This is a genomic window from Collinsella aerofaciens (genome assembly GCF_964283865.1).
GTDB lineage: Bacteria > Actinomycetota > Coriobacteriia > Coriobacteriales > Coriobacteriaceae > Collinsella.
Genome location: NZ_CAXYLS010000001.1, coordinates 114,269 through 171,939, shown reverse-complemented (window position 1 = coordinate 171,939; position 57,671 = coordinate 114,269). Strand labels below are relative to the sequence as shown.

Annotated in this window: 51 protein-coding genes and 2 pseudogenes (2 of these 53 running past the window's edge); 46 read left to right on the top strand and 7 right to left on the bottom strand. The window is 61.7% G+C overall.

Annotated elements, in window-relative coordinates; genetic code table 11:
- From fabK to rplX, 23 genes and pseudogenes are all read left to right on the top strand, one after another.
- Positions 1-262, top strand: partial view of an enoyl-[acyl-carrier-protein] reductase FabK gene (gene fabK, locus ACRX4W_RS00770; RefSeq protein WP_432298909.1) — the 3' end only. 683 nt of this gene lie to the left of the window's left edge; 262 of the gene's 945 nt are visible here — the last part of the coding sequence; its start codon lies beyond the left edge, outside the window; its stop codon occupies positions 260-262.
- Complete coding sequence (locus tag ACRX4W_RS00765) at positions 250-1,176, top strand: ACP S-malonyltransferase (protein ID WP_432298908.1); 927 nt, start codon at positions 250-252, stop codon at positions 1,174-1,176. The genes fabK and ACRX4W_RS00765 overlap by 13 nt, the downstream gene beginning before the upstream one ends.
- 30 nt (positions 1,177-1,206) lie before the next feature.
- On the top strand, positions 1,207-1,980 hold the full coding sequence (gene fabG / locus ACRX4W_RS00760) for a 3-oxoacyl-[acyl-carrier-protein] reductase (protein ID WP_432298907.1): 774 nt from the start codon (positions 1,207-1,209) through the stop codon (positions 1,978-1,980).
- Positions 1,981-2,019: 39 nt separating this feature from the next.
- Entirely contained in the window at positions 2,020-3,267 is a 1,248-nt protein-coding gene (fabF, locus tag ACRX4W_RS00755; RefSeq protein WP_432298906.1) for a beta-ketoacyl-ACP synthase II, read from the top strand.
- A 3-nt stretch (positions 3,268-3,270) separates the two neighbouring features.
- On the top strand, positions 3,271-3,747 hold the full coding sequence (gene accB / locus ACRX4W_RS00750; protein ID WP_432298905.1) for an acetyl-CoA carboxylase biotin carboxyl carrier protein: 477 nt from the start codon (positions 3,271-3,273) through the stop codon (positions 3,745-3,747).
- 9 nt (positions 3,748-3,756) lie between these two features.
- A complete protein-coding gene (gene fabZ, locus ACRX4W_RS00745) occupies positions 3,757-4,179 on the top strand; it encodes a 3-hydroxyacyl-ACP dehydratase FabZ (protein WP_432298904.1) in 423 nt (140 codons plus the stop codon).
- Between the two features lie 10 nt (positions 4,180-4,189).
- The gene (locus ACRX4W_RS00740) at positions 4,190-5,533 is read left to right on the top strand and encodes an acetyl-CoA carboxylase biotin carboxylase subunit (protein ID WP_432298903.1); all 1,344 of its coding nucleotides are present in this window, start codon (positions 4,190-4,192) and stop codon (positions 5,531-5,533) included.
- The gene (gene accD, locus ACRX4W_RS00735; protein ID WP_432298902.1) at positions 5,526-7,244 is read left to right on the top strand and encodes an acetyl-CoA carboxylase, carboxyltransferase subunit beta; all 1,719 of its coding nucleotides are present in this window, start codon (positions 5,526-5,528) and stop codon (positions 7,242-7,244) included. The genes ACRX4W_RS00740 and accD overlap by 8 nt, the downstream gene beginning before the upstream one ends.
- 40 nt (positions 7,245-7,284) lie before the next feature.
- Positions 7,285-8,499, top strand: coding sequence for a PTS sugar transporter subunit IIC (locus tag ACRX4W_RS00730; RefSeq protein WP_432298901.1), 1,215 nt, complete (start codon positions 7,285-7,287; stop codon positions 8,497-8,499).
- A gap of 149 nt (positions 8,500-8,648) precedes the next feature.
- The gene (locus ACRX4W_RS00725; protein ID WP_117799715.1) at positions 8,649-9,803 is read left to right on the top strand and encodes a cation diffusion facilitator family transporter; all 1,155 of its coding nucleotides are present in this window, start codon (positions 8,649-8,651) and stop codon (positions 9,801-9,803) included.
- A 39-nt stretch (positions 9,804-9,842) separates the two neighbouring features.
- Positions 9,843-10,469 carry a histidine phosphatase family protein gene (locus ACRX4W_RS00720; RefSeq protein WP_432298900.1) on the top strand — a complete coding sequence of 209 codons (627 nt, stop codon included), beginning with the start codon at positions 9,843-9,845 and terminating at the stop codon, positions 10,467-10,469.
- Between the two features lie 449 nt (positions 10,470-10,918).
- Positions 10,919-11,539 (top strand): 50S ribosomal protein L3, encoded by a 621-nt coding sequence (gene rplC / locus ACRX4W_RS00715; protein ID WP_035137484.1) that lies wholly within the window; start codon positions 10,919-10,921, stop codon positions 11,537-11,539.
- A 46-nt stretch (positions 11,540-11,585) separates the two neighbouring features.
- Positions 11,586-12,212: a 50S ribosomal protein L4 gene (gene rplD, locus ACRX4W_RS00710; protein WP_006235032.1), complete on the top strand. Its 627-nt coding sequence runs from the start codon at positions 11,586-11,588 to the stop codon at positions 12,210-12,212.
- On the top strand, positions 12,213-12,500 hold the full coding sequence (gene rplW / locus ACRX4W_RS00705; protein WP_022094197.1) for a 50S ribosomal protein L23: 288 nt from the start codon (positions 12,213-12,215) through the stop codon (positions 12,498-12,500).
- Positions 12,501-12,679: 179 nt separating this feature from the next.
- Positions 12,680-13,510 (top strand): 50S ribosomal protein L2, encoded by an 831-nt coding sequence (rplB, locus tag ACRX4W_RS00700; protein WP_055250219.1) that lies wholly within the window; start codon positions 12,680-12,682, stop codon positions 13,508-13,510.
- Between the two features lie 32 nt (positions 13,511-13,542).
- The gene (rpsS, locus tag ACRX4W_RS00695; RefSeq protein WP_006235035.1) at positions 13,543-13,803 is read left to right on the top strand and encodes a 30S ribosomal protein S19; all 261 of its coding nucleotides are present in this window, start codon (positions 13,543-13,545) and stop codon (positions 13,801-13,803) included.
- 14 nt (positions 13,804-13,817) lie between these two features.
- On the top strand, positions 13,818-14,189 hold the full coding sequence (gene rplV, locus ACRX4W_RS00690; protein WP_006235036.1) for a 50S ribosomal protein L22: 372 nt from the start codon (positions 13,818-13,820) through the stop codon (positions 14,187-14,189).
- Positions 14,190-14,195: 6 nt separating this feature from the next.
- A complete protein-coding gene (rpsC, locus tag ACRX4W_RS00685) occupies positions 14,196-14,906 on the top strand; it encodes a 30S ribosomal protein S3 (RefSeq protein ID WP_006235037.1) in 711 nt (236 codons plus the stop codon).
- Positions 14,906-15,322 (top strand): annotated as a pseudogene (gene rplP, locus ACRX4W_RS00680) (50S ribosomal protein L16); the annotation flags it as partial. The gene rpsC and the pseudogene rplP, both read left to right, overlap by 1 nt.
- An 86-nt stretch (positions 15,323-15,408) precedes the next feature.
- On the top strand, positions 15,409-15,624 hold the full coding sequence (gene rpmC / locus ACRX4W_RS00675; RefSeq protein WP_006235039.1) for a 50S ribosomal protein L29: 216 nt from the start codon (positions 15,409-15,411) through the stop codon (positions 15,622-15,624).
- 16 nt (positions 15,625-15,640) lie between these two features.
- Positions 15,641-15,901, top strand: a complete 261-nt coding sequence (gene rpsQ / locus ACRX4W_RS00670) for a 30S ribosomal protein S17 (protein ID WP_006235040.1) — start codon at positions 15,641-15,643, stop codon at positions 15,899-15,901.
- 118 nt (positions 15,902-16,019) lie between these two features.
- Entirely contained in the window at positions 16,020-16,388 is a 369-nt protein-coding gene (gene rplN / locus ACRX4W_RS00665; RefSeq protein WP_006235041.1) for a 50S ribosomal protein L14, read from the top strand.
- A 13-nt stretch (positions 16,389-16,401) separates the two neighbouring features.
- Positions 16,402-16,707, top strand: a complete 306-nt coding sequence (gene rplX, locus ACRX4W_RS00660) for a 50S ribosomal protein L24 (protein WP_099432059.1) — start codon at positions 16,402-16,404, stop codon at positions 16,705-16,707.
- A gap of 768 nt (positions 16,708-17,475) precedes the next feature.
- Here rplX and ACRX4W_RS00655 read toward each other — a convergent pair.
- Together ACRX4W_RS00655 and ACRX4W_RS00650 are read right to left on the bottom strand one after the other, a co-directional pair.
- A complete protein-coding gene (locus ACRX4W_RS00655; RefSeq protein WP_231501554.1) occupies positions 17,476-17,577 on the bottom strand; it encodes an IS3 family transposase in 102 nt (33 codons plus the stop codon).
- A gap of 292 nt (positions 17,578-17,869) precedes the next feature.
- Positions 17,870-17,977, bottom strand: a pseudogene (locus ACRX4W_RS00650) (hypothetical protein); the annotation flags it as partial.
- On the opposite strand from ACRX4W_RS00650, the gene ACRX4W_RS00645 reads away from it, so the two are divergent.
- The 8 genes from ACRX4W_RS00645 (at position 17,934) to ACRX4W_RS00610 (ending at position 25,973) form a co-directional block, all read left to right on the top strand.
- Positions 17,934-18,251 (top strand): 5'-methylthioadenosine/S-adenosylhomocysteine nucleosidase, encoded by a 318-nt coding sequence (locus ACRX4W_RS00645; RefSeq protein WP_158567707.1) that lies wholly within the window; start codon positions 17,934-17,936, stop codon positions 18,249-18,251. The pseudogene ACRX4W_RS00650 and the gene ACRX4W_RS00645 sit on opposite strands and share 44 nt — an antisense overlap.
- Before the next feature lie 226 nt (positions 18,252-18,477).
- Complete coding sequence (locus tag ACRX4W_RS00640; RefSeq protein ID WP_432298899.1) at positions 18,478-21,219, top strand: PRD domain-containing protein; 2,742 nt, start codon at positions 18,478-18,480, stop codon at positions 21,217-21,219.
- Between the two features lie 123 nt (positions 21,220-21,342).
- Positions 21,343-21,816, top strand: a complete 474-nt coding sequence (locus ACRX4W_RS00635) for a PTS sugar transporter subunit IIB (protein WP_432298898.1) — start codon at positions 21,343-21,345, stop codon at positions 21,814-21,816.
- Positions 21,817-21,825: 9 nt separating this feature from the next.
- Positions 21,826-22,611, top strand: a complete 786-nt coding sequence (locus ACRX4W_RS00630; RefSeq protein WP_117563755.1) for a PTS mannose/fructose/sorbose/N-acetylgalactosamine transporter subunit IIC — start codon at positions 21,826-21,828, stop codon at positions 22,609-22,611.
- A 2-nt stretch (positions 22,612-22,613) separates the two neighbouring features.
- On the top strand, positions 22,614-23,447 hold the full coding sequence (locus ACRX4W_RS00625) for a PTS system mannose/fructose/sorbose family transporter subunit IID (protein WP_117563754.1): 834 nt from the start codon (positions 22,614-22,616) through the stop codon (positions 23,445-23,447).
- A 26-nt stretch (positions 23,448-23,473) separates the two neighbouring features.
- Positions 23,474-23,872 carry a PTS sugar transporter subunit IIA gene (locus ACRX4W_RS00620; protein WP_117629220.1) on the top strand — a complete coding sequence of 133 codons (399 nt, stop codon included), beginning with the start codon at positions 23,474-23,476 and terminating at the stop codon, positions 23,870-23,872.
- 12 nt (positions 23,873-23,884) lie between these two features.
- Positions 23,885-25,009: a glycoside hydrolase family 172 protein gene (locus tag ACRX4W_RS00615; protein ID WP_172676343.1), complete on the top strand. Its 1,125-nt coding sequence runs from the start codon at positions 23,885-23,887 to the stop codon at positions 25,007-25,009.
- A 79-nt stretch (positions 25,010-25,088) separates the two neighbouring features.
- Positions 25,089-25,973 (top strand): ROK family protein, encoded by an 885-nt coding sequence (locus ACRX4W_RS00610; protein ID WP_432298897.1) that lies wholly within the window; start codon positions 25,089-25,091, stop codon positions 25,971-25,973.
- Positions 25,974-26,089: 116 nt separating this feature from the next.
- On the opposite strand, the gene ACRX4W_RS00605 is transcribed toward ACRX4W_RS00610, so the two are convergent.
- On the bottom strand, positions 26,090-26,326 hold the full coding sequence (locus tag ACRX4W_RS00605) for a hypothetical protein (RefSeq protein WP_117786163.1): 237 nt from the start codon (positions 26,324-26,326) through the stop codon (positions 26,090-26,092).
- Between the two features lie 665 nt (positions 26,327-26,991).
- Between ACRX4W_RS00605 and ACRX4W_RS00600 the strand changes: the two genes are divergently transcribed.
- Entirely contained in the window at positions 26,992-28,071 is a 1,080-nt protein-coding gene (locus ACRX4W_RS00600; protein WP_118094692.1) for a Gfo/Idh/MocA family protein, read from the top strand.
- Positions 28,072-28,074: 3 nt separating this feature from the next.
- Entirely contained in the window at positions 28,075-28,821 is a 747-nt protein-coding gene (locus ACRX4W_RS00595; protein WP_432298896.1) for a DeoR/GlpR family DNA-binding transcription regulator, read from the top strand.
- A 406-nt stretch (positions 28,822-29,227) separates the two neighbouring features.
- Here the strand turns inward: ACRX4W_RS00595 and ACRX4W_RS00590 are convergent, their stop codons facing one another.
- Both ACRX4W_RS00590 and ACRX4W_RS00585 read right to left on the bottom strand, forming a co-directional pair.
- A complete protein-coding gene (locus tag ACRX4W_RS00590) occupies positions 29,228-29,887 on the bottom strand; it encodes an RluA family pseudouridine synthase (RefSeq protein WP_226798422.1) in 660 nt (219 codons plus the stop codon).
- 15 nt (positions 29,888-29,902) lie between these two features.
- A complete protein-coding gene (locus tag ACRX4W_RS00585) occupies positions 29,903-32,398 on the bottom strand; it encodes a U32 family peptidase (RefSeq protein WP_432298895.1) in 2,496 nt (831 codons plus the stop codon).
- Between the two features lie 288 nt (positions 32,399-32,686).
- On the opposite strand from ACRX4W_RS00585, the gene ACRX4W_RS00580 reads away from it, so the two are divergent.
- On the top strand, positions 32,687-33,064 hold the full coding sequence (locus ACRX4W_RS00580; protein ID WP_035137477.1) for a RidA family protein: 378 nt from the start codon (positions 32,687-32,689) through the stop codon (positions 33,062-33,064).
- A 114-nt stretch (positions 33,065-33,178) separates the two neighbouring features.
- Here ACRX4W_RS00580 and ACRX4W_RS00575 read toward each other — a convergent pair whose 3' ends face one another.
- Positions 33,179-33,835: a helix-turn-helix transcriptional regulator gene (locus ACRX4W_RS00575; RefSeq protein WP_432298894.1), complete on the bottom strand. Its 657-nt coding sequence runs from the start codon at positions 33,833-33,835 to the stop codon at positions 33,179-33,181.
- 350 nt (positions 33,836-34,185) lie between these two features.
- Here ACRX4W_RS00575 and ACRX4W_RS00570 point away from each other — a divergent pair, with 350 nt between their 5' ends.
- The 5 genes from ACRX4W_RS00570 (at position 34,186) to xdh (ending at position 43,560) form a co-directional block, all read left to right on the top strand.
- Positions 34,186-35,580, top strand: coding sequence for a uracil-xanthine permease family protein (locus ACRX4W_RS00570; RefSeq protein ID WP_432298893.1), 1,395 nt, complete (start codon positions 34,186-34,188; stop codon positions 35,578-35,580).
- A 195-nt stretch (positions 35,581-35,775) separates the two neighbouring features.
- On the top strand, positions 35,776-37,131 hold the full coding sequence (gene ssnA / locus ACRX4W_RS00565) for a putative aminohydrolase SsnA (protein WP_432298892.1): 1,356 nt from the start codon (positions 35,776-35,778) through the stop codon (positions 37,129-37,131).
- A 148-nt stretch (positions 37,132-37,279) separates the two neighbouring features.
- Positions 37,280-40,279, top strand: a complete 3,000-nt coding sequence (gene ygfK, locus ACRX4W_RS00560; protein WP_432298891.1) for a putative selenate reductase subunit YgfK — start codon at positions 37,280-37,282, stop codon at positions 40,277-40,279.
- An 11-nt stretch (positions 40,280-40,290) separates the two neighbouring features.
- The gene (locus ACRX4W_RS00555; protein WP_432298890.1) at positions 40,291-40,770 is read left to right on the top strand and encodes a 4Fe-4S binding protein; all 480 of its coding nucleotides are present in this window, start codon (positions 40,291-40,293) and stop codon (positions 40,768-40,770) included.
- A gap of 12 nt (positions 40,771-40,782) precedes the next feature.
- Positions 40,783-43,560 (top strand): selenium-dependent xanthine dehydrogenase, encoded by a 2,778-nt coding sequence (gene xdh / locus ACRX4W_RS00550; RefSeq protein WP_432298889.1) that lies wholly within the window; start codon positions 40,783-40,785, stop codon positions 43,558-43,560.
- Positions 43,561-43,966: 406 nt separating this feature from the next.
- Here xdh and ACRX4W_RS00545 read toward each other — a convergent pair whose 3' ends face one another.
- On the bottom strand, positions 43,967-44,965 hold the full coding sequence (locus tag ACRX4W_RS00545) for a hypothetical protein (RefSeq protein ID WP_432298888.1): 999 nt from the start codon (positions 44,963-44,965) through the stop codon (positions 43,967-43,969).
- An 847-nt stretch (positions 44,966-45,812) separates the two neighbouring features.
- Between ACRX4W_RS00545 and ACRX4W_RS00540 the strand changes: the two genes are divergently transcribed.
- From ACRX4W_RS00540 to ACRX4W_RS00510, 7 genes are all read left to right on the top strand, one after another.
- Positions 45,813-46,472 carry a 3'-5' exonuclease gene (locus ACRX4W_RS00540; protein ID WP_432298887.1) on the top strand — a complete coding sequence of 220 codons (660 nt, stop codon included), beginning with the start codon at positions 45,813-45,815 and terminating at the stop codon, positions 46,470-46,472.
- 325 nt (positions 46,473-46,797) lie between these two features.
- Positions 46,798-48,681, top strand: a complete 1,884-nt coding sequence (locus ACRX4W_RS00535) for a hypothetical protein (protein ID WP_432298886.1) — start codon at positions 46,798-46,800, stop codon at positions 48,679-48,681.
- 6 nt (positions 48,682-48,687) lie between these two features.
- Positions 48,688-49,284 carry a hypothetical protein gene (locus ACRX4W_RS00530; RefSeq protein ID WP_432298885.1) on the top strand — a complete coding sequence of 199 codons (597 nt, stop codon included), beginning with the start codon at positions 48,688-48,690 and terminating at the stop codon, positions 49,282-49,284.
- Positions 49,285-49,502: 218 nt separating this feature from the next.
- Positions 49,503-51,578, top strand: coding sequence for a class I SAM-dependent DNA methyltransferase (locus ACRX4W_RS00525; RefSeq protein WP_117655015.1), 2,076 nt, complete (start codon positions 49,503-49,505; stop codon positions 51,576-51,578).
- A complete protein-coding gene (locus tag ACRX4W_RS00520; RefSeq protein WP_432298884.1) occupies positions 51,575-52,885 on the top strand; it encodes a restriction endonuclease subunit S in 1,311 nt (436 codons plus the stop codon). The genes ACRX4W_RS00525 and ACRX4W_RS00520 overlap by 4 nt, the downstream gene beginning before the upstream one ends.
- A gap of 2 nt (positions 52,886-52,887) precedes the next feature.
- Positions 52,888-56,313 (top strand): DEAD/DEAH box helicase family protein, encoded by a 3,426-nt coding sequence (locus ACRX4W_RS00515; RefSeq protein WP_118225868.1) that lies wholly within the window; start codon positions 52,888-52,890, stop codon positions 56,311-56,313.
- Positions 56,314-57,671 carry the 5' portion of an ISL3 family transposase gene (locus tag ACRX4W_RS00510; protein ID WP_432298883.1) on the top strand. Its footprint extends 22 nt past the window's final position, so 1,358 of the gene's 1,380 nt are visible here — the first part of the coding sequence; the start codon lies at positions 56,314-56,316; its stop codon lies beyond the right edge, outside the window.

Below are 57,671 nucleotides of genomic sequence, written 5' to 3'. Positions count from 1 at the left end.
TCCGGTGCGTGCGCTCAAGAGCCCCTTCACCAATGCCTACGCCAAAAGTGAGGCGGCGGGCGCAAGTGTCGAGGAGCTTGGGGCCATGGGCACGGGTGCTCTTCGCAAGGCCGCCAAGGACGGTAATTACGAAGAGGGTTCGTATCTGTGCGGACAGATTGCCGGCATGGTCAACGAGCGCCAGAGTGCGTGCGAAATCGTTGACGACCTGGTCGATGGCGCCGAACACGTCCTGAAGGGTGCGTGCGCATGGGTAGCGTAGCGTTTCTGTTTGCCGGCCAGGGTGCCCAGCACCCCGCGATGGGTGTCGACCTGATCGAGGCATCGCCGGCGGCTGCCGAGGTGTTCGCGATCGCCGACGAGGTGCGTCCGGGAACCAGTGAGCAGTGCCGGAGCGCCTCCAAGGAGGAGCTCTCGCAGACCGAGAACACGCAGCCTTGCGTGTTTGTTCACGACCTGGCAGCGGCTGCCGCACTGCGCGAGCGCGGCGTGGTGCCTGCCGCCTGTGCGGGATTCTCGCTGGGCGAGGTCGCTGCGCTCACCTTTGCGGGGGCGTTCGATACGCGAGCGGGCTTTGAGCTCGTGTGTGAGCGCGCGGCATTGATGGCCGCGGCTGCTGAGCGCCATCCGGGCGGCATGCGCGCCGTCATTAAGCTCGATGCGGCGCAAGTCGAGAACCTGGCTGCGCAGGCCGGCGAGGACTGCTGGCCGGTCAACTACAACAGCCCGCAGCAGACGGTTGTTGCCGGAGCGCCCGAGGCGCTGCAGGAGCTCGACGTCCTAGTAAAAGAGGCTGGCGGCCGCGCTATGAAAGTCGCGGTGTCTGGTGCATTTCATAGCCCCTATATGGCCGAGGCGACTGAGGGGCTGGCGACGTATATCCAAGCCGGCCACGCGCCGTCTTCGCTGCTGATTTCGGTCATGGCAAACATGACGGCGGCGCCCTATCCGGCGGACCCGCAGGCGGCATCGGAGGTGCTGGCCAACCAGGTGAGCCATGCCGTGCGCTGGGTTGACACCCTGCATGCGCTGCAGGATCAGGGCATCGACACGTTTATTGAGGTCGGCCCCGGCAAAACGCTGTCGGGCCTGGTCAAGCGTACGCTGAGCGACGTTCGCGTGTATTCGTGCGAAACGGCTGAGCAGGTCGCAGCTATTGCCGACGAGCTCGCATAGTTCACAGGGCTGCAACCCGAAAGGAATGACATGGGCAACTTGAACAACGGCGCGCTCGAGCGCAACGACTCACGTCGCGTGGCACTGGTCACGGGCGGCTCGCGGGGTATCGGCCGCGCCTGCGCTGTCGGTCTGGCGGAGGACGGCTTTGATATCGCCGTCGTCTATGCCGGCAGCGTCGATGCGGCGCGCGAGACGTGCGAAGCCTGCGAGGCGTCTGGCGCCACGGTGCGCGCATATCAATGCGACGTGGCCGATCCCGCTGCCGTCAACGCGTGCGTGGAAGCGGTCCTCAACGACTTTGGCTCCATTTGGGCGCTCGTCAACAACGCCGGCATCACGCGCGATGGCTTGCTCATGCGCATGGGCGATGACGCCTTCGATCGCGTGCTTGATGTCAATCTCAAGGGAACATTCAATATGACGCGCGCGCTCACCAAGACCTTTATGCGCCAGCGCGGCGGTTGCGTCGTCAACATGAGCTCGGTCGTGGGCCTGATGGGCAACGCCGGACAGGCCAACTACGCTGCCTCCAAGGCGGGCGTGATTGGCCTGACCAAGGCGGTAGCGCGCGAGCTTGCGCCCCGCGGCGTACGAGTGAACGCGGTCGCCCCGGGGTTTGTCGAGACGGATATGACGTCAAAGCTCTCGGAGAAGGTGCGTGCGGCAACCGAGGAGCAGATTCCCCTGAAGCGCATGGCGCGCCCCGAGGAAGTGGCCGGCGTGGTGCGCTTTCTGGCGAGCGATGCGGCGGCCTACATTACGGGCGAGGTCGTGCGCGTCGACGGCGGAATGGCGATGTAAAAACCAGGGCCGATCAACGGCTTAAATGAGGAGGCCAAGATGGAACAGAGAGTTGCAATCACCGGCATCGGTGCCGTATCGCCGCTCGGCAACACGGCGCTTGCCACTTGGGCGGCTATGTGCGCCGGCACGTGCGGTATCGGCCCGATCACGCACTTCGATACGGATGCGTTTGCTGTCAAGGTGGCGGCCGAGGTCAAGGGCTTTGACGGCAACGAGTACTTTGGTAAGCACGATGCCAAGCACCTCGACCCCTGCGTTCAGTTTGCGATGGCGGCTTCGGACGAGGCCATGCACGATGCGGGCCTTGATGTCGAAGATGCCATCGATCGCGAGCGCCTGGGCGTCTACGTGGGTTCAGGCGTGGGCGGCATGCAGACACTCGTCGACAACGTCCACACGATTGCCGATCGAGGGCCTCGCCGTGCATCACCCTATATGATTGCGATGATGATCCCCAACATGGCTTCGGGCAACATCGCGATTCGCCATAAGGCAAAGGGCCCGACCCTACCCGTCGTGACTGCCTGCGCGACTTCTGCCCATGCGGTGGGTGAGGCGTTCCGCGCCATCAAGCACGGCTATGCCGATGCGATCCTCGCGGGCGGCGCCGAGGCCGCAATTATCCCCGATGCCGTTGCGGGCTTTACGTCCTGCCGCGCATTGACCACCAACCCCGATCCCGCGACGGCCTGCCGTCCGTTCGATGCAGACCGCGACGGCTTTGTGATGGGCGAGGGCGCCTGCGTGCTCGTGCTCGAGAGCATGGAACATGCGCAGGCGCGCGGTGCGCACATTTACGCCGAGGTCGTGGGCTACGGCAACACCGATGATGCCTATCACATCACGAGCCCCGATCCCGAGGCTGCCGGCATTGCCCGTGCGATATCGCTGGCGGTGGCCGAGGGCGACGTTAAGCCTTCCGAGGGCCTCTACATCAACGCTCACGGCACCTCGACCAAGCTCAACGATTCGTCCGAGACGGCGGGCATCAAGCGAGCACTCGGCGAGGACGCGGCGCGCGCCGCATATGTCTCGTCGACCAAGTCGATGACCGGTCACATGATCGGTGCCACGGGTGCCATCGAGGTCATGGCCTGCGCCATGGCGCTCGAGCAGGGCGTGGTGCCGCCGACCATTAACTACCACACACCCGATCCCGCCTGCGATCTTGACTACACGCCCGATCGCGCGGTTCGCGCCGACCTTACCTGGGCGCTTTCGACCAATCTGGGCTTTGGCGGACACAACGCCGCCATCGCGCTGCGTAGATATACGAGGAGCTAGAGCATGGATTCCAAAAGACTTGCCGAGATAGCCGATGTTATGGAGGACCGCGGCCTCACGCGTGTACGCGTTGAGGAGCCCGATGGCACCGCGGTCGAACTCGAGCGCGCGAGTGCGGCGCAGCCGGTTGCCATGCCCATGCCTATGCCGGGTGCCGTGACTGCTCCGGCGGTGGCTCCTGTCGCCATGCCTGCCGCCGCGCCGGAGCCCGCCGCGCAGGCGCCTGCCGCCGCACCGGAGCCCAAGGGCACCGAGGTGACCGCTCCCATGGTCGGCGTTTTCTATGCTGCCCCGGCGCCGGGCGACGAGCCGTTTGTGCACGTGGGCTCCAAGGTCAAGGCCGGTGAGACCCTCTGCATCATCGAGGCCATGAAGGTTCTCAACGAGGTAACGGCCGAGGCAGACGGCGAGGTGCTCGAGATCTGCGTGGCCGACGGCGACCTCGTGGAGTTCGGCAGTTGCCTTATGAGGATCGGATAGGTGATATCCATGAACAAAGAAGAGCTTAAAGAACTGTTGCCGCATCGCGAACCGATGCTTTTGCTCGACGAGGCCGAGCTGGTGGGCGACGAGGCCCACGGCAAGATCACGATCACGGGCGACGAGTACTTTTTGCAGGGGCATTTTCCGGGAAACCCGGTCGTCCCCGGCGTGATTCAGTGCGAGATGCTCGCCCAGAACTGCTGCGTGCTGCTGATGGGCGATGAGGAGGCACGCGGCGCGACGCCGTTCTATACGAGTCTCGATAAGGTGCGCTTTAAGCGTCCGGTGCGCCCGGGCGACACGGTTGATCTGGTGTGCACCATCACGCGTGCGCGCGGACCGTTCCGCTTTGCGACGGGTACTGCGAGCGTCAACGGTGAGGTTTGCTGCCGTGCCGATATGTCTTTTGCACTCATGCACGAAAAGTAGGGAAGTCTTCATGTTCGACAAAGTGCTCATCGCCAATCGAGGCGAAGTCGCGGTCCGTGTTATCCGCGCGTGCCGCGATATGGGCATCAAGACCGTCGCTGTATATTCCACGGCCGATGCGGACGCGCTACACGTGCAGCTTGCCGACGAGGCGTATTGCATCGGCGGCCCGCGTCTTGCCGAGAGCTACCTCAACGACGATGCCGTGCTCACCTGTGCCGTAAAGTCGGGCGCCAAGGCAATTCATCCCGGGTATGGCTTTTTCTCCGAGAAGGCGAGCTTCGTGCGCGACTGCGACAAGTATGGCCTGACGTTTGTCGGTCCTTCGGCCGAGGTGATCGACAGCATGGGCGACAAGGACGCCGCGCGTCGAACGGCTGCCGCGGCGGGCGTGCCCATCGTACCGGGCTGCGATTTGCTCAAAAGCCCCGAGGAGGCGACGGCCGAGGCCGAGCGCATCGGCTGCCCCGTGCTCATCAAGGCGCGTGCGGGTGGCGGCGGTCGCGGCATTCGCAAGGTCGAGCGCGTGGAAGACGCGGCAAAAGCGTTTATCGAGGCGCGTGCCGAGGGCGAGGCCGTTTTTGGCGACGGTGAGTGCTACATGGAGAAGTTCGTCGCGCCGGCGCACCATGTCGAGGTGCAGATTATGGCCGATAAGCAGGGCCATGTGTTTTCGCTCGGCGAGCGCGAGTGCTCGGTACAGCGTCGCAACCAAAAGCTGATCGAGGAGAGCCCCGCGCCGTGCCTCGACGGACACGACGACATTCGCGCGCGCATGCACAAGGCCGCGCGCGACCTGGCTCGTGCCGTTGGCTATGAGGGCGCCGGCACCATCGAGTTCCTGTATTCGGACGACGGCAATTTCTACTTTATGGAAATGAACACGCGTCTGCAGGTTGAGCATCCGGTCACGGAGTTTGTGACCGATACCGACTTGGTCAAGTGGCAGCTGCGCGTGGCCGCCGGCCAGTCCCTGCCCTTTGAGCAGGAGGACGTACCGGTCCGCAACCACGCCATGGAGTGCCGCATCAATGCCGAAACGCCGGACTTTCTGCCGTCATGCGGAACGGTCACCGCATTGCGTGTGCCGGGTGGTCCGCGCGTGCGCTGGGATTCCGCCATGTTCACCGGTGCAAACGTTCCGCCGTACTACGACTCCATGCTCGGCAAGCTCATCGTGTGTGCGCCCACGCGTGACGGCGCCATTCGCAAGATGCGCTCGGCCCTGGGCGAGCTCGTGATCGAGGGCGTGAGCGAAAACAGCGAGCTTCAGCTCGACGTGCTGGCAAACGAAGAGTTCTTGTCGGGCATGTATCACACCGATCTGATGGGGCATCTCTATGCTGATGAATAGAAAAGCGAAGACGGTCAACGTCCTCGAGGGGCCGATGACCGAGTCGTGCGCCGAGTTTCCCGCGCGCCACGTGTTTATCAAGTGCCCGGAGTGCCGCCGTGTGATCGATGAGGCGCGCCTGCACGACAACCTCGAGGTCTGCCCTCGTTGCGGCAAGCACTTTCGCGTGAGCGGGCGCGACCGTATGCGCATGACGGTCGACGAGGGCACGTTTGAGGAATGGGATGCTAATCTGGCGTCGGAGGACTTCCTCTCGTTTCCCGGTTATGCCGACAAACTCAAGAGCGTGAGCGAGCGTTCGGGCGAGCGCGATGCCGTTGTGTGCGGCAGGGGCAAAATCTGCGGTTGCGATACAGCTCTCTTCTTTATGGATGCCAACTTTATGATGGGCTCGATGGGTTCCGTGGTGGGCGAGAAGATCTGTCGCACATTTGAGCATGCGACCGAGCTGGGATTGCCAGTTGTCGGCTTTACCGTTTCGGGCGGTGCGCGCATGCAAGAGGGCGTGACATCGCTTATGCAGATGGCCAAGATTTCTGCGGCAGTTAGGCGCCACAGCGAGGTGGGCGGCCTGTATATCACGGTGCTCACCGACCCCACGACCGGAGGCGTAACCGCGAGCTTTGCCATGGAGGGCGACATTATCCTGGCCGAGCCCGATGCCCTGACGGCATTTGCCGGCCCGCGCGTGATCGAGCAGAACATGCACAAGCGCCTGCCCAAGGGATTCCAGCGCTCCGAGTTTTTGCTGGAGCACGGCTTTTGCGATGCCGTTGTTCCGCGTGGCGAGATTGCGCTCACGGTAGGCGAGCTGCTGGCGCTGCACGAAGGGCACGCGCCCGGCCTGGGGGCACCGCATGAGATCGTGCATACGGGTCGCCGCGGCAAAAAGTTGGGACACTTGTTCAAGCGCTCGGCCGCGCCAAAAACCGCGCTCGAGATTGTCAGGCAGACCCGCTCGGCAGATCGCGCCACGGCAGGCGAGATGATCTCGCTGGGCCTGGACGGATTTGTGGAGCTGCACGGCGACCGCTACTTTGGCGACGACGCTGCTGTGGTGGCTGGCATTGGCTGGAAAGACGGATGCCCCGTAACGGTCGTCGCCATCGAGCGCGGCACCACGACCAAAGAGCGCATGCGTCGCAACTTTGGTATGGCACATCCCGAGGGCTACCGCAAAGCGCGTCGCCTTATGCGCCAGGCCGAAAAGTTTGGTCGACCGGTTCTGTGCCTGGTCGATACTTCGGGTGCGTTTTGCGGCATCGGTGCCGAGGAGCGCGGCCAGGGCGAGGCGATTGCCCAGAATCTCATGGAGATGAGCGGCCTTAAGACGCCGATTGTCTCGGTGGTGACAGGCGAGGGCGGCTCTGGTGGCGCGCTGGCGCTATCCGTGGCCGACCGCATCCTGATGCTCTCGAGCTCGGCCTATTCGGTCGTGAGCCCCGAGGCCTGTGCGTCGATCCTGTGGAAGGATACCGACCGCGCGAATGAGGCCGCCGAGGCGCTTAAGCTCACAGCCCCCGATCTGCTGGCGCTCGGCATCATCGACGGCATTGTTGACGATAGGGGCCTGTCGCATGAGGAGATCGCCGGTGCCGTCATGTCCTCGGCATTTGATGCCTTCGATACGCTTGGGCAGCTCGACGACGCGGCCCTCACAAACCTCCGCTACGAAAAGTACCGCGCAATCGGTCGGTACCGCACGATGTGACAAAGGGGCAGTCCGCATGTCACATTGGGAAAGGCGTTCCATGTCACAAGTTACTAACACCTCGTTCACAACGACGGTCTCATCAAACGCCATGGCCGTGGTGGACTATCTGTCCAAAAGCATGATGTCGGCGCTGCCGTTTATTGTCTGCGCGGCGTTGTTCCGCACCGTCGCCGTCATTATGGGCGAAGGCATGCTGGGCCTGTGGTCTGCCGATTCCGAAATCTATCGCCTGTTCTACAGTTGGCTCTATAACGCCGGCTACTACTTTTTGCCCATTTATCTTGGTTGGGCGGCCGCCCGCCAGCTCGGTTGCTCGGAGCAGCTGGGCATGATGCTGGGCGGCGTATTGATTGCGCCTGATCTGCTTAAGCTCGTCGATGCCGCATCGACGACGGGGGCATCGATGACTTCCGTGTATGGTCTGCTTCCCGCGCCGGCCAACGATTACACGACGACTGTTATTCCGGTTCTCATCTCGGTGCCCGTGCTATGGCGAGTGGAGTGTTTCTTTTCGCGCATTATCCCTCAGGCCGTGGCGTTTTCGTTCGTTCCGTTTGCGACCATGCTTGTCATGGTTCCGGTTTCGTTGTGTATCACGGCGCCGGCGGGCAGCTATCTGGGCATGCTGTTGGGCCAGCTTATGTTTATGCTTGGCAATTCCGGTGCCATCGTGTCGCTGCTCACGCTCATGGGGCTTGCCGCGGGTTGGGAGTTTCTTAAGATCGCGGGTATCAGCAACGTTGTCCTATCGCTTGCGTACGCGCAGTTTATGAGTGTGGGAACGGATTCGTGCATCCTGATTGCCGCGACGATGGCGACGTTCGCCGTTTGGGGCATGCCTTTTGGCGCGTCGCTTCGCGTTGCGGATAAGGACGAGAAGGCGCTCATGCTGGGCTATTCAATCTCGGGTGTTCTTGGCGGCGTAAGCGAGCCGGCGCTGTACGGTTGCGGCTTTAAATATGGCAGGTGCCTGACGTGCATGGCCATTGGCGGCGCCGTCGGAGGCCTTGTTGCGGCCGTGGGCCACGTTACGGCCTATACCATCGGCATGACGAATGTCCTCATGGTCATTGGCTTTGCCACAGGTGGTTTTTCGAACCTGGTGTGGTGCTGCGTTGCCGGCGGTGTGGCATTTGCGGTGTCTGCGGCGCTGAGCTACTGCTTTGGCGTGGTGCCGGCGAAGGGGCAGGTGGCAGAAGACGAAGCCGATTCGCCCGAAACCTCGAAGAGCGTGGCCGAGGCAAGCGCATAAATCGATTGACAAAGGGGCAGTCCCGCATGTCACATTCCAAGGCCGTGGCCCGTGTGGGCGCGGCCTTTTTGTATCTGGAGGACAAAGTGGCTACACTACAATCCGTTTGAGCAATAGATATATAGGTAGTACCGTGGGGGCGGATGTAGATGGTCGAGTGGATTGTTAAGCGCGCACAGGGTGACCGTGCGCGCGTGGGCACGTTGGCGGGCGTGGTGTGCATTATCGCCAATGTGGCACTTTGCGCTGCAAAGGGCGCAATTGGCGTGCTGTCGGGGTCGGTTTCGATTGTGGCAGACGCCATGAACAACCTGTCCGACGCCAGCTCAAACATCGTGAGCGTGCTTGGCTTTAAGCTGGCGAGTAAGCCCGCCGACCCCGAGCATCCTTACGGCCACGGTCGCTACGAGTACCTCTCGGGTCTAGTCGTGGCGGCGCTCGTGCTGCTGATTGGCGTTGAGCTGGTGAAGTCGTCGGTGGAGCGAATTGTCAACCCCGAGCCTGTCGAGTTCTCGCTTGCCCTGGTGGCGGTTCTAGTGCTTTCGATGGTCGTAAAACTCTGGATGGCGGCCCTCAACCAAAAGCTCGGCGATCGCATTGAGTCCGAGACGCTGCATGCGACCGCGCAGGATTCCAAGAACGATGTCCTTGCCACAGGCGCTGTGCTGGTGTGCGCAATTGTTTCACAGGTGACGCACATCAATCTTGACGCATGGGTCGGCCTTGCCGTTGGCGCCTATATTGGCTGGAGCGGTTTTGAACTCATCCAGGATACGGTGAGCCCGCTTTTGGGCCAGACGCCCGATCCTAAGCTGGTCAAGCACATTCGAGACAAGATCATGAGCTACCCCGGCGTTTTGGGCGTTCACGATCTGATGGTTCACGACTACGGCCCGGGCAGGAAGTTCGCAAGCGCTCACGCTGAGATGGCAGCCGAGGCAAGCCCGCTGGAAAGTCACGACACGCTCGATAACATCGAGCAGTCGTTTAGGAACGAAGACGGCATGATTGTCACACTTCACTACGACCCCATCGTGACCGACGATCCAAAGGTGGCGAGCATGCGCTTGCGCATCAACGCTATGGCTCAAGAGATCGATAGCCGCCTTTCGATTCATGATTTGCGCTGCGTGCCGGGCCCCACGCACACCAACGTGATTTTTGACTGCGTGCGTCCCTCGGATCTGCAGATGAGTGCCGAAGACGTAAAGCACGCGCTGGTACAACGGGTCGAATCGGAATATCCCAAGTCGATTGCCAAGATTACGATCGACGAAGACTACGTAGGGCATACCCACGAGTAGGGCCGAGCCGATAAAGCAAATGATGCAGAAGGGGAGAGCATGAAGAAGCTATATCTACTCCGCCACGGCCAGACAGAATTCAACGTCAAAAAGCTGGTCCAGGGCCGCTGCGATTCACCGCTGACCGACCTGGGCCGCAAACAAGCGGGAATGGCAGCCGCATGGCTCAAAGCCCACGGCGTCGTCCCCGACAAAGTGGTCTCATCACCCTTAGGCCGAGCCATGAACACGGCAAGTCTCGTCGCATACGAACTCCTCGGTCCGGACGCCGCAGTCGAGCCCTGCGAAGGCATCATCGAGCGCAGCTACGGCTCCTTCGAAGAGGGCCCGCACGACGCGCTACCTACCGACGTCTGGGATCCCGGCGAGGATCTGGTCCCCTTCGGAGGAGAAGGAAGCCGCGCGCTGCAAGAGCGCATGGTAGGCACCCTCACCAATCTCATGGACTCCGAGGGCATCGAAACCCTCCTAGCAGTAAGCCACGGCAGCGCCAGCCGCCAATTCATCAAGGCTGCAGCTCCAGAGGGCTTCGAGCTCCCAGCAAAACTCCCCAACTGCGCCATCATGATTTTCGATTTCGATGAGGCAAAGCTACAAGCAGAAGGCGAGCCAATGCAATGTAAGTTCACCCTCCAGCAAATAGTGGACCCCCAACAAAGTAATTAGCTGAGCGAGCAGAGTTAAGCAGACATCAACGTGTCGTCTCCCGAGCACGGCGGAGGGCCGGAGAAATATATTAAGGTCATCGCGAGTTCCGCACGCAAAGGAGAGCACTTAATGTGCTCTCCGTCTTGCGCAGGACTGTAGAGCAGGGACCTTAATATATTTCTCCGGCCCTCCGCCGTGCTCGGGAGCCATCCACGCACTTTACCTGCGTGAACAATGTGAGTGAAATATGAATCTCGATGGATACGCCCGCAGCCGTGTATACTAAACAGCTGTGTGAAACCAGGGGAGTATTCTGACTGGACAAAATGCCTGCTTAATAGGGTTGTCAGGTAGTCCGGGCGTAATACAAGACTGGGGAGCACGTCGTGTAAGTAGTGGTCCTCTAGGGGCGTACGCTCGGTGGTGTACGCATTGTCCCAAGACCACGCGAGAGTTGGGATCATATCTTGATCAGCATGATTCTCGGCCGCAAGATTGGCATGACCCAGGTTTGGGACGAGGACGATAACGTCGTTCCCGTCACGGTCATCCAGGCTGGCCCCTGCGCTGTCTCGCAGGTTAAAACTCAGGCAACCGACGGCTATGACGCCGTCCAGATCGGTTTCGGCGACATCAAGGCCAAGAACGTGAACAAGCCCATGGCTGGTCACTTCGCCAAGGCTGGCGTCGAGCCTGTCCGCTTCCTTCGTGAGGTCCGTGTCGAGAACGGCGAGGAGCACAAGGTCGGCGAGGTCGTCACCGTCGCTGATTTCGCTGATGTCGAGAAGGTCGACGTCATCGGTACCTCCAAGGGTAAGGGCTTCCAGGGTCGCATCAAGCGCTGGGGTCAGCGCCGCGGTCCTATGACGCATGGTTCTCACTTCCAGCGTCACCCCGGTTCTATCGGTCAGTGCGCCTATCCTGCGCGCGTCCTCAAGGGCGTCAAGATGGCCGGTCACATGGGTAACGAGCGCGTTACCGTCAAGAACCTTTCCGTTGTCCGCATCGATGCCGAGCAGAACCTCATCTTGGTCAAGGGCGCTGTCCCGGGTGCCAAGAATGGTCTCGTCGCCATCCGTATGGCCTAAGGGCCCAGCCCATTTAGCCCAGCGTCATACCAAGGAGAACACTTAAATGGCAAAGTTTGAAGTAAAGAACAGCGAGGGCAAGAAGGTCGCCGAGGCCGAGCTCGCCGCTGAGGTGTACGGCATCGAGCCGAACATCCACGTTATGCACCACATCGTCAAGTGCCAGATGGCCTCTTGGCGTCAGGGCACCCAGTCCGCTAAGGGCCGCTCTGAGGTTTCCGGTGGCGGCAAGAAGCCTTGGCGTCAGAAGGGCACCGGCCGTGCCCGCCAGGGTTCCATCCGTGCTGCCCAGTGGCGTCACGGTGGCGTTGTCTTCGCCCCCAAGCCCCGTTCCTACGCTAAGCGTATGAACAACAAGGAGGTCAAGCTGGCTATGCGCTCCGCGCTGTCCGCCAAGCTGGCCGATGGCGAGCTCGTGCTCGTCGACGACTACGGCTTCGAGAAGCCTTCCACCAAGGCTGCCGTCGCCATGCTCAAGGCTCTCGGCCTTGAGGGCAAGCGTCTGACCATCATCGTTCGCGATGAGGACGTCAACGCCTACCTGTCGTTCCGCAACATTCCCAAGACGTTCATCATCACTGCCGACGAGGCCAACACCTACGATCTCGTCAACAACAACGCTGTGCTGATGCCCGCCGACATCGCCGCTCACTTCGGGGAGGTGCTTGCATAAATGACCGCCCACGAGATCATCATCCGTCCGATCGTGTCCGAGCGTTCCTTCTCCGGCATGGAGCTGAACAAGTACACGTTCGAGGTCGCCAAGGATGCTAACAAGTATCAGATCAAGGACGCTGTCGAGGAGATTTTCGGCGTCAAGGTCGTTCGCGTGAACACCCTGACGGTCAAGCCCAAGACCAAGCGCGTGCGCTATGTCGCCGGCAAGACCCGTTCTTGGAAGAAGGCCATCGTCACGCTGGCCGAGGGCGACACCATCGAGGTCTTTGGCAACCAGGCCTAAGACTCGCTGCTGTTGAGTGAGCTCATGCCTCCCAAATAGGGGAGGCGGGAGCTCAAGGTTTTGGGCGTATAAAATGGACACGCCCGGAACCGTGTATACGTCCGGTGTCATCGCACCCGAGGCAGAACCTCGAATCCCTGTCTGCGATGGCTAACGGATTCCTATTGAAAGGGATTGTAATGGCTGTAAAGCACCTTAAGCCGACCTCCGCTGGTAGGCGTTGGCAGACGATCTCCGATTTCTCCGAGATCACCTGCACCAAGCCCGAGAAGTCTCTTCTCGAGCCCCTGCCCAAGAAGGCCGGTCGTAACAACAACGGCCGCATCACCACCCGCCACCAGGGCGGCGGCGTGAAGCGTCGTTACCGCGTGATCGACTTCAAGCGCAACAAGGACGGCGTGCCCGCCAAGGTTGCCACGATCGAGTACGATCCGAACCGTTCCGCTCGCATCGCTCTGCTGCACTACGCTGACGGTGAGAAGCGCTACATCCTGGCCCCCAAGGGCCTCGAGGTCGGTCAGACCATCATGTCCGGTTCTGACGCCGACATCAAGCCGGGCAACGCTCTGCCCCTCGCCGACATCCCCGTCGGTACGCTCATCCACGCCGTCGAGTTCCAGCCGGGCAAGGGCGCCGCTATCGCTCGTTCCGCCGGTAACTCCTGCCAGCTGATGGGTAAGGAGGGCAAGTACGCTATCGTCCGTATGCCTTCCTCCGAGATGCGCCGCATCCTCGTTACCTGCCGCGCCACCGTCGGTGAGGTCGGCAACGCCGATCACGCCAACATCGTCATCGGCAAGGCCGGCCGTAAGCGTCACATGAACGTGCGCCCGACCGTCCGCGGTACCGTCATGAACCCTGTCGACCACCCGCACGGCGGTGGCGAGGGCAAGAACCACACCTCTGGTCGTCCCTCTGTTACCCCCTGGGGTAAGCCGACGAAGGGCCTTCGTACGCGCAAGAAGAAGAAGGTCTCGAACCAGCACATCATTCGTCGCCGTAAGAAGTAATTTCGGATACCGAGTTTTAGGAGAAAGCACTTATGAGCAGAAGTCTCAAAAAGGGCCCGTTCGTGGAGACTCGCCTTCTCTCGCGTATCACCGCGATGAACGAGGCTGGCAAGAAGGACGTCGTGAAGACCTGGTCTCGCGCGTCCACCATCTTCCCCGAGATGGTTGGTCACACCATCGCCGTCCACGACGGCCGCAAGCATGTGCCCGTGTATGTTACCGAGTCCATGGTTGGTCACAAGCTCGGCGAGTTCGCGCCGACTCGTACGTTCCGTGGCCACAAGGCCAAATAGGGGGTTAACCGTAAATGGCAACTAAGTCTATTGAAACTGAGGCCACCGAGGTTCGCGCCGTCGCTAAGTACGTGCGTGTTTCCCCCAGCAAGGCCCGCCTGGTGGTCGATCTGATCCGCCGCAAGCCTGTCGCTCAGGCCTTCGACATCCTCCACTTCTGCGACCGCGCCGTCGCCGTGGATGTCGAGAAGGTTCTCCGTTCCGCCGTTGCGAACGCCGAGAACAACAACGGTCTGCGTGCCGACAACCTGGTTGTCGCCGCTGCCTATGTTGACGAGGGTCCGACGCTTAAGCGCATCCGTCCCCGCGCCAAGGGTTCCGCTTCTCGCATTCTGAAGCGTACTTCCCACATCACCGTCGTCGTTGCTCCTCGAAAGGAGGCGTAAAGCTGTATGGGTCAGAAAGTCTACCCCACCGGCTTCCGTCTTGGCATCACCGAGAACTGGCGCTCCCGCTGGTTCGCAGAGAAGGATTACGCTAAGACCCTCGGTAACGATCTCGAGATCCGCAAGTACCTCGAGAAGCGTCTTTCCCGCGCAGCTGTCTCCCGCGTCGAGATCGAGCGCGCTGGCGACAAGGTGAAGGTCATCATCCTCACCGCTCGCCCCGGCGTTGTCATCGGTAAGAAGGGTGCCGAGATCGATACCCTCCGCACTGAGCTCGAGAAGGTCGCTGGCGTCTCCAAGGGCCAGCTCTCCGTCGACGTTGTCGAGATCAAGCGCCCCGAGCTCGACGCCAACCTCGTTGCTCAGTCTATCGCCGAGCAGCTCGAGGGCCGCGTTGCCTTCCGTCGCGCTATGCGCAAGGCTGTCCAGTCCGCCCGCAAGGCCGGCGCTAAGGGCATCCGTATCCAGTGCTCCGGTCGTCTCGGCGGTGCCGAGATGGGCCGTCGTGAGTGGTACCGTGAGGGTCGCGTGCCTCTGCACACCCTCCGTGCCAAGATCGACTACGGCACGGCTGTCGCCAGCACCACCATGGGCGCTTGCGGCGTGAAGGTCTGGATCTACCTGGGCGAGAAGCTCCCGGGCCAGCCTGTTCCCAACCCTGCACTCGAGGGCTCTTCCCGTCCTCGTCGTCGTAACTCCGAGAGGAGGGGTCAGTAGTGCTTGCCCCTAAGCGTATTCTTCACCGCAAGGTGCAGCGTGGCTCCATGAAGGGCCAGGCCAAGGGTAATACCGAGCTGCATTTCGGCGAGTTTGGTATCCAGGCTCTCGAGGCCCATTGGATCACCAACCGTCAGATCGAGGCCGCTCGTATTGCCATGACCCGCTACATGAAGCGTGGCGGTCGTGTCTACATCACGATCTTCCCCGATAAGCCCATCACCAAGAAGCCTGCCGAGACTCGCATGGGTTCTGGTAAGGGTAACCCCGAGGAGTGGGTGGCCGTCGTCAAGCCCGGCCGCATCATGTTCGAGGTCAAGGGCGTGCCCGAGGAGGTCGCTCGCGAGGCTCTGCGTCTTGCACAGCACAAGCTTCCCATCAAGACCAAGATTGTTGCTGCTAAGAACGCTGAGCAGCGCATCGAGAAGGAGATGGCTGAGGAGGCCGCTCTCGAGGCCAAGTGGGCTGCTGAGGACGCCGCCGCCGCCAAGGAGGAGAACTAATGAAGCCCGCAGAGATTCGTGAGCTCTCGGACGCTCAGCTCGTTGAGAAGCTGAAGGAAATGCGCGCCGAGCTCTTTAACCTTCGTTTCCAGATGGCCACCAGCCAGCTGGACAACACCGCTCGCGTCAACACCGTGAAGAAGGACATCGCTCGCGTCCTCACGGAGCAGCGCGCCCGCGAGATCGCAGCGGAGAAGTCCGCTGTCGCCGAGTAGGACCTAAGGAGAGAACATGACTGATTCGCGTAACTCGCGTAAGGTCCGTACGGGTGTCGTTACCTCCGTCTCCGGTGCCAAGACCATCGTTGTCACCATCACCGAGCGCAAGCGTCACCCCAAGTACGGCAAGATGATGACCAGCTCCAAGAAGCTGCACGCTCACGACGAGGAGTGCACGGCTGGCGTGGGCGATACCGTCCGCGTTATGGAGACCCGTCCTATGTCCAAGATGAAGCGTTGGCGCCTCATCGAGGTCGTCGAGCGCGCTAAATAAGCAGTCGCTCTTACGACTTGTACGTTTCCGAAGATGTGCGTATGCCTGGCTTGCATACCACGGGCCGCATAAAGGCTGCGCACCTCTCTTCGGTTCTTAGTTCGGAGGAACATCTACCATGATTCAGATGCAAACCATGCTGAACGTCGCCGACAACTCCGGCGCTCGCAAGATTCGCTGCATCAAGGTGCTTGGCGGTTCCAAGCGTCGTTATGCAGGCATCGGCGATGTGTTCATCGGTGCTGTCCAGGAGGCTACCCCTGGTGCCAACGTCAAGAAGAAGGACGTTGTCCGTTGCGTCGTCGTTCGCACCGTTAAGGAGATCCGCCGCAAGGATGGCTCCTACATTCGCTTTGATGAGAACGCCTGCGTTGTCATCAACAACGATGGTTCGCCCGTCGGCACCCGTATCTTCGGGCCCGTCGCTCGCGAGCTTCGTGACAAGAAGTACATGAAGATCGTCTCGCTCGCTCCCGAGACCCTGTAGTTAGGGGAGATATATGTATATCAAGAAGGGCGATAAGGTCCAGGTTCTCTCTGGTAAGGATCGCGGCAAGCAGGGTGTTATCCTGCGTGCTCTCCCCGCTGAGAACAAGGTCGTTGTCGAGGGCGTTTCGGTCGTCAAGAAGGCCGTCAAGCCCAACGCTGCCAACCAGCAGGGCGGCATCGTTTCGCAGGAGGCTCCCATCGACGCCTCCAACGTCAATCTCGTTTGCCCCGAGTGCGGTAAGGTTACCCGCGTCGGTCACGAGAAGGACGGCAAGAACAAGCTGCGCGTCTGCAAGAAGTGCGGCCACAAGTTCTAAGCTGCCCGCAACATCAAGTTGCTAGCAAAGGCCCGGATGCCCCACGGCACCCGGGCCTTTTTCTATCCCCACTCGATGGATTCGGTTCTGCCGTCCCGTCATTCCGGTTGCCCCACTTTTCGGTGCCGTCTCGAATCGAGTGCCGCCAGGTGACACCCTGTCGCGTTTCGTCGGCTTCGGGGACAAAAGTCGGGACAACTCCAAAAACTATTTTCGAATTCAGGGCTTTGAGTTTTTGTTTTTGTCCCAAAGGGCGCGGCGGGATGCCTTTGGAGGCTCGATAGCGCCGAAAACGCCCGTTTTGAAACTTAAATGCCTTTTCGCGTGCAAGCCGCCAGCTGCAATAGGAAGTGAATCAACGCAGGCGGCTTTCAAGCAGTTTGCAAAACTGCAGGTCGCAGGTCTTCATTGCCAGTAGGAGAAATGAGTAGTCTCAGGTGGCTTGCCCATGAGTTGACGAACGGGATTTGAGATTACGCTGACGTCCGGAAACGCTTCGAGCACGGCGTTACGTTTTTGGGGTTTGGGCGTAGCCCCTGCACCCGCGAGCGCGGGCCTTAAGCCCGCCGAGAGGGTGACGCGTCGAAAACGAAAGGGAAAGAGAGAAGGGGCCGTCCCTATTATTCAGGTTGCGACCGAAGAAGACAAGGAGACCCCCTGAGCCTGAATGATGCCCCACAGACCGCGTCCGACCGAGCTCAAGCCGAGCTTTTCCTGACGTCCGCCTTCGCGGAGATGATGGCTGGATTGGCTATGGATTGGCAACACTTATTTGGACGATTCCGGGAGGGACGGCCCCGCCTCCCTGAACTCGACCGGCGACATGTAGCCCAGCGTCGAGTGGATCCTGAAGTTGTTGTACCAGTGCACGTAATCCAAGAGCTTGGCTCGGAGCTCGCGCGTCCCTCCTCAGTCCTTCGGAGTGGCCGACGATCTCCCCGTTGCAGAGGTCGATGAGCAGGCAGACGTAGTTCCATGACGCCCCGACGCGCACGCAGGCCAAGTCGCTGCTTATATGGGTGCACGGCGCCCTGCCGCCGAAGCCGCGCGCGACGACGTTGGGCACGTCGGCCTCGTTGACCGTCCCGGGGTGCACCTTGAACCTCTTCCTGCCGTATGCGCCGGCCAGGCCGTTCTCCCTCATGATGCGGCAGACGCGGCGCCGGCTGACGGTAACGCCCGACCTCCCGGGCGACGCCTTGATCTTGCGCGATCCGTTCCGGCCCTTGCTGGCGGCGTGCGCCGCCGCGGCCGCCGTCGCCCCCGACATTAAGGTCCTCAAGGGCCGTGTCGTCTCCGGCGACCAGTTCGTCTCGCCCGCGGGACAGAAGGAGCACATCCTCGCGACCTTCGGCGACCTGTGCTGCGAGATGGAGGGCTGCACCATCGCGCAGGCCGCCTATCTCAACGGCGTGCCCCTCGTCGTCGTGCGCGCTATCAGCGACAAGCCCTGCGCCGAGGGCCAGGTCGTCGACTACAACACCTTCGAGAAGAAGGCCGCCTGCGACTGCGCCCGCATCGCCGAGCGCATGGTTAAGCTTTAGACCCTGTGCACCGGGGCCCTTCTTTATGTTGGGACCCCGGCGCGCAGGGCCCTTTCCAAAGCGAAGTGTCGAGCCGAAGTGTTGAGCGTCGGCCCTGAATGTTCAATGGCCGTTGTTTTCTGCCCCTCAAGTGGTGAACTTCTCCTCGGGGCTGTTGATTCCCCCACGCGCCCCCTTCCGTTCTCTGTGTTCCCCTTATACTCCTTGTACAAGGAGGTAAGAAGTCATGGACAAGACCGCACAGGACAGCTTGGCAAAGAAGCCCGTCGACATGAGGGACAGGATTCTCGAGCATCTCGAGGCCCTCACCTCTGCCGTCTCGCTCGACGACCTTGCCCGTCTGTCCACCTCCGACATCGCCGAGACGCTCATCATCTCCAGGAGCCTGGCGAGCCAGTACCTCAACGACCTTGTTCGCGCCGGCCTTGTGGTTAAGGTGGCGGGCAGGCCTGTCCGTTATTTTCATCGCCGCGCGTTCCAGAAGCGTTTTCAGGTAAAGCTCTCTACAAGCGAGTACGCCTCGCTCGCCGACCTCATCCAGGCGACGGGAATCGCCGATCACCGCGACTTCGCGCGTGCCGTGGGCTTCGACCTGAGCCTCAGCTCCGTTGTCGAGCAGTGCAAGGCTGCGGTTCAGTACCCTCCGTTTGGCCTGCCCATCCTCTTGAGCGGCGGCGTGGGTGTCGGTAAGTCTTTCCTTTCTCGCCTTGTGTACGAGTACGGCAAGAACCAGGGCTTGCTGTCCCGCGACTCCTCCTATGTGCGCATCGACTGTGCCGGGGTCCCGGACGCCGCCTCGTTCAACGGGCTTCTTGACGAGTCGATCGCGAAATCGCACGGGGGTGTGGTCTTTGTCAACGGCATCGAGACACTCTCTCCCTCTGCGATGGAGCACTGCCTTGCGACGGCTCTCGGGCTCGATGCCTCCCAGGATGCGCCGCGCGCTCGCCTCGTTCTTTCGACGACGCTTTCCGCCGATGACCTGAAGGTTTCCTCGGCCTACAGCAAAATGCCCATCTGTGCCCGCGTCCCCTCACTCAAGGAGCGGACCCCCGAGGAGCGCGAGGATCTCATCTTGAGCTTCCTACGCAGCGAGGGGTGCCGAATCGGTTCTGATGTGAAGATCAGCCGCGGCGCATACCGTTGCCTCGTGAACGCGGACTTTTCCGATAACATCGCCGGCTTGCGCGCCTGCGTGACGAACTGCTGCGCCAAAGCGTTCCTCAATCGCGAGGGCGACTACGTCGTCGTTCGCCCGTATCTTCTTCCCAGTGGGCTCCTCTCCTCCGCGCAGATCGATCAACAGCCCGACGATGGCGTTCTGATCGACGCGTCTCTGGATGCCGCCGAGAGCACAGGGCCGGTCGAGCAGGCGCTCGATGCCCTGTGCTCCCTCGATGAGCGATTCTGCGCCGGGGAGCTTTCTGTCTCCGAGCTCGTCTCGCAAGCTGTCTCCGCTGCGCGCGGCGTTGAGGATCACTTGATCTTCGGCCGCGGCGTTACCTCCTCGAGGTCGCGCGCCTTCGAGCGCGTCGTGGGCGCGGTCCTTGCCGACGCAGGCTCTTCTTATGGCATCGAGCTTTCGAGGAAGGTCGCTTTTCTACTGGCCCAGGAGATTTGCCTGCAGTTGTGGCCGGGCATCGGCCTGGCTAAGCGAAAGTCTGCCTGTGCGGAGCAAATCTCCCATCTCCTCGGTGCCGTGACCTCCGAATTGCCGTTTGCCTCGAGTGTCTCCGATCAGGTCGCCGCAGACGTGGAAGGGGCGCTTGGAATCTCGCTCGATCACTTCACGAAGACGCTTCTGACGCTGTGTGTCGCATCGGAGTCTCGCGATGCGAAGGCCCTTCGGACGCTCTGCGTCATCTTGTCCCACGGCTACTCAACGGCGACGAGCATCGCCGACGCGGCGAACCGTATGCTCGGCATGCATGTGTACGAGGCGGTCGACATGCCCTACGACCAGCAGCTGAAGGACATCGTCGGTCCGCTCCAGCGCCTCGTCGACCGCCATTCCTACTGCACCGGGGTCGTGTTCCTCGTCGACATGGGCTCCTTGGAGGAGGCCTATAAGGCCCTCGAACACGTTACCGACTCCACTATCGGCGTGGTGAACAACGTCTCTACCGGTCTTGCGCTCGAGATCGGGGTTGGGCTGCTCGGCGGCAAGTCCATCGCCGAGGTTCTTGGCGACGCGACCGCCGCGTGCGTGACGCACTGCAAGGTGATCGAGCGCGTCAACCGTGAGGACGCCATCGTCTTCTGCTCCGAGTCTGGGGTCGACGCCGCGGAAAGGATACGCCAGCTCGTCTCGCAGAGCCTCCCGCGCACCATAGGCGCGCGCCTGCTCACGAGGCCCTTCAAGCAGCTCGTCGCGAACGGGTCGAACGACGCCGTTTTCTCCGAGCACCGCGTCTGCGCCGTCATCGGCACGGGAGACCCCGGGGTCGCCTCCGTTCCCTTCGTCGCCCTCGAGGACATCATGTCGACGGCGTCCGCCTCTAAGGTTGATGCCGTGTTCGGCAGGTGGCTTGACGCTTCCGAGCTCTCTTCTTTCCACGAGAAGTTGCTCTCGAACATGACGCTGCAGAACGTCATCCGCTCCATCACCATCCTCGACCCGGAGCGGCTATTCCACGAGATCGAGAGCGCCGTGCACGAGCTTCAGCGCAGGACAGGCGAGAAGATCGGCAGCAACGCCATCATTGGGCTCTACGTCCACCTCTGCTGTCTCGTCGAGCGCCTTGTTACCAGAAACCCCATTGAGACCTACGTTGGCCAGGACCGCTTCGAGGAGGAACGCGCCGATTTCATCGAGTCCTTCAGGCAGAGCTTCTCGAGTATCTCGACGCGCTATCGCGTAGAGGTTCCCGTAAGCGAGATCGCATATGTCTTCGACTACATAAGCGTGAGCGCCGCCCCGGCGCGAGAAGAGCGCCTCGGCTCCTCGGACCTCCTGCTCGACGAGTGACCTTCCCCGCGCCGCCGCGAGCTGACCGCGCGTCCTCAATAATCCGATAACCCCTTGCCCGGCGCGAATCCGGATAGCGCCGAGGCAGTACCGAACGTAAAACTTCATTTGATAGGAGCAAACATGAGTGTTGTTATGGCACGAATCGACAATCGCCTGCTTCACGGCATCATCGTGACGCAGTGGGCCCCGGTGTCGGGCGCGACCCGAGTCATGGCCATCGACGACAAGGTCGCCGGCGACGAGGTCCTGAAGTCCACCATGAGGATGGCGCGCCCCGCGGGCATGGCCGTCTCGATCATCTCCGAGCAGACCGCGCTCAAGAACTTCGCGGCGGGCAAGTACGACCGCGAGAAGGTCTTTGTCATCGCCAAGGAGCCCGAGACGATCCTTCACCTGGTCGAGTCGGGCATCGAGCTCCCGTCGCTGATCGTCGGCGGCTCTCTTGTCAAGGAGGGCGGCGTCCAGCTCACCCAGCGCGCCTATGCCTCCGCCGAGAACGTCCAGAGCTACAAGGCGCTCATCGCCCGCGGCGTCAAGGTGACGGCACAGTTCGTGCCCGCCGACAAGCCCGTCTCCGTCGCCGACCTCATCTAAGGAGGGATCATGGTCAACTTCACTATCCTGCAGGTCGTCCTTTTGACCCTGCTGGCCTTCATCAAGCACGTGGACTACTACGGCATCCCGATGATCTTCGTCAACTATGCCGTCTTCTGGGGCCTTATCACCGGTGTCGTCATGGGCGACTGGCAGACCGGCCTCGTCATCGGCGGCACCATCCAGCTCATGCAGCTCGGCGTCGCGGGCTTCGGCGGCTCGTCGATTCCCGACTACGGCACGATGGCCATCATCGCCACAGCCTACGGCGTGACCCTGGGCGCGGACACGGGCCTCGCCATCGGCCTGCCGGTCGGCATGCTCGGCATCCAGCTCGACGTCATCGTCAAGATCCTCAACGGCTTCGTCGTCGAGAAGTCCCAGAAGTTCTGCGACGAGGGCAAGTTCAAGCAGATGAACGCCATCCTGTGGGTCTGCCCCGTGCTCTTCGGCCTGTGCGCCGCCCTGCCCGTCTTTGTCTCCGTGACCCTCGGCCAGCCCGCCGTCAACTGGCTCCTCGAGGTTATGCCCCAGTGGTTCCTTTCCGGCCTCACCCTCGCCGGCAAGATGCTCCCGGCCGTCGGAATCGCGATGCTGCTGCGTTACATGCCCACCGGCAAGTACTTCCAGTACCTGCTCGCCGGCTTCTTCCTCTCGGCCTTCCTGAACGTGCCCATCATCGGCGCCGCCATCGTCGGCTTTGCCCTCGCGATCGCGTTCTACCAGCGCGCCGAGAGGGACACCGAGCTCGCCGCCCACGCTTCCGCAGACGCCTTCATCGGAGAGGATGAGTAACCATGGAAAACGAGAACATCACCGCCGTCGCCAAGGGCAAGCCCTCCGGCTACAAGGTCACCAAGAAGGACCTGCGCAACGCGAACTGGCGCTGGCTCATGAGCGTGTGCACCTTCAACTACCAGACCCAGCAGGGCGCCTCAGTCGCCTACGCCCTCTCGCCGGTCCTGAGGAAGATCTACACGAACGACGAGGACTATAAGCAAGCGCTCAACAACCACTTCCGCTACTACAACACCCAGCCTTGGCTCGCCGCCATCATCCTTGGCGCCTGCGTGGCCATGGAGGAGCGCGACGGCCTAGCGGCGGCGGACGCCGTCCAAGACCTGAAGATCGGCACCATGGGACCGCTCGCCGGCGTCGGCGACTCCCTGCTCATGACCATGATCCCGACCATCATGGGCTCCATCGCCGCCTACATGGCCATCGAGGGCAACCCCGTGGGAGCCGGCATCTGGTTCGCGCTCATCCTGGCCATCTTCTGGGTCCGCATGCACGCCCTCGAGTTCGGCTACAAGCAGGGCGTGAAGCTCGTCACCGACTTCAGCGAGAAGCTTCCCAACCTCACTGCCGCCGCCTCCGTGCTCGGCCTCACCGTGGTCGGCTGCCTCATCGCCTCGGTCATCGGCGTCACCTGCCCGATTAGCTTCAGCTTCGGCGACGTCGCGATGGAGATCCAGCCGCTGCTCGACAAGATCCTGCCTGCCATGATCCCCGCCGCCATCACGGGAAGCGCGTATTACCTTCTTACCAAGAAGAACGCGAGCATGACGGCCCTCATCCTCGTGGTGATTGTCCTCGCGATGGTCGCCTCCGCCGCCGGCATCCTCGCTTAGCTTCGACCCAAGAGATTGGTGAATCAATGAGAAAGATAGTTGTGGCGAGCCATTCCCTTCTCGCCCAGGGCTTCAAGGACACCCTCGAGTTCCTTACGGGTAAGGGCGACGCCGTCAACGCCGTGTGCGCCTACGTGAACGACAACGGCGAGGGGCTCGACGCGGCGGTCGAGGCGGCTCTTTCGGGCACTGACGAGGTCGTCGTCCTTACCGACGCGTTCGGCGGCAGCGTGAACCAGCGCTTCTCCCGCTTCGCCTCCGACCGGATCCACGTGATCGCGGGTGTCAACCTCCCGCTCGCCATGACGGTCGCGCTCGCGCGCCCCGACGAGAAGCTCGACTTCGATGCCCTCGTCAACGAGGCGCGCCAGCAGATCATCTACGTGAACGGTGTCAGTTCTGCCGAGTGCGACGACGACGAATAGAGGAGGTCGACGATGAGAGAGTTCCTTAAGGACGTGTGGATGCACGGCGGTGAGGAAAGCCGCGCCATCACCCCCGAGAACATCACGGGCGAGAAGGGCCGCGCCGCCATGTCGGCCAGCCACCTCGGCGTCGGCCGCAAGGGCTCGTGCTGCGTGCCCCTTGAGTCCGGCGAGACCATCACGCTCGCGGACATCGAGGGCCCCGGCATCATCCGCCACATCTGGATGACCGTCCCCGACAAGACCGCCGCCGGCAGCTTCGTCATGCGCGACCTCGTGCTGCGCTTCTACTGGGACGACGAGGAGACCCCCTCGGTCGAGTGCCCTGTCGGCGACTTCTTCTGTAACGGCTTCGGTGAGCGCGCCATTGTCAACTCAATGCCCATCTGCGTGAACCCGACGGGCGGCATGAACTGCTACTTCGAGATGCCCTTCAGGAAGCACGCCAAGGTCACGCTTACGAGCGAGCACCCCGGGTTCATTAAGTACATCTTCTACACGTTCAACTACGCGCTCACCGACGTGCCGGACGACGCCATGTACTTCCACGCTCGCTTTAACCGCGAGCGCAGCACCCGCAGGGGCGTCGACTACACCGTGCTCGACGGCGTGCGCGGCAAGGGCTACTACGTCGGCACCTACATGGCCCTGTGCGCCCTGGAGCGCTATTGGTGGGGCGAGGGCGAGATGAAGTTCTTCCTCGACGGCGACGAGGAGTTCCCCACGGTCACCTCGACGGGAGCCGAGGACTACTTCGGCGGTGCCTGGGCCTTTCTCGACAGGCCGCCCCACGCGCTGCCCGAGGCGCAGTGCTTCAACACGCTGTTCGCCGGCTACCCGTACCGCTCGACGCGCGACGCCACGCGCGACCGCTTCAGCGCGGGCAAGCCGAACCCGAACCCGATGCTCGCGACCAACGACGACGCGCTGCCCAGGCACGGTCTCTACAGGTGGCACCTTCCCGACCCGATCTCGTTCAAGGAGGACCTGCGCGTGACATTCCAGGACCTCGGCAACGACGACATCAAGCTCTACGAGCGCGAGGACGACATCTCCACCGTCGCCTACTGGTACCAAAGCGAGCCGCACGCCGTGCTCGCCCCGTTTGCCGCAAGGCAGGACCGCGTGCCCAGGTAGGGTCGCCTCGAAACATGCCAACGTTATGGGCGCCCGCGGTTGACCATGGCTACGGGCGCCCCTTTGCAAGGAGGATCACATGAGCGAAAAGCAAATTAGGCTCGGCGCCCTCGAGGCCGGCGGGACCAAGATGGTCTGTGCCGTGGTGTCCGGCGACGGCGAGGTCCTCGACCGTATGGAGACCCCGACGCTTGCGCCCGCCGAGACCGTCCCGCAGATGATCGAGTGGTTCGCCGCCCGCGATGTGGACGCGTTGGGCATCGGCGCCTTCGGCCCGACCTGCGTCGACCCCGCCGACGAGCGCTACGGCTCCATCCTGCAGACCCCCAAGCTCGCGTGGCGAGGCTATGGTCTTCGCGCCGCGTTCGCCGACGCCCTCGGGATTCCGGTGGCCTACGACACGGACGTGAACGTTGCCTGCCTCGGCGAAGTGGTCTTCGGCTGCTGCAAGGGGCTCGAGGACGCCGTCTACGTGACCATCGGCACCGGTGTGGGCGCGGGCGTCATGTGCGCGGGCAGGCTCCTTCACGGCATGCTGCACCCCGAGGCCGGCCACATGCTGGTAAGGACCCGTCCCACCGAGGAGGGACGCTGCGTCTGCCCGAGCCACGCGAACTGTCTCGAGGGCCTCGCCTCCGGCCCCGCCATCGCCGCGCGCTGGGGAAAGCCCGCGGCCGAGCTCGCGGACAACGATGAGGTGTGGGCGCTCGAGGGGGATTATCTGGGGCAGATGTGCGCGAACCTCGTGCTCATGTACTCGCCTCGCCGCATCGTCCTCGGCGGCGGCGTGATGCACCAGGAGCAGCTCTACGGCATCGTCCGCAAGAAGACCCTCGAATATCTGGGTGGCTACATCCAGACCGCCGAGCTTAAGGACATGGAGAGCTACATCTGCGCCCCGGGCTGCGGCGGCGACCAAGGAATCCTCGGCGCGGCCGAGCTGGCAAGAAGGGCGCTCGCGTAACTTGCGCTCTCTCCGCCATACAACGCGTTAAGAAAAGACGAGCGCTTCTTGCCAATTGAGCGGCAAGAAGCGCTCGTCTTTTGCATTTGTTTTTGGGGCAGGACGCCCCGCCTCCGCTAGAGTCCCTGGACCGCCACACCCACGAGGTTTGGACCGGTGTGGACAAGAAACGCGGGGCTGATGTCGGAGCGGACGACCTCCACCGCGTTGGCCACGCGCTCGCACAGGGCCTGCTCCATGCGGTCGTAGAGGTCGGCGTGGGCCGAGGTGCAGCTCGCGGCAAAGCGCACCTTGGGGTGCTTCTCGACGATGGCGGCGATGAGCTTGATCTCGGTGCGATGCGGTGCTTGCACAGCCATTTCGTGTGCGCGAGGCTGTTGGCTTTCTGGGCCACAGCAATCACCTTCCCCCTAGCATGATGACCTGAACAATCCTCATGCTAGGGGGAAGGTTTTTGTCGCGTAGCGGAAATTGGCCTCCACCCGCTGAGCGGGTGGCTTTCTATGCCGCGCGTGCCGTGCGGCACGGACTAAAGTCCATGAATAAAAACGAGGAAGGCCACGTCCGGCCTCCCTCGCAAAGAGTCTCTGATTGCTCCCACTCATTGGGGACAGACTTACATGAGTGATTGCACTTATTGGGGACAGACTTAAATGAGTGCTCTTGAAATGCCGGCGCCTGGGGACGTTCTTTTTCTGTCTGCAGTTTGGGACGTTCCTTTTCTGTCGGCAGTTTGGGACGGTCCTTAGAGCTGCAGCGCGCCATGAGCGACGAGGCGAAGCGGATCATCCTGTCTTTCGAGTTCTAAGCAGAATTCCCCGTCTCTGAGTAATGATTAGTGCGCATTTGTGCGTATTTGTGTGCGTAGGATTGCGTGGCTATGCGTGTATAAGCGCCGTCTGCGGCTGTATTTTGACCATTTAGCGGTTATATACGCAAAAGTACGCACATACGCGCTAATTTGTGCGAATATAGAGACGGCAGAAATGTTAGACGCTCCATGACCTAGGAGGCACATATGGCAGATTCCAAGCAGGCTCCACTCGACGCCGCGGCAGCCGCCAAAGCAGCATTCGCTTCGGTCCAGGACAAGCCGTTCCCTAACGACATCTTTACGGCTCCCGAGCTCCGCTGGGCCGTGATCGGGTGCGGCGTTATCGCCAACCAGATGGCCCAGTCCCTCGCTCTTGCCGGCCGCAAGCTCGCGGGCGTCGCCAACCGCACGCTGTCCAAGGCTCAGACTTTTGCCGAGCAGTATGGCATCGAGAAGGTCTATGACACGGTCGAAGACCTCTACGCCGATCCGGACATCGACGCTGTCTATATCACCACGCCGCACAACACGCATATCACCTATCTGCGTGCCGCGCTGGCCGCCGGCAAGCACGTGCTCTGCGAGAAGGCCATTACCCTCAACTCTGCCGAGCTCGACGAGGCCCGCGCCATCGCCGACGAGCACAACGTGGTCCTTATGGATGCCACCACGGTGCTCCACATGCCGCTGTATCAGGAGCTGCGCCGTCGCATGGATGCGGGCGACTTTGGCCACATGAACCTCGCCCAGCTCAACTTTGGCAGCTATAAGGAGTACGGCGACCTGACCAACCGCTTCTACAACCGCAGCCTTGCCGGCGGCGCCATGCTCGACATCGGCGTCTATGCCCTTTCGGTCATGCGCCTCTTTATGGCAAGCCAGCCCGCTGAGGTCGTGTCTCTGGGCAACACCTGTGAGACTGGCGTTGACGTCGCGGGCGGCATTGTCTGCCGAAACGCCGAGCAGCAGCTGGGCGTCGTGAGCCTTACGCTCCACTCGAAGCAGCCCAAGCGCTCGGTCATCAGCTTTGACAAGTGCTATATCGAGGTCAACGAGTATCCGCGTGCCGACCATGCGATCATCGTGTGGACTGCAGACGGTCACCGTGAGGAGGTCCACGCCGGCACCGAGGCCTACGCGCTGTGCTACGAGATGGCTGACCTCGAGAAGGCCGTTGCCGGCGATGATTCCAAGCGTGAGCTTCTGGATTATGCTTCTGATGTTATGGAGCTGATGACCAAGCTCCGTGCCGATTGGGGAGTCGTCTACCCCGAGGAGGAGTAAGCGATGCTCGCGGAAGATAGGCTCAATGCGATCGTCTCGATGGTGCAGCAGGCTGGTTCAGTAACGGTGCCAGAGCTTGCCGATGCCCTGGGTGTGACGGCTTCTACCATTCGACGCGACCTGCAGACGCTTGACCGAGCGCACCGCATCGCCAAGGTGCACGGTGGCGCGACAAGCCTTGAGCGCGCGCACGTGACGCGCGACTTAACGATCAGTGAGCGCAGTGATCTCCATAACGATGACAAGGAGCGCATCTGCGCCCGTGCGGCGGCGCTTGTGGAGCCCGATAGTTTCGTGTATATCGATTCGGGTTCCACGACCCTCAAGCTCATCGAGCATCTTCCGCATCTCGAAGGGGTTACCTATGTGACTGATTCCGTGCTCCATGCTCAGCATCTCGCTTTGCGCGGCATGCGTACCGTGGTGCTGGGCGGCGATCTCAAACCCGAGACCGAGGCGCTCGTTGGCCCCGATGCCTTGGCAACTCTAGAACGCTACAACTTCAACTGCGGCTTTTGGGGCTCCAACGGCATTGCCGCCGAGCAGGGTTTTACGACTCCCGATATCGAGGAAGCGCAGGTCAAGCGTATCTCGATGCGTCATACCGCCAAACGCTTCGTAATCTCGGACGCCAGTAAATTTGGCATGGTGGCGCCCGTCAAGTTCGCGGACTTCCGCGATGCAACGATTATTACCGCAGGCGAGGTGCCCGCCAAGTACCAGTCGATGGACAACGTCATCACGGTCTAGCGAGCGGGGGCAGGCTAAGGCCAATGCCATTTAGTTTTCTCAGTAGAAAAGCGGCAACGTCCATCCCGGGCGTTGCCGCTTTTGTTGTCTACCGGTTTGTCTAAATCTGTAACAACTGGACCGTTAAAAGTGGGCTAGATGTTACAGATTGAGATACTTCCGAACCGCGCCGTCCCTTTGTCTCGATCTGTAACAGCTGGGACCGATTTTGCCGAGTTATTGTTACAGATTGAGATTTTCCCCTAAGGGGGATTCGAATGTCTCGATCTGTAACTGATAGACCGGAAAATGGGTTCTAACTGTTACAGATCGAGACGTTTTGGCGCCACGGCTGAGCCATCGTGGTGGCTTTGACGTTTTCCCAGATAAAACCTGCCAAAATAAACCTGTCCCTTTTTGGCAGGTTTTAGGGCTCCCAGGGGCAGGGGGCTTCGATGTGGATGTGCTCGCCGGTTACGGGATGCGTGAAGGACACGCTGTGGGCGTGGAGCATAAGGCCGCAGGGACGCGGCGTGCCGTAGAGCTCGTCGCCTACCAGGGGATGGCGCTCGCTTGCCAGGTGCACTCGGATTTGATGTTTGCGGCCGGTGAGCAGCTCGACATCGATATACGAGCGCGTGGGCAGGCCACGACGGCTCTTAAGACGCTTGAGCACCTTCACGCGCGTTTGAGACGGCTTGCCGCTGGCGCCGACGCGCATCTTGCGGCTGTCGTGACGGTCGCGGGCGATGGGCTTGTCGATGAGCTTTTCGTTCCAGTCGATCTTGCCCTCGGCGAGCGCCAGGTAGTGCTTTTCGAAAGCGTGGTCGATGACCATCTGGTCAAAGGCGGGCTGCGTCTGCTTGTCGAGCGAGAACAGCACCACGCCGGTGGTGTCGCGGTCCAGGCGGTTGAGCGGCTGCATGTCAGTCGCGGCAAAGCCGTCGCCCATCGCCAGCAGCAGGTCGCTGGCGTAGTCGGTGAGCGTGCGCTCGCCGGTGCCGTCGCCGTGGACGATCATGCCGGCGGGCTTGTCGATGGCCATGAGCCAGGCGTCGCAGTAGAGGACTTGAGGTTCTTCGTTCACGTGTAAGCCTTTCGGTTAGCTGATTCCCACAAACATGCAGCCCGAGGTCGCCCCGCGTAGGCGGGCGGCGGGCTTGCGGCCGGCCTGCGCTGCTTCGACGGCGCGACGGACGCGAGCGACGGCACGGCCCACCTCATCCGTCTCGAGCAACGTTCCGTCCACCATGAGACGACGCACGCCGGCATCGAGCAACTGTGGTACCTGCGGCGTGAGGTCGATGGGGTAGGCATCGTACAGGCGAGAGCGGCCGTGGATGTCGGTGCGGACGGGCATGACCTTTCCGTCGATATTCTTGAGCGACAGCTTGCGGGCACGCAGACGGCAGTTGGCGCAATCGTGGATGCAGCCGTTGGCCACCTGCAGGATGCAGTGCTCGCTTGTCATGACGCGCGGGCGGCCAAAGACGGTGATGCCCAGAGCCGCGGGCGCGTCGGCGCCGAGTGAGACGATCTCGTCGAGCGTGATCTCGGGCGAGAGCCAAAACGCACCGGCTCCGCGCTTGGCAAGTGCCTCCATGCAAGGCGTGTTGTGCACGGGCAGGCAAGAGCGAATCTCGGCCGTGGCGCCAACCTGGGCGGCCAGGGCAAGCTCGGAGATATTGCCGACGGCGACGGTGGCTCCGGCATTGATCCAGGGATCGACGCGCTCGTGGTCGGCGGCGCGGCAGACCTCGTCGAGTACGGGCACGATACCCTGCTCAAATGCATCGGCAGGGGAGAGCTCGGCCGCATCGAGTGCGTCGGTGGTCATGTAGATGCGCGTGGCGCACTCGGCACGAGCGGCCTCGGCGGCGTCGAGCGACGTGACGGTGGCGCAGATCTGCGGCTCATCGCGGTAGTGCTCGGGCATGGGGCGGGAATCACTGGTGACAATCGTCGGCAGCTCGAGCGTACGGGCACGCTCGTCATACGGTGCCAGAATGGCCTCCTCGAGCGCCTTGCAGGCGGCGGCACGCACCTTGTGCACGGCGGAGAAGCCCATACCGCAGCCCTCATCGAGCGCCACATCAAAGCTCGCAGCCTCAAAGGGCGAGGAGCCCATGCGCCCGACGTGCTCCACCAGATCGGCCGCCTCGACGGCGCGAGTCTTGGCTGCCTCGACGGTAAAGCCGGTGGCGGTGGCGGTGAGCGCGGGGTCGTCGCAGCAGGTGAGTGTGACGGTAAACGGCTCGCCCAGGCGCGCCACGACGGACACATCAACAGCTCGGCGGCGCAGCACATCGCGCTTGAGCGCGGCGCCGGCGGCGTCGATGGCACGCTGACTGCGAATCACGCGGACGCGGCAGCCCTCGGGCATGCTGCGGGGCACGCGACATTCGATGATGTCACCGGCGGCGGCATCATCGGCGGCAATAGTGGTTAGGAACTGGTCAAACTCGTTATCGTGGCGAAGCTCCAGCAGGTCGCCCTTGCCCACGGGCTCAAACAGCTCAATGCGGGCGATGGCGGCGCGGCGACGGCGGTCGTCGGGCTTGAGGCCGCGCACATCGCGGTTGGCCGGGCGGCTGCCCAGCACCGTGCCCACGATCTGGCCGCGGTTGTTGGAACGCTCATAGCTCATCATCTCGTCGCCCGAGGTGCCGTCCTGATAGGCGTGCGTAAAGTCGCGGTTAAAGCAGCGCTTGAGTTGACGCTGGCGAGCGGCGTCCTCGTGCTTATCAACGGCGACCCCGGCCAGCATGTCATCGATTTGATGACGATACACATCGACGATGGAGTACACGTAATCGGGCGCCTTCATGCGGCCCTCGAGCTTGAGCGATGCGGCGCCGGCGTCATACAGACGGCGAACGAGCTGCGAAGTGTTGGTGTCGCGCGGGCATAGAGCGCGCTCGCGTCCGGCAGGGGAGAGCGTACGTCCGTTCTCGTCGATCAGCTCGTAGGGCAGGCGGCAGGGCTGGGCGCACATGCCGCGGTTGGCCGATCGCCCCGCCATGGCAAAGCTCGAAAGCAGGCACAGGCCCGAGTAGCAAAAGCAGATGGCGCCGTGGCTAAAGACCTCAAGGTCAACATCGGGCGCGGCGTCGTGAATGGTGGCAATTTCGTCGATGGAAAGCTCGCGCGAGAGAGTCACGCGGTCGGCGCCCTGCTCGCGGCACCAAAGGGTTCCGCGGTCGTCGTGGATGTTTGCTTGGGTTGAGATGTGCGTCTCGATGCCGGGCATCGTGCGCTTGACCTCAAAGAACAGGCCCCAGTCCTGGATGATAAAGGCGTCGGCGCCCAACGTGAAGCAGCGGTGGATGAGTTGCAACGCATCGCCCATCTCGGACTGCTTGATGACGATGTTGACCGTGACGTAGACGCGCGACCCGGCTAGATGCGCGGCGCGGCAGGCTTGCTCAAAGGCCTCGTCGGTAAAGTTGGTGGCCTTGCGGCGGGCGTTGAAGCTGCCCATGCCGCAGTAGATGGCGTCTGCCCCGGCGGCGAGTGCGGCGGCAAAGGGCTCGGGCCCTCCAGCGGGCGCTAAAAGCTCGGGTCTGCGGTTGGTGGTTCGACTGGCGGTTGCGGTCATATCCTGCCTTTCAAAATGCTCAGATACTCAAAAGTATAGTGGTGCTGTTGCGGCGGACGAGCCCTGTGGCCCAAGCAGGATAAAGTCTTCAGGCAGGTCGCCGGTCGTGCCGTTTAGCGGCCGACAGACGCCGTTGGGCGATAAAATATTCTCGCAACGTGATAATAATCTTGCATCGCGCGGAAACCTTGAGTACTATCCCAATCAAGCGCGGTGTTCAGACCGAACTGTGCCTCCCGGTGTGAACGCCGCGCTCGCGCTCTCTCAACTGATCGTAAGGAGAAAAACATGAGCAAGACCGTCGTGTCTTCCGATAACGCACCTGCAGCCATCGGCCCGTATTCCCCCGGCATCCAGACCGGCAACATGGTGTTCCTGTCCGGCCAGCTGGGCATCGACCCCGCAACCGGCAAGATGCCCGAGGGCGTCGAAGCCCAGGCTAAGCAGTCCCTTGCTAACGTCGAGGCCCTGCTGACCGCTGCCGGCGCCACCTTTGCCGATGTCGTCAAGACCACGGTCTACCTGGCCGACATCGCCGACTTCGCTGCCGTGAACGAGATTTATGCCTCCAAGTTCGAGGCTCCGTTCCCTGCGCGCAGCGCCTTCCAGGTTGCCGCCCTTCCGGCCGGCGGTCTGGTCGAGATCGAGGTCGTCGCCGCTCTCTAGGGCGTTGGCAACAACTAAACATGGCATGCAAAAAGACCCTGCGGTGCGAGCTGCAGGGTCTTTTGTCAAGTGACGGATCGCATGTGGAGCCACCAAGGGCAGTCTTTTTGTTTGTTAGCCTTCCTTGCGAACTTTTTGCAGGTAGCGGTAGACGCTGGGCTCCGAGATGCCCAGCGCGGTGGCGGCGCAGGCCACGGCGCCCTTGAGCATGAACACCCCGTTGCCGTTAAGGTGGCGAATGACGTCCACGCGGTCGCTCTGGCCAAGCGACGCTACATCCAGCCCGCGCGCGCTCAGCAACTCGGCAATGCTGCGGTCGATGAGCTCCTGTGTGGACTCCGAAAGGCTTTCGACCTCGATAGACGCGGGCTCCGTGCGCGTCGGCGCCGCGTCGAAGCATGCCATGAGCTGCTGCGCCATGGCGTTGATGGAGCGCACGGTCGAGAGGTCGGTGTTGACGCAGAGCATACCGACGATCTCGTCATTTTCGCGGATAAAGAACGTCGCGGACTCCAACGTCTTGCCACCGGCACCGCGCCCCTCGTAGCCCGTAATAAACGGCAGGTCGCGATACTTGGGGTCGTGCATGATCTTGAGCGCCAGATCGGTGGCGGGACCGCCGACTTTACGGCCGCTCACGATGCCGTTGCGAATATCGACGATGGCGTGGTCGGGATCCGAGAAATCGTGCAGGACGATCTCGCTGTTCTTACCGAGTATCTGCTCCAGGAAATCGACCATCGGCAAAAAGCGACGTACGGTCTCGTTCACGGGCAACTCCTTTGGGTGAAATCGGAAGGTTCATAACAATTTTTTCTCATGGTAACACGCTGCTCTTCATCTCGTATATCCGCAGGTACATTGCGTAATACAGACGAACGGTAGGAATTTGGCGGTAAACGGTTGACCAAAAGAAAAGTTAGATGTTATTTTGACCAGACACTTTCCTGACCTGCGGAAATGCATTATCTCAGCTGAAGAATAGTCTGATAACAAAAAATTATTATTGAGAATGAGAATCATCTTTAATACGATATGCAACGAAGGCACAACCTCAACCCCGCACTGCGTCACAATAGAGCGTTAGATGCGAAACAACTATTTCGAGGATTGGTGGTCAAATGACCCAGGAGACGGTTACGAACGGCACTGAAGCCCTGTTCACTCGTGAAGGCATGCCTCCCGTTAAGGAAATGATCCCGTGTGCCCTTCAGCACGTACTGGCTTCGTTTGCCGGTATCATCACCCCGGCTGTCATCATGGCCGGCGTCTACGGCTTTAATAGCCAGCAGAGCACCGACATCATTCAGGTTGCGCTCATTCTTTCGGCGATCGATACGGCCCTTCAGGCCTTCGCTCCCTTCCGTCGCATCGGCGGCGGCCTGCCCATCGTCATGGGCGTTTCGTTCGCGTTCCTGCCGGCCCTGCAGGCCATGGGTGCCTCGGGCTTTAGCTTTGGTGCTCTGCTGGGCGGCGAGATCGTCGGCGGCGCCGTCGCGGTCCTCTTTGGCCTGGCCTACAGCAAGATTAAGTGGCTGTTCCCGCCCGTCGTGACCGGTACGGTCATCTTCTCCATTGGCGTCTCTCTCTATTCCACGGCCGTCAAGTATATGGCCGGCGGTATGGGCACGCCGCTGTGGGGTACCCCGCAGGCCTGGTGCGTCGCTCTTATCACCTTCGCCGTGGTCTTCGCGCTCGCCAACTTTGGCAAGGGCACGCTCAAGCTGGGTTCCGTATTCTTTGGCATGATCGTTGGCATGATTGTCTCCATCCCCTTTGGCATGATCGACTTCTCCAGCGTCGCTACCGCCCAGGTCTTTGCCCTTCCCAAGCTCATGCCCTATGCGCTTGAGTTTGATCCCGAGGTCTGCATTACCCTTGCCGTCGTGTTCCCCATGGTTGCCATCCAGGTTATCGGTGACGTCTCCGCCGCCTGCCTGGGCTCCATCGACCGTATGCCCACCGAGCGCGAGCTCTCCGGCGCTATCGTGTCCCAGGGCCTCACCTCTATGGTCGGCGGCCTGCTGGGCGGTCTTCCCACCAGCGCCCTTGGCCAGAACGTGGGCATCATCTGCTCCAACAAGGTCGTCAACAAGTGGGTCTTTGTGATCATCGCGGCCGTCTTTGCCATCGCCGGCCTGTTCCCGCAGCTCTCTGCCGTCCTTTCCGCTATCCCGCAGCCCGTCATCGGCGGCGCGACCGTCGGCGTCTTTGGCACCATCACCATGAACGGCGTGCGCATGTTCACCCGCGAGGGCCTCACGCAGCGCACTACCACCATCGTCGGTACCTCCGTCGTCTTTGGCCTGGGTATCTGGATGGCCAGCGGCTGCCTTGCCGGCGAGGGTATGCCCACCTGGGTGTCCACCGTCATCGGCTCCAATGCCGTAACCCCCACCGCCATCATGGCCATTGTCCTTAACCTGATCCTTCCGCAGACGCCGGTCGTGGCTCAGCACATCGATGCTGCCAAGGACGCTGCCGTGGATCTGGTCTTGCCCGAGAGCAAGAAGTAGCCAATTCGGTGCTATTCGTCGGCGGACGCATCGCCTCGTCCGCCGACGTCATGCGGCGCCAAGCCGCACTTCAAAGGGTTTGTCCCTTTGGTGAAGCGTTGACGGGAGAGGGCCCGTTTCCGGTGTAGGCCGGCGCTTCGCACTCCGCCATGTCAGAGGTGTCAAACCCCGCCTCTGATGTTGAAGGGAGCATTCATGCTTCTGGTCGCTAACGGTTCCGTCTTTACCCGCAATTCTCAGACCCCGTTCATTCCAAACGGTGCTGTCGCCATTGACGGAGATACGATCGTCGAAGTGGGCCCCGAGTGCGAGCTCAAGTCCAAGTACCCGGATGCCGAGTACGTCGACGCCCGGGGCAACCTCATCATGCCCGGACTCATCAACTGCCACACCCACATCTACTCGGGTCTGGCCCGCGGCCTTGCCATTAAGGGCTGCAACCCCACCAACTTCCTGGAGAATCTTGAGCAGCAGTGGTGGAAGATCGACGACAACCTGACGCTCGATGGCATCAAGGCCAGCGCCTATGCCACGATTCTGGACTCCATCCGCGATGGCGTCACCACGATTTTCGATCACCATGCGAGCTTCTGCGAGATCCCGGGCAGCCTCTTTACCATTAAGGATGCAGCTCAGGAGCTGGGCATGCGTTCGTGCCTGTGCTACGAGGTCTCCGATCGCCGCGGTCAGGAAAAATGCGACCAGGCCATTGCCGAGAACGCCGAGTTTGCCCAGTGGGCCGCCAAGGAGCGTCGCGATAACGACAACCACATGATCGCCGCCATGTTTGGCGGACATGCCACCTTTACGCTTTCGGACGAGACCATGGATAAGATGGCCGAGGCCAACAACGGCCTGACCGGCTTCCACATTCACGTGTGCGAGGGCATGAACGATGTGTGGGACTCCCGCCTCAACCGCGGCGGCATCAGCCCCGTCGAGCGCCTGCTGCAGCACAATCTGCTGGGTCCCGACACCATGCTCGGCCACTGCATCCACGTGACGCCCGCCGAGATGGATATCGTCAAGGAGTCCGGTACCTGGCTGGTCAACAATCCCGAATCCAATATGGGCAACGCCGTGGGCTGCGCCCCCGTGCTCGAGTTCTTCCGCCGCGGCATCCCCGTGTGCATGGGCACCGACGCCTACACCCACGATATGCTCGAGAGCCTCAAGGTCTTCCTGATCATTCAGCGCCACAACGCCGCCATGCCCAACGTGGGCTGGTGCGAGGCCATGACCATGCTGTTCGAGAACAACGCCAAGATGGCGAGCAAGTACTTCGATCGCAAGCTCGGTGTGCTCGAGGCCGGCGCTGCCGCCGACGTCATCGTCATGGACTACAAGCCCTTTACGCCGCTGAGCGAGGAGAACATCGACGGCCACATGCTCTTTGGCATGATGGGCAAAAACTGCCGCACCACCATCATCAACGGCCGCGTCCTGTACAAGGATCGCGAGTTCGTTGGCATTGATGAGGACAAGATCAACGCGTGGACCATGGCCGAGTCCAAGAAGCTCTGGAGCACGCTCAACGATCGCGCCTACTAATTACAAGTAGATTCGCGCGCGTCGGATGTTTCGCCGCATCCGACGCGCGTATAGGCGACCTCCGCGGGGTCGCCGGCGCTGTGCTAGCGCTACACCGTATTTGCGCCCGCCGCGCGGTCTCGCCGGGCGTTACAGAGAGGAGCTCACTATGAGCGACATCATGAGGCCGATCCCGTTTTCGCAGCTGATGAACTGGATCATCGAGGAGCACAAGACCCAGGACGCCATCTTTGGCGTGCGCAAGATGGTCACGACCAACCAGGGGGGCGCGCTTCCCATTTTTGACGAGCGCATCGAGACCCCGTTTGGCCCGGCCGCCGGTCCCAATACGCAGCTTGCCCAGAACATCGTGGCATCCTACGTGGCAGGCTCTCGCTTCTTTGAGCTCAAGACCGTCCAGGTTATGGACGGCGAGGAGCTCTCCAAGTGTGTGAACAAACCCTGCATTGTGGCGCAGGACGAGTGCTACAACTGCGAGTGGTCGACCGAGCTCGAGGTTCCGCAGGCCTTTGCCGAGTACGTGAAGGCATGGTTTGCCTGCCACCTGATCGCTCGCGAGTACGGTCTGGGTAGCCCGGACGGCTTTGTCTTCAACATGTCCGTGGGTTATGACCTCGAGGGTATTAAGAACCCCAAGGTCGACGCCTACATCGAGGGCATGAAGGACGCCAGCGGCTCCGACGTCTGGAACGAGTGCCGCACGTGGGCGCTCGCTAACCTGGACAAGTTTGAGCATGTCGATGCCGCGTTTGTCGAGTCCATCCCGGCGCGCGTCTCCAACTCCATCACTGAGTCCACGTTGCATGGCTGCCCGCCGGCGGAGATCGAGCGCATCGCGACCTATCTGATCACCGAGAAGGGCCTCAACACCTACATCAAGTGCAACCCCACGCTGCTGGGCTATGAGTTTGCCCGCCAGCGTCTGAACGAGCTGGGCTTTGACTACATCGTCTTCGACGATACGCACTTCCGCGAGGACCTGCAGTGGGCCGACGCCGTGCCCATGTTCGAGCGCCTGATTGCCCTGTGCGCCGAGCGCGGCCTGGAGTTTGGCGTCAAGCTGACCAACACGTTCCCCGTCGACGTGACGAGGAACGAGCTGCCCTCCACCGAGATGTACATGTCCGGCCGTTCGCTGTTCTCGCTGACCATCGAGGCCGCCCGTCGCATTACCGAGCAGTTCGATGGCAAGCTGCGCATCAGCTACTCCGGCGGCGCCACGGTCTACAACATCCGTGCCCTGTATGACGCCGGCATTTGGCCCGTCACCCTGGCGACTGACGTGCTCAAGCCCGGTGGCTACGAGCGCTTTAGCCAGATGGCCGGCGAGTTTGCCGACCTGGACGGCAAGCCGTTCGCGGGCGTCTCGCTCGAGGCCGTGACCGCGATCCAGGCCGACTCGCTCACCAACTCGCTCTACAAGAAGCCGCTGCGCCCGCTGCCCGACCGCAAGGTCGCTGGCAAGAGCCCGCTTTCCGACTGCTTTACCACGCCGTGCCGCACGAGCTGCCCCATCCAGCAGGATATTCCCGCCTACCTGGCGGCTGTTGACGAGGGCCGCTATGAGGACGCGCTCAACATCATCATCGAGCGCAACGCCCTGCCGTTCATTACCGGTACCATCTGCCCGCATCCCTGCGGCCGTGCCTGCGAGCGTGCATTCTACGAGCCCGAGGGCGCCCAGATTCGCGCCAGCAAGCTCAAGGCCGCCCGCGAGGCCATGACCGCCGTGCTGCCCAAGCTGCGCGCCCAGGCCATTGCCAACGACGCCGAGCGCAACGTTGCCGTTATCGGCGGCGGCCCGGCCGGTCTGGCGACGGCGTTCTTCCTGACGCGCGCCGGCGTGCCCGTCACTATCTTCGAGGCCCGCGACTCTCTCGGCGGCGTGGTCCGTCACGTGATCCCCGAGTTCCGTATCGCGAGCGACGATATCTCCCACGACGCCGAGCTCTGCCTGGTCTTTGGCGCCAAGGTTCAGCTCAACGCTCACGTGGAGTCCATTGACGAGCTCAAGGCCCAGGGCTTTACCGACGTGGTCGTGGCCACCGGTGCCTGGATGCCCGGCTCTGCGGGCCTGGGCGAGGGTGCCGAGCTCGACGTGCTGGAGTTCCTCGAGGCCGCCAAGAAGGGCGAGAAACTCGAGCTGGGCGAGGATGTCGTGGTTATTGGCGCCGGCAATACCGCTATGGACGCGGCCCGCGTGGCCAAGCGCCTGACTGGCGTGAAGAACGTGCGCCTGGTGTATCGCCGCACCAAGAAGCAGATGCCCGCCGACGAGGAAGAGCTCGATCTTGCTCTTGCCGACGGCGTTGAGTTCTGTGAGCTGCTGGCGCCCAAGGCGCTCAACGACGCCGTGCTGACCTGCGACGTTATGGAGCTTGGCGAGCCGGATGCAAGCGGCCGTCGCAGCCCCGTCGCCACGGGCGAGACCGTCGAGCTTCCTGCCACCACGGTGATTTGCGCCGTGGGCGAGGGCATCGATGCCAGCCTGTACGACGCCGCGGGCGTCGAGCACGACCGTCGCGGCCGCCTTGCCGCCACCTCCACCGGCGTCGAGGGCGTTTGGGCTGCCGGTGACTGCCGTCGCGGTCCGGCCACCGTGGTCGAGGCTATCGCCGACGCCGCCGAGGTCGCCCGTGCCATCGCCGGCGTGGACTTTAACAAGTACGCCGACTGCAACGAGCAGGCCGGCCGCGAGGACAGCTGCTACGAGCGCAAGGGATCGCTGTGCCGCGACAAGCGCAACTGCACCAAGACCCGCTGCCTGGGCTGCGGCTCGGTGTGCGAGGTCTGCTGCGATGTGTGCCCCAACCGCGCCAACGTGGCAATTAAGGTGCCGGGCCTGGCCAAGCATCAGGTCGTCCACATCGACGGCATGTGCAACGAGTGCGGCAACTGCGCCGTGTTCTGCCCCTACCAGGAGGGTCGTCCCTACAAGGACAAGCTCACCCTGTTCTGGAGCGATCAGGACATGGAGAACTCCGAGAACGAGGGCTTCCTGGCCGTGGACGAGGACCACTTTAAGGTTCGCGTCGCCGGCACGGTCCGCACCGTCTCGGTCGATGCCGTCAACACCGGTCTGCCCGAGGCCGTCCGCCTGACCATCAAGGCCGTGCGCGACAGCTATCCGTATCTCCTTAAGAAATAGGCGAGTCTCTTATGGCCAAATCCATTCAACATAACGTGGCCTACGTTGCCTGCGGAAGCGGTTGCGCCTCCGCAGGCGGCGACGCCCGCTGCAGCGAAGGCTGCATTGGCTGTGGCGCCTGTGTCGCGGCCTGCCCCCACGGTGCCATTGCGCTGGTCGATGGCATCGCCCGCGTGGACCGCTCCAGGTGCACGGGCTGTGGCCTGTGCGGCATGGCGTGCCCGCAGCGCGTGATTGCCTTCGTTCCCGGCTACCAGAACATCCTGGTGCGCTGCAACAACACCGACAAGGGCGCCATTGCGCGCAAGATCTGCGACACGAGCTGCATCGGTTGCGGCATGTGCGTCAAAAAGTGCCCTGCCGGCGCTATCCGCATCGAGAACAACTGCGCCCATATCGACGGCGCGGACTGCCTGTCGTGTGGCATGTGCGCTGTCGTCTGCCCGCACGGCGCCATCCACGACCGCACCGGCATCGCCGCCGGCGTGTAGAAGGGAATCACCATGGCACAGGAATTCACTTTTACCGTTAACGGCGTCGAGCGCACGACGACCCAAAACAAACCGCTGCTGCGCTACCTGCGCGACGACCTGCACATCCATTCCGCCAAGGACGGCTGCTCCGAGGGTGCTTGCGGCACCTGCACCATTCATGTGGACGGCGCGGCCGTCAAGGCCTGCGTGCTGACCACCGCCCTTGCCGCCGGCCGCAACATCGTGACTGTCGAGGGCCTGCCCGAGGACGTGCGCGAGGCCTTTGTGTACGCCTTTGGCGCCGTGGGCGCCGTGCAGTGCGGTTTTTGCATCCCCGGTATGGTCATGGCAGGCGCGGCGCTGATCGCCGAGGACCCCGAGCCCACCGAGGAGCAGATCAAGTACGCCATCCGCGGCAACGTCTGCCGCTGCACCGGCTACAAAAAGATTATCGAGGGCATCTCGCTGGCCGCTGCGGTACTCCGCGGCGAAAAGCAGATCGACGAGGATCTGGAGCGCGGCGATGACTACGGCGTGGGCAAGCGCGCCTTCCGCATCGACGTGCGCAAGAAGGTTCTCGGCGAGGGCAAGTACCCCGACGACATCGACGAGCTCGATCAGCCGGGTCTGACCTACGCCAGCGCCGTGCGCTCCAAGTATCCGCGCGCCCGCGTGCTCTCCATCGATACCTCCAAGGCCGAGGCCCTGCCCGGTGTGGTGGGCATCCTGCGCGCCGAGGACGTGCCGGTCAACCAGGTCGGCCACCTTATCCAGGACTGGGACGTCATGATCGCCCAGGGCGATATCACCCGCTGCGTGGGTGATGCCATTGTGCTGGTGGTTGCCGAGGACGAGGCGACGCTCGAGAAGGCCAAGAAGCTCGTCAGGATCGATTACGAGCCGCTGGAGCCCGTGCGTAACATTGTCGAGGCCAGGGCTGCCGACGCCCCGCGCCTGCACGACAGCTTCTTTGCCTTTGGCAACACGGTGGAGCTCAAGGACAACGTGTGTCAGAGCCGCCATGTGACGCGCGGTGACGCCGCCAAGGCGCTGGCAGAGAGCGCGTTTACCGTGACGCAGCGCTTTACCACGCCCTTTACCGAGCATGCCTTCTTGGAGCCCGAGTGCGCCGTCGCCTTCCCGTACAAGAACGGCGTCAAGGTGCAGTCGACCGACCAGGGTGCCTACGATACGCGCAAAGAGTGCGCCCACATGTTTGGCTGGGATAGCGAACCCGAGCGTGTGGTCGTCGAGACCATGCTCGTGGGTGGCGGCTTTGGCGGCAAGGAGGACGTTTCGGTCCAGCACCTGGCCGCGCTCGCCGCATATAAGTTCCAGCGTCCTGTGAAGTGCAAGCTCACGCGTGCCGAGTCGCTCGCTTTCCATCCCAAGCGTCATGCGATGGACGGCACCTTTACGCTGGGCTGCGACGCCGAGGGCATCTTTACCGGCCTGGACTGCGAGATCAACTTTGACACCGGCGCCTACGCGTCGCTGTGCGGCCCGGTGCTCGAGCGCGCCTGCACGCATGCCGTCGGCCCCTACAAGTACCAGAACACCGACATCCGCGGCTTCGGCTACTACACTAACAACCCGCCTGCCGGCGCGTACCGCGGCTTTGGCGTTTGCCAGTCCGAGTTTGCGCTCGAGAGCCTCATCGACCTGCTGGCCGAGAAGGTCGGTTTGGATCCGTGGGAGATTCGCTACCGCAACGCCATCGAGCCGGGCGAGGTTTTGCCCAACGGCCAGATCGCCGATTGCTCCACGGCGCTTAAGGAGACGCTGCTCGAGGTCAAGGATGCCTATTACGCGCATCCCGGACACGCCGGCATCGCTTGCGCCATGAAGAACGCCGGCGTGGGCGTGGGTCTGCCCGATGCCGGTCGCTGCAAGATTCGCGTCGAGGATGGCTGCGCCGTGGTCTACGCCGCCACGTCCGACATCGGCCAGGGCTGCAACACCGTCTTTTTGCAGGACGTTGCCGAGGCCTGCGGTCTGCCGCTGAGCTGCATTGCCAATGGCGAGTGCTCCACCGAGAACGCTCCCGACTCCGGCACCACGTCTGGCTCGCGTCAGACGGTCGTGACCGGCGAGGCCGTGCGCGGCGCCGCCTTCTTGCTGCGCGATGCCATGGTTGGCATCGAGGCCGGCAAGCCTGCGCCTACCGCCCCGGTGAGCGCGCATGGCGACGGCGTCAAGATCGAGTACGACGACGGTCGCGCCTATCAGCTGCGCACGCAGGAGCTCGTCGCCGGCCAGGGTATGCATCCTCAGGATCCCGCGACCGCCATCAAGGCGCTTGAGGGATGCGAGTTTGGCTACGTGTATCTGGAGCCGACCGACAAGCTGGGCGCCGACGTTCCCAACCCCAAGAGCCACATCTGCTACGGCTTTGCCACGCATGTGGTCATTTTGGATGATGACGGCCGCGTGAGCGAGGTCTATGCCGCGCACGATTCCGGCAAGGTTGTCAATCCCATCTCCATCCAGGGTCAGATCGAAGGCGGCGTGCTCATGGGTATGGGCTATGCGCTTACCGAGGACTGGCCGCTCAAGGACTGCGTGCCCCAGGCAAGGTACGGTACGCTCGGGCTGTTCCGTGCGCCCGAGATTCCGGATATCCACGCCATCTACGTGGAGAAGGACGAGCTGTTGCCTGTGGCATACGGCGGCAAGGGCATCGGCGAGATCGCAACGATCCCCACGGCGCCCGCCGTGCAGAACGCCTACCGCGCGTTTGACGGGAAGCTGCGTCCGGATCTGCCCATGGTGGATACGCCGTACAGCCGCGCCCGTCACCGCGGGTAGAGTAGAGCGCGGACGACCATTGCTGACTGCCGTCTGCGCTTGCCATCAACTGTATAAGCTGCGCCTTTGGCCCCAGCTCCATCGTGAGCCGGGGCCTTTTGCTTAGAGCGGAAACTGCGTCCCGAAATCCAGCCTCGGAATGGGATGAACTTTCCGGAACGGCCCTCAACCGGAAACTGCGACCCGGAATCGATGCTCAGAATGGGATGCGCTTTCCGAATCGCCTTCAGGCGGAAATTGCATCCCATTCCGAGCCTTCATTCTGGGACACGCTTTCCGCAAGGAGCTTCGTCGGGAAAGCGCATCCCATTTTGAGCATTCAATCTGGGACATGGTTTCCGCGGGTGCTGCCAACCGGAAAGTGTGTCCCGGTTTGGCAAGCAGACGGGCATAAGCTCAGCAGCGCCTACAGGTCTACCTCGTTGAGCCATGTCGGCAGCGCGGTCTGCCGGATGCCTGCCGTCTGCAGCTTTTTCGCGAGCATTCCTGCCGAGCGGACCTCGTTCATGGTAAAGCGCAGCAGAGGGTGACCGTAGAGCGACAAGTGCGCCTCGCGCTGTCGTTCGGCAACGAGCGCCTCGGCGGTGGTGCGTCCGGCCAGCATGGTCTGGTCGGTATATTTGATGAGCCCGTCGAGCTCGCCCAGCGTGAGTTCCCGCGCCTGGCGCTCCCAGGCAAAGTCCGTTCGTATGGGCTTGGCCGAATCGAAGGGGTCCGTCAGCTCGTATTGAAGCCAGTCGGGCGCAAAGCCCGTCTCGATCATGACGGCTCGGGCGACCGATTCCCCGCCGCTCTCGGCGCGGGCGTCGGCATATCGAAGCGTTGTGAGGGCGGTGCGAATCGCGCGACCATTGCGGGCAGTCGCTCGTTGCTCAACGGCCTCCATCAGCTGTTCCGGCGCAAGGCCGAGCTTTGAGATCGCCGAATCGGCAATGGGCATGCCGTCGGCAAAACCAGTTTGCAGCAGGCAATCTGTGGCCGTTTGGATGGGCGGCGTTACCGATATGCCGGCTCTGCGTATTGCTCCGGCCGGCTCAATCTGGTGCCGCTGAATATGTGCGCCCGGACGATCCGCTGGCTTTGTCGAGCTGCAAACATGCACGACGTTCAGGTGTCGCCACGAGACCTCGAGCCCCAGCAGGCAAGCTGCCGAAAACGAGCAGAACGTCCAATCGGGATGGATGATCGCAAGGGCGCGGATAATCTCGCAATGGCGTTGCGCTCGGTTGAGTTCATCCCAGCGCGTTTTTCGCGCAAACAACCCCGGCATGGGCGAGACAACCGTGCCGCCGGTGCGCCGAAGGAGCGCTTTTCGGATCGCCGTGCTCGGGGGAATCAGACAGCGCCCCTCTTGTTCGGCTTGAGTGAGCAGTTGGTCGATGAGCTGGTCATTGCAATGGGTCATGAGCTACCGCCTCCTTTTGGGTAGCAAAAACGTATCAGCTGGAACTTGCCGCTCAGCTGACCAAAAGCTGACCAAAATCTAACCATGCAGGTAGATGGCATGGTTTTGGCGTCATTTTTTGAAGCTGAATCGGTGGGCGGTAATCGGCGACCGTGAACGGTAGCGAGTTATGAAGACTGGGTAAGTTTCGGGACGTGTACTTTTTAGAAAAATGGTAGTCTCTCCGCGGAAAGTGCATCCCAGAATTAAGCCTCGGAACGGGATACATTTTCCAGTAGATGCTTCAGTGGAAAGTTCATCCCAGAATTCAGGCTCAGAACGGGACGCGCTTTCCGGATGGCATGCTTGGCGGAAACTACGACCCAGTTTTTGGCTCCAGAACGGGATACCCTTTCCGAATCGGTCTTCAGGCGGAAGCTGCTCCCCGGATTTGACCTTCAGACCGGGATGCCGTTTCCGGTTGAGGCCTCGAGCGGAAAGCGCATCCCATAATCCCCAATGGCACCGCAGCGGGCGCCGAGATTTCGTTACCGAAAAACCATTTGTTAGACCTGGCGTCCGTGGGTAGAATAAAGTCGGCGGCAGCCCAAGTGGTGAAGAGCTGGGCAGCGCCGTTGCTTAGATTAGGGGGTCAATGCCTTAACGGCGTCGACCCCTCTTTTTATGCTTTGAACACTGCTTGAGTGCCTCGGAAAGTCCGATGAGCGCTGTGAGGAGCGAGACCAGAGCGGTCAGGAGCTTCACGAAATCAAGCAGATCGGTCATTTCATGTCCGCGCGGGCGCCTATCCTTACGGCAATGTAGCCGCCTATGTAGTAAGCGGCAGGCAACGGAGAAAGGCCCAACCGTGTCAGCTGAAAAGACGCCGGGTATCTCGGCTATCGATACGACGAACTTTGCGCGCCAGATCGTGCTGGACTTTGAGTTTGCGCCGGTGCCAAAGCAGCGCCAGCGTCGTGGACTGCGCAACGAGATTATCGAGGTCGGCGCCGTCAAGCTCGATTACCACGGCAACGTTATGGGCGAGTTCTCGCAGTTTGTGCAGACGGAATTTACCGAAGGCGTTGCGTTTCCCGTCCGCGAGCTTACGGGGATATCGGCTGTGGACACCGCGATGGCCGATCTGCTCTACGTGGTGATCAAAAGGCTCAGCGATTGGGTCGGTCGCTACTCCGCCCAGGTGGTTTGCTGGAGTGGGACGGACCGTCGACAGCTTTTGACCGAGTGCCAGGCAAAGCACATCGATCTTTCCGCATTTCCTACGGACTGGGCCGACATACAGGCGTTTTACACCTCGATCATGGACGTTGGCAGCCACGGGTGCGTCTCTTTGAGTGACGCGGCGACGTGGTTTGGCATCGAGTTCGACGAGTCGACGGGCCACGCCCACAGCGCCTTAGCCGATGCGCGCGTGACCGCCAAGCTGCTCAAGCAGATGATGGAGGGGGACTATCACGTGAGTCCGCGCGCCCAGGAAGTCCGCCAGCGGTGGGAGATGGGCGAGTGAGCCCAGACGCGCCTTTCCAGCAAGTGCCTCGAGCTGGGTGACCTGCTGCTGAAGCTGAAGGCGGAGGGGAGGTAGGAGGCTCATTTGGCGACAAGCGGACGGAATGGTTGCGCGAAGGATTCTAGGATCAGCAGCAGAAGACTGCGTTTGGGATCCTACTCAAGGACGCGCTGACACTCGCTGGGACCAAGCAGGTCAAGAGCGTGGACATCGAGATGGCTTCCATTATCGAAGAGCGGCTTGCTAACATGATTCGCTGGACGAATAGGCAGAGACCCGTGACGCTGCGTGCGTCATCGTGCACAATGAGGTGTATAGGCTGCCAGTGGCGAACTATCCCGACGAGGTTCTGAGCAACTGCATCACCGAGATTTTCGAATACTTCTACGAAGAGGGATTTGGCGGCGTAGAGCAATCTGATTTTACGCGTTTGCAGGAGGAAGCCGGTATGGCAGACGAACTTGTTTTTAGTGCTGGCGAGATAGTTTACGCCATGCCTCAACTGCCCAAAGTTACATCTGTGCCGCTGAACGGTAGCGCCGTGCTGGTTGGTTTTAAGGACGCTCCCGATGGGGAGGAGGTCCTCTTTGATTTTGACCCTCGGGCTGAAAGGGCTACGAAGCTCGACTATGAACTTGCAGCCGTTAGCGGGCTCCTCACGGGTGCGTTGAATATCCTTTGGCAGAAAGACTTCAACCTAGAGGGTGCCAAAGAGTGGAGCGACGAGAAGGTTGGCAAATTCGTTCTTACGATTGCCAAGTCTGCGGGTATGACAAAGGCGGATGCAACTCTAGAAGACGCTATTCGCTTTCTAGAGAAAGAGTTTCCTCTTGCCACGGACAAGCTGACTGCCGAGTTTGGCGGCGGGCTCCAACATCATCTGCGGGATTTCTCGCACCACCCGAGCTTGGTTGGCCTTGCGTGTTCGATCCTCTCGCAATTCACCTGCAAAGGCTATGGTACCGATACGGCCGGCCGGTTTGTCGCCTTTGACCTGCCTGCCGCCGCCTTCGATCCCGACTGCCCTCTTGTAGGCAGGAACGTTCCAGAGAAGATCGCGTTTGGCACTCTGTTCTGGGCGATGCATCTCGTGAGCGACATGGCGGGGTCTAGTTCAAACCCCGGTAAGGGGACGGGCATTCCCGGCGTCGTACTGTCCCTGCTAAAGGAGCTCTCCTCCCTGCCTGTTTTTCAAGACATGCAGATTGCCTATAAGGGCGAGGATATTCGCATTCAGCAATGGATCTCAAAGCTGTTTAACGGAACGGCGTTCAAAACCGAGGACGGCAAGCCCATTCGCTTCGACCTTCGGACGGAAGTCGGCCTGCTCGATCAAGCTTTAAGCCAGGTGCCAGCAGTCGTGGCCAACGAGGTTATCGTTCGTTGTCTCTACATGCTTTCAAGGCTCAAGGCCGAGCTGGAACGTTGCGAAGTGAGCAAGGTTTCCGGCTTGCAAAAGCTCAAGGCTTCGCATTTCATGCCCTATAACAGCAGGGTTCTCACTCGCATGGTCACGGTTTCGAGCACTTCGTTCGTTTTGGTGAATCTAGCGACGGCGGCGGCCAGGGCGGGTATCGAATGCGAGGGGAACAAGGTCGTGTTCGCCCAGAAGCTCTTCTTGCGAATAAACTACGTTGGAGTTGGACGCCTTGCGTTTGCCCTCCATGCCGACTGGGGCTATATGGCGGAGGAAATGTCCGAGGCTTGGACTGAGCGCGCCAGGCGCCGCCAGGATATCTTCGATGGATTTCACTTTTATAGCCTAGATAGAGAAACGACGAGGATTGCCTTCTCGCTGAAGCTTGCCGCCATCAACTACGACTGCGGGAACGAGAAGAACGAAGTGCGCAAAGGGCAAAAGAGGAGCTGGGCCCGCGCGTGGCAGGATTCGGTCGCGGATGGCCTAGGCATTGATGCAGACGGCTACTTTTTGAGCGAGGAAGATGCGTACGGAGCCCTTGAGACAGTTTCGCGGCGGCGAGGCGGTAAAGTGCGTGCCTTGCTTGTTGCACAGGAGTTGGTTGAGTTTCGCCCCTATTCCCAGATGGGAGATGAAGAGAAAAAGGAATACAAAGGTTTGAAGGAGAGTGGATCTTGGGTTAAACACGAATTTCCCAGGAGACAAGACGCGGTTGATTTGGACGCCATACGTTCTCTCGAGAAACGTTGCGGGACACGCTTCCGCGAGCTTTCAGGTACATTGCCATAGTTTTTGGTGGGCGGCGTCATTGTCGTGGCGGCGGCCGTAGGCGCAGGAGGGGCGGCCGCGGTACTCGCTCCGGATATTGCTGTCGGTATCTTCGGAGGCTCATTTGCCGGCCTTCACGGGGCTGCGCTTGTCAATGCGAGCCTTGCTGCAGCTGGCGGTGGGGCCTTGGCCGCCGGCGGCATGGGCATGGCCGGTGGCACTGCTTTGATTACGGGCGGCGGTGCCGCGCTTGGTCTATTGGGTTCCGGCGGCGTTGCCTTGGCGGCATCGATGGGGGAGGACTACGCGCAGTTCGTGCTCGTCGAATGTTCGAGGCTCCTTGCTTTTCTTGATGTGGCTACTGACCGCTGCCCGCATGAGGGGGCCATTTTGGTGCGGAAAGCAGCCGAGGCCGTGCAGCGCGGCATCGCTGGCATTGAAGAAGATGTCGAGAAGGAGAACGGAAAGGGAAATCGCAAGGATGGCAAGTTGCTTAAGCAACTGAAGAAGGGTCTTGGGTATTTGACTTCGACCCTTAAGCAGATCGAGAAGATGCAGAGGCGCCTTGGCACCGCCGGTGAGGGTGAGCCGCTCAACAGCTTGCCGGCATCGGGTGATGAATAGGTACACTGCATATTGATGCCCCGGGAATGGCCTCTGATATGAGTCGCCGGGGTTTATTTTGTTTGGGTATGTAAAATTACTGGTTGGGTCAATAAATCAGTGATTGGTGATACCACTTATCAGATTTGTTAAACTATTGGTTGGCCGAAAGCTCAAATCATGGCTTTCGGTTGTAAAATACATGGTTGGAATTCTATTTTTCGCAGAGAGGTCCAACCATGGCCGATAAGACCGCGTTCGACTACGTGAACGAGATATGGAGCATCGCGAACTACGTGCGTGATGTCATTCGCCCCGCCGACTACAACAAGCTCATCCTCCCATTCGCCGTGCTGAGGCGCTTCGAGTGCGCCCTCGAGCCGACGCGGGCGGCCGTGAGCAGACAGGCCGCCAAGGGGGTCTGGGACGACGACGACCCGAAGTACTGCGCCCTCTCCGGCCACTGCTTCTACAACGTCACGAGCTTCACACTCTCCAACCTCGGGGCGACGAAGACCTGCGACGCCCTCATGGCCTACATCAACGGCTTCTCCGCGAACGCCCGCGAGGTCCTGCAGCGCTTCGAGATGCGGCAGACCTGCGAGAAGCTCGACGAGAAGGGCATGCTCTACGAGGTGTGCACACGCTTCTCGGGCTTCGACCTCGGGCCCGAGACGGTCTCCGACCGCATGATGACCGACATCTACGAGCACCTCATCCAGCGATACGGCGAGGAGATCTCGCAGGACGCCGAGGACTTCATGACGCCCAAGGACGTCGCCCGCCTCGCAACCGCGCTGCTCTTCGCAAACGAGGACACGCTGCTCAACGCCGACAACGGCGACATCCGCACGCTCTACGACGGCAGCTGCGGCACCTGCGGCTTCATCTGCGACGCGCTCGACCAGCTCGACGAGTGGCACGACAAAGGGCACTTCAGCAGCCCAACCAAGATCGTCCCCTACGGCCAGGAGCTCGAGGACGCGACATGGGCCATGGGCAAGGCAGCCCTTATGCTGCGCAACATCGCCGGGGGCTCGGGAGACGTGCTCGACCAGATGACCGACCTGTCGGCCGGCATCATGCTCGGCGACACCCTCGACGACGACAGGTTCGAGGGACGCACCTTCAACTACCAGCTCACGAACCCGCCCTACGGCAAGGAGTGGAAGAAGGAGAAGGACGTCGTCCTCGAGGAGATGGGACGCGGCTTCGAGGGCAGGTTCGGCGCCGGCAAGCCCGACATTGACGACGGCAGCATGCTCTTCATGCAGAACGTCGCGGCGAAGATGGCGCCGCCCGAGGAAGGCGGCGGCAAGGCGGCCATCGTGCTCTCGGGTTCCCCGCTGTTCAACGGGGATGCCGGCAGCGGGCCATCGGGCATCCGCCGCTGGCTGTTCAGCGAGGACCTCGTTGACTGCATCGTGAAGCTGCCGACCGAGATCTTCTACCGCACGGGCATCGCAACCTACATCTGGGTGCTCAACAACCACAAGCCGGAGAACCGCAAGGGGTACGTGCAGCTCATCGACGCCTCGGAGGAGAAGACCGCCCTGCGCAAGAGCCAGGGGAACAAGCGCTACGAGGTCGGCGAGGACCAGGCCGCGTGGATCGTGCGCACCTACGTAGACGGGCACGACCACGGCAGGTCGGTCATCGTTCCCGTCGAGGACTTCATGTACCGCAAGGTGACCACGCAGCGCCCGCTGCGCGTTGTCATTGAGCCCTCGGCCGATGGGCTGGATGCCCTCTTTACCCTCAGCAAGCCCATGGAGAAGCTGTCGGACGCGAGCCGCGCCGCCATTCGCTCCTGGGTTGAGAAGAACGAGGGCGCCTCGCTCACATACAGCGAGGTCCTGGCTGCGACCGAGAAGCTTCACAAAGCGATCGAGAAGCCCAAGCCACAGAAGACGAAGCTCGTCGAGGCACTCGTCAAGGTGTTCGGTCGGCAAGACCCCTCCGCGGAGCCGGCGGTCGATGCGAAGGGCAACCCGGTGTTCGACCCCGAGCTCAAGGACACGGAAAACATTCCAATCGGCATGGAAATCGACGACTACATGGCGAGCGAGGTGCTGCCCTACGCTCCCGACGCCGTGGTGGACGGGTCGGTAAGGGACGAGCCCAAGTTCGACAACAAGACGGGTCTCACGGCCAACCCGCTTGGCGACGGTGGGGTGGGCGTGGTCGGCACGTCGATCTCGTTCAACAGGTACTTCTACAAGTACGAGAGCCCCCGTGCCCCCGAGGTCATCGCGAAGGAGATTCTCGAGCTCGAGGACGGCCTCGGCTCGCTCATGAGGGGGTTCCTGGCATGAGGACGAGAAGGGAGATAAACAGTGCTGAGTGGTTCGGTGAGGTGCCGGACGGCTGGAACATGGTGCCGTTGCCGAGGCTTTTTATGAGCAGCAAGGGAATGACCGTCACTAGGGCTGACTTAGTTGACGAAGGAGCTCCCGTCGTCAATTACGCCCAAGTGCATTCGAAGTTAAACAATAGATTCGGTATCCACGAAGAGCTCATAAAGCACGTCCCTACGGGCATGGTTCCAAAAGGGCTGAAATATTCCGAGAAAGGTTCCTTTATCTTCGCCTGCACATCAGAGGACCTTGCCGGGTGCGGAGACTGCATATACAACGATTCTGAGCGGCCGGTTAATCCCGGAGGCGATACCCTGCTCCTCTCTCCGGTTGACGAGGTTGAGAATAAGTACCTTGCATATCTTTTCTCTACCGACATGTGGCGCTGGCAGATTCGGCGCGACTTGATCGATGTGAAAGTTTTTCACGTTAACCAAGGCAACCTGCACGAGACCTACGTCACAGTCCCGCCTTGTGATGTCCAACGCCGTATCGTCTCCTACCTCGACGAGCGCTGCGCGGCCATCGACGATGACGTGAAGAAGCGCCAAAAGGTCATAGAGAGGCTCAAGGAGTACAAGAAGTCCCTCATCGCGCATGCTGCGACAAAGGGCCTCGACCCAACCGCAGAGATGAAAGACAGCGACATTAAGTGGGTAGATCAAATTCCCTCTAATTGGCAGACCTCCAAGCTCAAAGCTCTATTTCAAATTACAAAACGAATTGCCGGGGTTGAAGGATTGACAGTTCTGTCGATTACACAAGATGGAATTAGGCCCAAAGATTTCAGCACAGGAAAAGGGCAATTTGCTGAAACATACTCACATTATCAACTCGTACATCCTGGCGATTTTGCGATGAACCACATGGACCTCTTAACAGGTTGGGTGGATATATCTCGCTATGAAGGAGTGACAAGTCCTGACTACCGAGTGTTTTCAGCCCGTGACCTTGCGGTAAGCAACCCGAGTTACTACCTCTACCTCTTCCAGATGTGCTACCTCAATCGGGTGTTTTTCGGTTCAGCAAATGGAGTTGCTGACAAGGGGCGCATGCGACTACAAACCAACGCATTTAACAACTTCGTCGTTCCTTTACCACCTTTAGAAGAGCAAAAAAGGATAGCGGCCTACCTCGACGAGCGCTGCGTGGCCATCGACGAGGCAATCTCACGCCAGGAGCAGCTCATCGAGAAGCTCGGCGAGTACCGCAAGTCCGTCATCCACCACGCCGTCACCGGCAAGATCGACTGCACGGAGGCATAGCCATGACAAGAGTCGACATAGACAGTGCATATGAGCGCCGCGACGTCGAGTACAGCGGCCGCCGCAAGATTCACCAGGAGGATGCCTTCGAGCGCTACATCTCCCGAAAGGTCGCTGCCCTCGGCGGCGCGGGCTGGGCCCTCTCACCTGACGATACGGGGTTCGACCCGAACGACGCACTCGTGTTCGACGACTTCGTCGCCTGGCTCGAGGCCACCGCGCCGGAGAAGCTCGACAAGATGCGCCGAGAGAAGGGCGCGAGGTGGGAGGACCAGCTGCGCCGCGCGCTCGTGAAGAGCCTGGAGAGAAACGGTACCGTTCTCACGCTACGCAAGGGATTCCAGGTGGCCGGTTACCAGACCATCGAGTGCATGGCTGGCTACCCGGACGACGAGCGCGTGCCCGGGGCGAGGGAGCGCTACGACGCCAACATCCTGCGCTTCATGCACCAGGTTCACTACCAGACCGCCGGGAGCAAGTCTCTCGACTTCGCTCTGTTCGTCAACGGCATCCCCGTCGCCACCGGCGAGGTCAAGACCGAGCTCACCCAGACCGTGCGTGACGCCATCGACGAGTACGTCGACGAGCGCAGGCCCATAGAGCCCGACGGCGGCAGGAAGAACTCGCTGCTCATGTACAAGAGGGGCGCCGTGGTCCACTTCGCAGTCTCCGAGGACGAGGTCTGGATGTGCACGAACCTCGGCCCCTTCCCGAGCAGGTCGGCGAAGCCCCGCTTCCTCCCGTTCAACCTGGGCCGCGACGGCGGGGCCGGCAACCCGGACGCGCCCGAGGGCGAGTACAGGACCCACTACCTCTGGGACACCATCCTCCAGCGAGACAACTGGCTGTCCATCTTCGACCGCTTCGTCTTCGAGGAGGTCGAGGACAGGCAGGACGCGACGGGCCGCTGGCGCAAGACGGCGACCCAGATCTTCCCGCGCTACCACCAGTTTGACGCAGAGAGGAAGGTCCTGGCCGACGCGCGGGAGCATGGGGCGGGACGCCGCTACCTCATCGAGCACTCGGCCGGCTCCGGCAAGACCGAGACCATCTCCTGGGCCGCGCACGACCTCGCGAGGCTCCGCCGCGCGGACGGAGAGAAGATGTTCTCCAGCGTCGTGGTGGTCACCGACAGGCTGTCGCTTGACCAGAACATAAAGAAGACCATCTCCCAGCTCTCCAAGGTGACCGGTCAGGTCGTCATGGTCGGCCGCGACGAGAGGGGCAGCGCCGTCGCCGACGGCTCCAAGAGCTCCCAGCTCGTCGAGGCCCTTCGGCAGAAGAGGGAGATCGTCGTGGTCACCATCCAGACGTTCCTTTACGCGTGGCCGGACATCGCGGCGCTGCCCGAGCTTGACGGCTCCGGATTCGCGGTGATCGTCGACGAGGCGCACAGCTCTCAGGAGGGCAGCTCGGCGGCGTCCCTCAAGACCGCCTTCAACGCGGCGGCGGACAAGCTGAAGTTCGAGAGGATGCTCGACTTCGATGAGGACTCGGACGACGGCGGGTCGGTCATGGATGCCTACTTCGCCCAGATGCAGGCGAGCAACCTCATGCCGCCGAACGTCTCTTTCCTCGCGTTCACAGCGACCCCAAAGGCCGAGACAAAGACCCTGTTCGGCACGCCCACGGGCGAGGAGGACGAGGACGGCAATCCGGTCATGGGCAGCTTCCACCTCTACCCGATGCGGCAGGCGATCGAGGAGGGCTACATCATCGACCCGCTCTCGGGATACGTGCCCCTGCGCACCCTCACGAGGATCGAGGACGAGTCCGAGGACGCCGACGGCAGACTCGTCGACGAGCGCCGCGCCAGGAGGAAGATCGCCAAGTGGCGCTCGCTCCACCCGACGAACGTCATGGAGAAGGCCAAGTGGATCATCGACCACTTCGTCGACAACGTGGCTCCGCTCCTGAACGGCGAGGCCAAGGCCATGATCGTCACCTCCGGGCGTCCCGAGGTCGTGCGCTACAAGTACGCGATAGAGGCGTACCTCCGCGCCCGTCCGGACCTCGACCCCGCCAAGGTCGAGCCGAAGCTGCGCTTCAAGGTGCCCGGCGAGCCGCTCGTCGCCTTCTCCCAGAAGGTCCTGGGCGACAGGTGCGTCCTGCCCGAGGACGAGTACCTCGAGGACAACCCGTTCGCCCTCATCGAGCGCGGATACGAGTACACCGAGGCCAACATGAACCCGACCGGGCAGGGCCCGGTCGAGAGGGCGTTCGACCGCCCTGAGAGCAGGCTGCTCATCGTGGCCAACAAGTTCCAGACCGGGTTCGACCAGAAGAAGCTAGTCGCCCTCTACGTCGACAAGCCGCTCGGCAACGCCATCGAGATCGTGCAGACCTACTCGCGCGTCAACAGGACGTGCTCCGGCAAGGACGGGGTCTTCGTCGTCGACTTCGTGAACGACCCCGAGACGGTTCTCGCCGCCTTCAAGACCTACGACAAGGGCGCGACGATGAGCACGGCCCAGGACCCGAACATCGTCTACGACCTGAAGGACGCCCTCGACGCGGCCGACGTGTACGCGACGCGAGACGTCGAGGGGTTCAAGGAGGCGCTCTACAGGTCCAAGGGCCTCGCAGCCGGTGAGGAGAGCGATGCCTACAGGACCGCCCTCTATTCCGCCGTCTCCGGGCCCGCCGAGATCTTCCGCGAGAGGTTCGCGGCGGCCAGGGACTCCTACGAGACTTGGCTGGAGTGCGCCAACCGGGCGGAGGCGGCCGGCGAGGCCGAGGGGACGGAGAGGGCCAAGAGGAGCGCGGACGAGGCGGCGGGACGCGTCGCGGAGCTGATGACCTTCAGGAAGAAGCTCTCCAAGTACTGCTCCGCCTACACGTTCCTGTCCCAGGCGCTCGACTTCGGCGACCCCGACCTCGAGGTGTTCTACAGCTTCGCAAAGCTGCTCGGCCACAGGATCGCGGGCACCTCGCTCGACGACGTCGACGTGCGCGGCCTCGTGCTTCGGGACTTCCGCATATCGGCCCAGAAGGTCCCCGAGGGGGTCGAAGGCGGCGAGCTCATGCCGATGGGCGCTGGCGGCTCAGGCACCGCGCCCAAGCGCGACACTATGGCGAGGATCGTGGAGAGGCTGAACCGCACGTGGGGCGACGAAGGTGACCCCCTCGTGAAGGCCCGAGCCGTCAACGCGGTCTCCGATGCCGTGGCGGCAGATCCCGTGACCAACACGCAGATCACGAACACGAGCAACACGAAGGAGGCCGTCCTCGCGGACGGGCGCCTGCGCAACATCGTCATCAGGGCCCTCATGTCGATGATGAGCAACGAGCTTGGAGACCTCGCCGAGCAGGCGCTCGACGACCCGCAGGCGATCGAGCCCCTGGCCGACCAGGTGTACGACCTCATCTCGCAGGGGAAGCGCTACGACATCGCCGAGCTCGCCTCCTACCTCTCGAGGGGAAAGTAGATGGGCGTGGCAGGCTACGTCGAGGAGCTGCTTGGTGTCCGGGACTGCGAGCTCATCGGCAGCGCGACCAAGGTCGATTGCGGTAGGAGGCTCCAGCAGTTCGACCTGAGATACCGCGGGCCCGTCCCCGCATCGTGTCCCGAGTGCGGCGGGACGCTGCACAGCCACGGCGCGAGGACCGTCGGCGTTGTGTCGACGCCACACCTGGGCATCCCGACGAGGCTCGAGATAGGGTTCCCGCGGATGCGATGCCCGGAGTGCGGCTACGTGTGGCGCCCGGCGATAGGCGGGATCGACGAGAGTCACCGGATGACGGAGGCGGCATACGCCGACATCGCCCAACGCTCGCTCAGGCTCACCTTCCGCGAGGTCGCCGAGGAGTACCCGCTCTCGCACGTCACCGTGAAGAGCGTCTTCGAGGACTACGTCCGCGAGAACGCCTCGAGGCTTCGCTTCAAAGTGCCGGCGTTCCTGGGCATAGACGAGAAGAACCTCAAGAGGGTCGGCATGGTGACCGTGATCACTGATCTCGAGCACAGGACGGTCTTCGACATGGTGCCCGGCAGGACGCAGTCCGACCTCGACGCCTATTTCTCCTCGTTGGAGGGCCTCGAGCGCGTACGATGGGTTTCGAGCGACATGTACCGGCCGTTCTGGAGGAGCATAGCCAAATACACCCCGAACGCGACATGGGTCATCGGCCACTTCCATGTTGTGAGGGGAGCCAACGAGGCCTTGGACGCGGTCCGCAAGGGCTTCCAGGGAGCTCTCGACAGGAAGGGTCGCCTTGAGCTAAAGAAGGGCCTCGCCTACGTCCTTAGGAAGCGAACGCGCGACCTCAGCCTCTACGAGGCGTCGGCCCTAAGGGCGCTACGGGAAGACTCCTCCTACTCGACGCTGATGACCGCGTACGACCTCAAGGAGGACTTCTTCGGCATTTACGACGACCATCCGTCCTCACGCGAGGAGGCTGAGGCGGCGTTCGACGCCTGGATTCGGGAAATTCCCGATGGCAGGGAGTTCGATCCGTTCAGAGCCCTTGCTCGGACCGTTCAGAACCACCGCGAGTTCATCTTCAACTACTGGGAATGCCCCAGCCGTATCTCGAACGGCTACACCGAGTGCGCGAACCGGCTCATAAACGAGACGGACATGAGAGGGCGCGGATACTCGTTCGAGACGCTCCGGGCAAGGACCCTCTACCGCAGGCAGAACCTCGACCGCATCATCGCGAGCAACGGGCTCACGATCGGCCCTCGCATCGATGCACCCGGTCCGCTCTTCGTGACCGAGCCCGACCGCGAGGACGAGGCCGTCGATGAGTTCATAGACCCGAGGTCGGGAGTGGAGGTCGACGC

Excerpts from the sequence above, each read along its gene's own strand:
- ACRX4W_RS00640 (WP_432298899.1), top strand. The coding sequence starts at position 18,478 with ATGGACAAGACCGCACAGGACAGCTTGGCAAAGAAGCCCGTCGACATG.
- rplB (WP_055250219.1), top strand. The coding sequence starts at position 12,680 with ATGGCTGTAAAGCACCTTAAGCCGACCTCCGCTGGTAGGCGTTGGCAG.
- ACRX4W_RS00600 (WP_118094692.1), top strand. The coding sequence starts at position 26,992 with ATGGCAGATTCCAAGCAGGCTCCACTCGACGCCGCGGCAGCCGCCAAA.
- fabZ (WP_432298904.1), top strand. The coding sequence starts at position 3,757 with ATGAACAAAGAAGAGCTTAAAGAACTGTTGCCGCATCGCGAACCGATG.
- fabG (WP_432298907.1), top strand. The coding sequence starts at position 1,207 with ATGGGCAACTTGAACAACGGCGCGCTCGAGCGCAACGACTCACGTCGC.
- fabF (WP_432298906.1), top strand. The coding sequence starts at position 2,020 with ATGGAACAGAGAGTTGCAATCACCGGCATCGGTGCCGTATCGCCGCTC.
- ACRX4W_RS00595 (WP_432298896.1), top strand. The coding sequence starts at position 28,075 with ATGCTCGCGGAAGATAGGCTCAATGCGATCGTCTCGATGGTGCAGCAG.
- rpsQ (WP_006235040.1), top strand. The coding sequence starts at position 15,641 with ATGACTGATTCGCGTAACTCGCGTAAGGTCCGTACGGGTGTCGTTACC.
- ACRX4W_RS00580 (WP_035137477.1), top strand. The coding sequence starts at position 32,687 with ATGAGCAAGACCGTCGTGTCTTCCGATAACGCACCTGCAGCCATCGGC.
- accD (WP_432298902.1), top strand. The coding sequence starts at position 5,526 with ATGAATAGAAAAGCGAAGACGGTCAACGTCCTCGAGGGGCCGATGACC.
- ACRX4W_RS00630 (WP_117563755.1), top strand. The coding sequence starts at position 21,826 with ATGGTCAACTTCACTATCCTGCAGGTCGTCCTTTTGACCCTGCTGGCC.
- rpmC (WP_006235039.1), top strand. The coding sequence starts at position 15,409 with ATGAAGCCCGCAGAGATTCGTGAGCTCTCGGACGCTCAGCTCGTTGAG.
- ACRX4W_RS00615 (WP_172676343.1), top strand. The coding sequence starts at position 23,885 with ATGAGAGAGTTCCTTAAGGACGTGTGGATGCACGGCGGTGAGGAAAGC.
- ACRX4W_RS00620 (WP_117629220.1), top strand. The coding sequence starts at position 23,474 with ATGAGAAAGATAGTTGTGGCGAGCCATTCCCTTCTCGCCCAGGGCTTC.
- xdh (WP_432298889.1), top strand. The coding sequence starts at position 40,783 with ATGGCACAGGAATTCACTTTTACCGTTAACGGCGTCGAGCGCACGACG.
- ACRX4W_RS00525 (WP_117655015.1), top strand. The coding sequence starts at position 49,503 with ATGGCCGATAAGACCGCGTTCGACTACGTGAACGAGATATGGAGCATC.
- rplV (WP_006235036.1), top strand. The coding sequence starts at position 13,818 with ATGGCAACTAAGTCTATTGAAACTGAGGCCACCGAGGTTCGCGCCGTC.
- rplW (WP_022094197.1), top strand. The coding sequence starts at position 12,213 with ATGACCGCCCACGAGATCATCATCCGTCCGATCGTGTCCGAGCGTTCC.
- ACRX4W_RS00740 (WP_432298903.1), top strand. The coding sequence starts at position 4,190 with ATGTTCGACAAAGTGCTCATCGCCAATCGAGGCGAAGTCGCGGTCCGT.
- accB (WP_432298905.1), top strand. The coding sequence starts at position 3,271 with ATGGATTCCAAAAGACTTGCCGAGATAGCCGATGTTATGGAGGACCGC.
- rplN (WP_006235041.1), top strand. The coding sequence starts at position 16,020 with ATGATTCAGATGCAAACCATGCTGAACGTCGCCGACAACTCCGGCGCT.
- rpsS (WP_006235035.1), top strand. The coding sequence starts at position 13,543 with ATGAGCAGAAGTCTCAAAAAGGGCCCGTTCGTGGAGACTCGCCTTCTC.
- ACRX4W_RS00730 (WP_432298901.1), top strand. The coding sequence starts at position 7,285 with ATGTCACAAGTTACTAACACCTCGTTCACAACGACGGTCTCATCAAAC.
- ACRX4W_RS00625 (WP_117563754.1), top strand. The coding sequence starts at position 22,614 with ATGGAAAACGAGAACATCACCGCCGTCGCCAAGGGCAAGCCCTCCGGC.
- ACRX4W_RS00555 (WP_432298890.1), top strand. The coding sequence starts at position 40,291 with ATGGCCAAATCCATTCAACATAACGTGGCCTACGTTGCCTGCGGAAGC.
- ssnA (WP_432298892.1), top strand. The coding sequence starts at position 35,776 with ATGCTTCTGGTCGCTAACGGTTCCGTCTTTACCCGCAATTCTCAGACC.
- ACRX4W_RS00520 (WP_432298884.1), top strand. The coding sequence starts at position 51,575 with ATGAGGACGAGAAGGGAGATAAACAGTGCTGAGTGGTTCGGTGAGGTG.
- ACRX4W_RS00570 (WP_432298893.1), top strand. The coding sequence starts at position 34,186 with ATGACCCAGGAGACGGTTACGAACGGCACTGAAGCCCTGTTCACTCGT.
- ACRX4W_RS00725 (WP_117799715.1), top strand. The coding sequence starts at position 8,649 with ATGGTCGAGTGGATTGTTAAGCGCGCACAGGGTGACCGTGCGCGCGTG.
- ACRX4W_RS00515 (WP_118225868.1), top strand. The coding sequence starts at position 52,888 with ATGACAAGAGTCGACATAGACAGTGCATATGAGCGCCGCGACGTCGAG.
- ygfK (WP_432298891.1), top strand. The coding sequence starts at position 37,280 with ATGAGCGACATCATGAGGCCGATCCCGTTTTCGCAGCTGATGAACTGG.
- ACRX4W_RS00765 (WP_432298908.1), top strand. The coding sequence starts at position 250 with ATGGGTAGCGTAGCGTTTCTGTTTGCCGGCCAGGGTGCCCAGCACCCC.
- ACRX4W_RS00585 (WP_432298895.1), bottom strand. The coding sequence starts at position 32,398 with ATGACCGCAACCGCCAGTCGAACCACCAACCGCAGACCCGAGCTTTTA.
- ACRX4W_RS00720 (WP_432298900.1), top strand. The coding sequence starts at position 9,843 with ATGAAGAAGCTATATCTACTCCGCCACGGCCAGACAGAATTCAACGTC.
- ACRX4W_RS00635 (WP_432298898.1), top strand. The coding sequence starts at position 21,343 with ATGAGTGTTGTTATGGCACGAATCGACAATCGCCTGCTTCACGGCATC.
- rplX (WP_099432059.1), top strand. The coding sequence starts at position 16,402 with ATGTATATCAAGAAGGGCGATAAGGTCCAGGTTCTCTCTGGTAAGGAT.
- rpsC (WP_006235037.1), top strand. The coding sequence starts at position 14,196 with ATGGGTCAGAAAGTCTACCCCACCGGCTTCCGTCTTGGCATCACCGAG.
- ACRX4W_RS00545 (WP_432298888.1), bottom strand. The coding sequence starts at position 44,965 with ATGACCCATTGCAATGACCAGCTCATCGACCAACTGCTCACTCAAGCC.
- rplD (WP_006235032.1), top strand. The coding sequence starts at position 11,586 with ATGGCAAAGTTTGAAGTAAAGAACAGCGAGGGCAAGAAGGTCGCCGAG.
- ACRX4W_RS00610 (WP_432298897.1), top strand. The coding sequence starts at position 25,089 with ATGAGCGAAAAGCAAATTAGGCTCGGCGCCCTCGAGGCCGGCGGGACC.